Origin of the sequence: Bacillus spongiae (assembly GCF_037120725.1) — a bacterium.
In the GTDB taxonomy this organism is placed as follows: domain Bacteria; phylum Bacillota; class Bacilli; order Bacillales; family Bacillaceae_K; genus Bacillus_CI; species Bacillus_CI spongiae.
Genome location: NZ_JBBAXC010000003.1, coordinates 57,672 through 115,342 on the forward strand (window position 1 = coordinate 57,672; position 57,671 = coordinate 115,342).

A 57,671-nucleotide genomic window follows, 5' to 3' on the forward strand; every position below is an offset into this window, starting at 1 on the left:
TTTGTTTAAATAACTTCCAACGATTCAATAGATTCACCTCGTACTCCGTTAGGTCACTATACTACAGTCCATGTTAAAGCTATAAGAATGATTAAAAAAATGATATTCAAAAATACAAGATATTCACTAAACGAATTGAAATTCCTTTTTCTTGAGAAGAGGAAGAAGCAAATTATTTGGAATATGCTCTCGACAAGCTAGATTCTTTTCATTTAGGTGAATACTTCTCGATAATGAATGAATTCCCTATCATTTTGGTAAAATTTATTGTTAACTCCATTTTATACTAAATGAATAAAGATGACCTGTATGAAATCAATCTAAAAAATAAAGATGATAAAGAGTTTGTAATTCTTAAGATAATCAAATCCGATGCGAATTTATATAAATTTATGAATAACATTAAATAAAAAAGTCCAATTTCAATTCTGAGAAATTGGACTTTACTAATGTCATCAATACTAAATGTATGCCCTGAATGTAAAGACAGATGGTATAGGTAGCGCTTTGTAAAAGGTGTCTAATTATTTTGTCTTTTCACTAAATTATTGATCGAATTTTGGTTTACAAAGGGCATAATTGGCAATATTTCAGATATTCCTTTTTTAGAAATGGCATCTAAGGCGAGTTCATTTATTAGTGATTTATCGATAAAGGGACAAATAGATATTATGGAGGCTATTCCATTCTCATTGTAACTTTTTTTGGTAAACTCAATTAAACTTTCTTTACTGATAAAAGGAGCAAGCGGTGCTAAAACTTCGATTCCATTCCTCTCAAACTCTTTGAGTGCACACTCATCGATTACTTCTTTACTGATAAAAGGAGCAAGAGGTGCTAAAGCTTCGATTCCATTTCTCTCAAATTCTTTCAATGCACACTCATCGGTCACTTCTTTACTTATATAAGGAACGAGCGGTGCTAAAGTTTTGATTCCATTCCTCTCAAATTCTCTCAGTACACACTCATCGATTACTTCTTTACTTATATAAGGAGCAAGAGGTGCTAAAGTTTCGATTCCATTCCTCTCAAACTCTTCCTTAGCATACTCATCAATTACACACTCGCTTAAAAAAGGAGTGAGAGAAGCAATATCATTTAATGTTAGTTCATCTTTAAGCTTATAAAAAAATGTGTCAGCTTTATCAAATTGGATTAATGGTGCAATATTTATAAATTCTTCTACAGATACTTCATTTTGTTCTAAAGAAATATCTCTGTCATCAATTATATTTTTCAATAGCTTTGTTCCCTTCTCATAACCGAGAATTTCATCAATGCTAACGTCAAATATTTGAGAAAGTTCCGGTAGTTTAGATATATCAGGCATCGTTTCGCCGCGCTCCCAGTTACTAATTGCTTGAGCACTAACCCCTAGTTTATCTGCCAGTTGTAGTTGAGTAATTTCATTGCCCTTTCTTAAATGTGCAAGCTGTCTTCCAATTTTTTTAATATCAAACATTCATATCAACCTCCCATTAATTTGTAATGTTATTTTAGCTCCATAAATGTGGCTGTGTCTATCAAGTTATACTTGAGTTATAAGGCAACTAACACTTCACATCATAAAAGAATACAGACGTCATATTTGAGAAAAAGACTCTTAACGGAACTTTAGTGAATGAAAACAATATGGGGAAAACTCATTACTAACCTCTCACTAAATTATTACTTTACCAATAAGGAACAATTCAAGTATTAGTTGATATGCAGGAGTACTGTTTAGTTGTTACATCAAATTGACCAATTTGAAACAAGCTAATATAGGAGCAGAAGTGTATTATTTGTAAAATATCTTGCTTTGAATAGGAAATAAAATCACAACGTTTTTCCATTTATGTTTTGTAAAGGGGGGTTCAGTGAAAGAAAATATTTAAAGAACGGTTAATTGACAATAGGGTTATTCAAGGAATAGGTGATATGTTGAAACGTTATACTGTTTTATATGTTAAAAAAGTGCAGATATAAGAAGGAAGGTATTTACATTACGGACAGGTAGTGAACCATAAAAGTATAGATGATTCTATATTGAAAAGTAATAGGTAGTATGTTAAAGTTTATAAAATTAACAATTATATAATAACTCAATGAAGTAGAGAGTAGTTTTATGGACTGATTTAGCGAATTAGGGAAGGTTGGAGCCTAATGCAGTACATTTAATGAATCGCACTACCGAGAGGCTTTTCTGAAACTAGTAGGAAAAGACGGGGTTAGTCTCGTTATATAGATAAGTGGTAATTTAACAATTAGAGTGGTACCGCGGGATAACTCTCGTCTCTTAGGGATGAGAGTTTTTTATTATTTTTAGAGGTGATTCTTATGATTAAGAGATCTATATGTATCTTTCCAAGTCTAGAAAACGGAAATGAGATTAATAAACTACGAAGAAAATATGATCCACTACATGACCTGATTCCACCACATATCACATTAGTTTTTCCTTTCATTAGCAATTTGAGTTCTAATCAGATGAATGATCATATAACAGAGGTTTTAAAAAAGGAGAAGTCATTTGATATTTACTTACAGGGAATAACGGGAGCAGATGAAACTTATCTGTTTCTTAATGTAAAAGTGGGAAATGACACAATTATTAGATTGCACGATAAACTGTACTCTGGAATACTACAGGAATTTTTATATAAAAGAGTTACTTATATTCCTCATATAACTGTTGGTAGATTCAATAATAAAACAGACTTTGAGAAGGGGATAATAGATACAGTGAGTTTTGAAACTAGCTTCAAAACAAATGTAAAAGAAATAGTTGTTGAAACGATAGATAAGGAAGAGAGGTCAACGGTTGAATCTATATTTAAGTTAAATGATTAATAGAGGGAGTGAATGGTTATGACTGTTTATCCATTGCCTTTACAACAAGGTGACTTAATCGGAGTTACATCACCATCGTCTGGTGTTACATCTGAATATGAATGGCAACTACAAAATGCTGTCTCGCAATTAAGCGAATTGGGGTATGAAGTAACATTTACCAAATCAGTACGTGGAAATAATAAGCTAAGAAGCACAACAGCAAGAGAGAGAGCGATAGAGTTTACTCAGTTATATAATAATAGTCAAGTAAAGGCGATTATACCAAGTGGCGGAGGGGAATTCCTTATGGAAATACTCCCCTATCTTAACTTCAAAGAACTAATCGAGCCGAAATGGATACTAGGATACTCAGATATCAGTACCTTATTGTTACCATTTACATTAAATACAGGCTTTGCTTCTGTAAGTGGTCCTGTTTTTATGGACTTTGGTTATACTCCAGTAGACCGTTCATTAATGAATGCCTTGAAAGTGCTAAATTTAAAAAAAGATGAACACTTTTCACAGAAAAGTTATTCTCTATTCCAAAACAATAGGATTAACTTCAACAATACAGATATACCAATGTTAAATTTGACTGAAAGTGTACTATGGAAGTCATTAGAAAAAAAGGAGTATCTAACATTCGAAGGAAGAATTATTGGTGGATGTATGGATACTGTTTGTAAATTAATTGGTACTCCTTTTCTTCCTATAAGAGACTTCATAGAAAAATATAAGCAGGAAGGTATTATTTGGTATTTTGATAGTTGTGACATGAATGCAGCAGATATTTATAGGACTCTTTGGCAAATGAAATACAATGGTTGGTTTCAATTTTGTCAGGGGATTCTAATAGGCAGACCAGAAGGATATAGTGATGTCTTTGACTTTACTTTTTTTGATGCTTTAAGCGATGCTCTTTCAAGCCTGGATGTACCTGTAATTTATGATGTTGACATTGGTCACAAGCCACCGCAGATGTCTATAATAAATGGTTGTTATACAAAGGTAGAATTTGTTAAGGGAGAAGGGCTTATTAAACAGTTTTTAATTTAAGTCATATCTATTTTAGAAAATTTATCATTGACGAAAATTAATTAATTTCACCACGTTTTTCTCTATTTATAGGCAATTTCATGGAGTAACTTCATGGAGTAACTTCATTTTGATTCATGGAAAGGTTCAAACCAACAATTTATTGTTAGGACAACCTTTATGATTACAATAACACTAGTATCATAGAAATCGATAAAATACCATTAGAAGTTCACTTTGTTCTTTTCAAAACGTAATTAATGCACTGCGTTAATTACTTGTGTGCAGTTCTATTTAGATTAATAGAAGGAAAAAATAAACGTAAAGTTGAGAAAAAGAAATATAAAAGGCGGAACCTCAACGAGGAAGGTTCCGTCTCTTCAGGATTACGCCCATCTTTTTAATGTTGGTAAAACGCCTTCCATCATTTTTCGAGCTTCAGCTTCCTTCATGCCCTCCTCAACGAGGTGAGGGACACAGATGTTCACCATTTCGTTCATCGTGACATTTGCAGTGAATACTCCATTTTTATAACAATATACGCAGTACTCTTCATTCTTGGATCCATCTTGATTTGTCCCAAATAATTTTTCATTTTCCATTGGCATTGCACAACTTTGACATACGGGTTGGTTCATTTTCATTCCTCCTAAATAATAAGGTCTAAGCTTATTATAGGAAAGGAAATACGACACCATTATGTCGTAATTACGTATATTTTTTAAAGATTTTTTCTGCTCGCTCCTTGATGATGGATCGAATGTGCTCCGGTTTGAGTACTTCCACCTGGTCTCCGAAATGTAGAATCATACCATAAACCCATTCATCTTCAGGATAATATTCAGTGACATAGATGAACCCATCTTCGTGGAATTCCAAGCGATCAAGGTCGAAATAATCCTCCAGTTGATTGAGCGCTTGTTTTTGGAACTTGAGCCGTAACATGATTCTTTCACATTCATCATGAGTAAAGTCGAATGGCGGTACCTTTCTATTTGGGTCAATCCTTCTGTCTGTAATTTGTACGTCATGCATTCTACCTATTTTAAACAACCGATAATCCTTTCGTAGGTTACAGAATGCATATACATACCACTTATTGATTTTTAATATAAGGGAAATCGGCTCAGCTTCGCGTGAAGTGAAATTTCCATTGATATCGATGTATTGGAAATGAATGACCTGCTTGTTATCAATGGCGTTTTGAATTGCATTCATTTTATCTTGCCTTTTAAATTCAGGTCCCCAATTACTAAAATCGAGAATTAGAGATGGGTAATCTAAAGTTGGTTGGCTCATTTTTATGGTTGCAAGTTTTTCTATGATGTTTTTTAAGTTCTTATCGTCATAGGCTTTATACACACCGTCTAACGCTGTCATAAGAAGTTGATGTTCTACGTTATTAAAGTAGCTATTATGAATCTTAAAGCTTTCCAAAATGGAGTAACCACCGTTTAGACCTTTTTCTGAAACGATAGGAATCCCCGCTAGTTCAATGGACTCCATATCTCTTTGGATCGTTCGGACGGATACCTCGAAATAATCCGCCAGCTCTTTTGCTGTCATCTTTTTCCGATTCAAGAGTTTAATAACAATGGCGAGTAAGCGCTCTGTCTTCATGGATCATCACCCCAAATTTTTAACTACACACATTGTATCAAAAAATTGTGGATCTTTTGAATAACGATAGTTCGTTAAGTTTAAAACCTCAAACTTTGGATTCCTTCTGATAGATGTCCAGAGTGCTAAAGTTCGACTACCATTCTCCTAAAACCTTCGCAATCATTAACAACTGAATTTTGATCCCATACCCGACACTTCCCCCTTAATTTAATTATGGAGAGTTGACGAATCGGTGTGCATACAATCATACTAACACCATGTACATACTCTATTATGTTATTAAGGAGGTGATATATCATAACTAGTGAGTATAGTAGACTGGTAGTGGAGGAGAAAGGATTAGATCTTCACCTGTGACAAAAATAATCTTCTGGGCTTTTTCACGGGAATTGTGTAGCGAATAACGTTTAGGAGGGAAAAGTGGTGAATAAACAAATGAAAACTCGTTCCACCTTTGGAAAATGGTTAGATTCACAAGGGATTAAACAAGAAGATTTTATGAAGAAAAGCGATTTATCCCGTAGCACAATGTCAAAACTCTGTAATGACAAAGAATATATTCCATGTACGAAAGTGATGCAGAAGGTACTTCATACAGTTCAAGAGATTGACTCTAGGAAAAAGATAACGGATTTATTTAAAATATGACCCCTCGGTATCCTATTTTGATTTACTCTAATAGTGGATGAGATTGTAAATTTGAATAAAAAGCTGCGTTTTTTAGCAGTAGTGTTAAACATGTATATGAAAGCAAGTATTATCTAAATATGAGATATCTTATAAATTAAAATTCTATCAATGACTTTACGATTCTTTTGTAAGGGAAAGTTAATGTTGAAAATAGTTCTAGACGGCAACCTTATGGAAGAGTTGCTCAGGAAAAATTGATAATGGTTTTTTGTGTAAAATATCCTATTTTTATACGTTATCATGTAATAAAACAACAACTAAGTAACTAATAAAAAAGTAATATTAAATAAATTGAAAAATTAGTATATTCTTTTTGTTCGAAAAAATCAGGTTTTCGTAGGATGGTTTCGTTTTTTGTTGTATGGTTCAATTAATTTAGGAACTCTACTACATCTACCTATGATAGTTTATGTTAACTAACATAATTAACCTTAAGGGAAAACGAATTCACCCTTAATATTTGGCAAGTAAATTATGTTAAGAAATGCCACACACCACGACAAATTTCATCGGATTCAACACATCACACACTTTTTATTAAAGGAGGCGACAAACAAAATTCGGAAATGAAGTTGGTTTGATAGGTGTAGTTTAATAGTTTCGTTACCATTATTAACAAGTTCAAAACAGGAGGTAGGAAGAGGATAATGTGACAAAAGGTCATTATGCTTGAAGAACAGATAAAACAATAGAATTGTATTGTTTTGCCGTAGTGAATTGTTATATATTATAGTTAGTGCTCACATTCTTAATGTCTTTATCGTTTTTGGAAATGGTTAGGTCGATAATTAATTCCACAGGAGGGTTCCAAATGAACTTTAAAAAAACGATTAGCTCATTCACGCTGGCAGCCTTGATAGTGTCGCCATTTTCATCTAATATAGCTGCAGCAGAAACAAGTGATCAAAATCTTGATATCGTTAATAATAGTACAAGGAATGGAAATCTGTCTTCAGCAAAGGCGTATACACAAGTTTTAGAATATGGTGATAAAGTAGGGATTAACTACAGGTTTTTTTATCCTTATAATGGTGTTATTACACTAGGATTGGGTAGTCATGAGGGAGATTGGGAAGGTCTTCAGTTAATAATTGATAAAAACAAAAACGAAATTATTGATGCAAAATATAGTCAACATGAAGGCTCTGAATGGAACCTTTCAAATGCAGCTATTGCTCCGTTTGCCCCTATCGGTGATGGTGAACAATATGCTGATGGAAAGAACTTTTCAGTTGATGTAAATAACAATGGACAAGTTGTTGAGGTCCATGAGTCAGAATCAGGTGGAGAACTATATGTAAAGACGGGTAGTATAAAATCTAATGGTACGATTGAATGGAATGGAGCTCGTAGATATGAAAACGGAGGGAAAAACCCTTCAGCCGCTTTATTAGATGATGGTACCGTGATTGCGACTCATCAAAGTGAGTCTTCCATCTCACCTAATCTATATTCCTATGTTGGAAAGATTGAGGGGACAACAGTAGAATGGAACGATGGAGATAATAGCGGGGATAGATATGATAGTGGGAAGAATACGACTATTGATGTGACAAATGATGGAGTAGTTGTTGAGACGCATGAAAACCAAAGTGGTGGTAATTTATATATACGAACGGGTCAGGTTGTCGGCGGTGCTATTAACTGGAATTCCTCTCGTAAATACGATAATGGTAAGCGTTCTAGTATAGCAGTAAACGACGATGGGGATGTTGTTGAAACGCATGAAAATGAAAGTGGCGGCACATTATATAAATATACTGGCCGAATAAATAATTCAGGGACAAAAGTCAACTGGGATCAAGGAGATTTCAACGGTGATCGATATGATAGTGGATCAAATTCATCTGTCACTCTAGCAAATGATGGAACTATCATTGAAGCACATGAAAATCAGTCGACAGGAAAACTTTATATAAGTAAAAATTTCAAAGATACAACTAAAATTTCTGAACAAGCTTCAGCTGTGAAGCCTAACGTATCAATTGGAACAGATACAAAGAATTTTGTATTATTAAAAACGGATATTAATAGTACAGATGGACAAGATATGCACAGTACAGCTTGGACAGTACTCGATAGAGAGAGACCTATTATGTATTCAGGTATAAATTCACATGCAAACTATAATTACGCGGGTGATATTACGAGGGACGATGCTTTTGGTTCTGCCCTTTTACCTGAGGAGACCGATCTTGGTCGAGTATGGGATATTAGTCAAAATTTCGAACTATTAAGTTATGAGACCAATAATAGTTTATATCATTGGTCTCAGCAGTTTGAAGGGAAATGGGGAAAAAGTTCTAATAGCCCAACATTTAGTCCAGGTAAAGGCTGGTTTAAAAATAATGATCATGTAAATGCTCCTTCAAGTAACGATGTTATTGATTTAACTACTGAAGATTATGAATCTGCAGCAGATTATGCAGAAGAGTTTGCCCCGAGTGTATTCTTGCACAGAAATGATGACTATCGACCATCTTCCATTGATTGGTTTTTAAATCAGGTCGAATTATGGGAAGGGTCTACTAAGCTTTTAAATGCTGGTGAGGTAAATAGATGGTCTTTAGTTGGAGAAGATGTGAATGTTTCTCTAAGTGTTGACACATTTAATCATTCAAACAATACGACAAGTGAGAAAACAGGGGAAACATACAATGGAAAAGCGGTAGTCGAAGTAAAAGCAAATGGAGCTAATACTACAGACTATGTAAACCAAACCATTTATATAAACCCCAATGGAAATACGTATACCTTTGGTGTATGGCTAAAAACTTCAGATGGTTCACCTTCACAGTCTGTCACTTTACGTATGAGAAGTCAGGGAAATAATGATGGTGGCAATGGAGATAATGATTATGCTACAACGTTCGATATCACGAATGAATGGGAGTATTATACAGTATCACATTCCTTTAGTACATCTGCAGACTGGCTTAGAACAACCATTTATCCAGCTGGATTCCAAGAAGGACAAGGAAGTATTTTGACTGCTGGAGCAGATATTCAACAGGTAATTCAATAATTATTCTACAAAACATTTATTTTAAGTAAACGTCAAGTAACCCAGAATACATTATATTTTGGGTTACTTGACGTTTTGTTTTCTTTTTTAAAGTTATTGAGCTGTACTTATTAATAACAATACTTATTCCTTGGCGAGCTATAATTTGTACCATTTTTCATTTTAATAGATAGCCAGAGACTGAAGCATCATCTCTTTTATATAAGCATTGTGGCGTTATTTCTTTTATAAACTATCAAATTCAAAGACATTTGAAAAAAAGACAGTTATTTTGAAATAATTGGTAGTAGGGGAAGCCTCTCTCTATATACAACCGATAAATTGTATGGAGAACGGTAAGGCTTATTATCTTATTAAGTATTTTCGAAAAATGATCTTAAAGAGGGAGAAGTGAAAAAAATGACAAATAAAGAGTTTCCAATTATTGAAACAGAAAGACTATATTTAAGAGCAGCAGCAAAGGATGATGCCAAAGACATGCTTATTTACTTGTCTGATGCAGAAGTTGTCAATCATATGGGATTAGAGCCTTTCAAAACGATAGAAGACGTTTGGGATGAAATTAACTGGTATAACTCCATCTATAATGAAGGTACAGGTATTAGGTGGGTCATTACTCTAAAAGATGAGGGTAGGGTGATTGGAAGCTGTGGATTTTTAAACAGGCAAATGAAACATTATCGTGCTGAAGTTGGATATGAAATGAACAGAGATTATTGGGGGAGAGGGATAGCAGGCGAAGCGTTGAATGCCGTTCTTCGCTATGGTTATACCCACTTTTCATTGGAAAGGATTGAAGCCTTAATAGAACCTGCAAATATTTCATCTCAAAAACTAGTAGAAAAACAAGGGTTTATTAGGGAAGGTTTACTAAGACATTATGAATATACTCGCGGAAAATTCGATGATTTATATATGTATTCCATTATAAAAGCAGAATTTAAATAAGGAGGTGTCTTTCACTTCGATTTCAATCAAGTAGTAAATGAAACATCATTTGAGAGTTTCATTTGCATTCCTAGAAAAAGAAAAGCATATAAATTAGTCAATGTGATAGTCAAAAGAAATAGACAATTAGTCTTGAGGTGCAGAAAAAATCACCCTTAAGACGGAATCTACTTCTCCTTGAGGCATTTATAATGAAATTAACTTATTTCGGAAGGATGATTCATGGTGAAATTAATGAATGAGGTACAGTTACATGATGTGATTAAAAATATTTGTAAACAACGTCAACTACCAGGCCTTTCCATCTGTATATCGGATTCTTCTAATCGAACCATTACTTCTGCAACAGGTGTTCGCAGCATTTCTACAAATGAACCTTTAGTAGTTACTGATCGCCTAAGAGCAGGAAGTATTACTAAAATCCTAATCGCCACATTGATCCTTAAACTTCAAGAACAAGGAATCGTTCATCTTGAAGATACGATTGAAAAGCATTTGCCAGGCATACTACTGAAAGCTGATAAAGTGACAATTCGGGAATTACTTAATCACCGAAGTGGATTGCCAGATTATATTTGGAGTGATGAAGAAGGGACTAAATTTATTCAGCATGCTGTATCGGATTTAAATACAAAGTATCTTCCCACTGAACTGATTCAAAAAATTGGGGAAGATAACCTTCAATTTGAACCAGGTCAAGACTATAATTACAGCAATTCAGGGTATATATTACTTGGGATGATTATAGAAAAATGTACGGGTGTCTCGATTCAAGAAGCTTTGAATCATTATATATTTTCTCCATTAAATTTACAAAATACGTATTTCCCTCATGAATTTGCTGTTGATGGACCTCATGCTATAGGACATTCAAAAGTAACAAACGACTTTAGTGAATTAACGGAAGAAATTAATGCGGAATTCTCTATGCTCAATGTTTCTCTTATTTGGACGGCAGGAGCTCTTATATCGGTTCCTCTTGAGATAAATAGTATGGTAAAGGCTATTTTTGAAGGACACATATTATCTGAAGAGTCATTAAACGAAATGTTTGTATTTCAACCAATAAACGAAGAAAACCAGTATTATGGATTAGGTGTGCATAAGTATGTATTGGAAGACAATGTTCAAGCCATTGGTCATCAAGGTGGAATATATGGTTTTGAAGCCGTTACATTAAAATTTTTAGATTCCGGATTGTACGTAACAGTCATGATTAATCAAATGCCTGCAGGCGTTGTTTCTATTGCTGAAGAAATTGTTCAATTAATTCAATAAAATGAAGAAACCCTATCTATAATAGAAAGTTTTACTACGAATTCCTTTTCCTAGTTTGAGTTGGTGGAAGAATAAACGAAGAGTTGGTGATAGCTTGATGCTAGAATTGAAAAATATCAATAAAGCGATGGATTATAAAAAAGCAATGGTTACACACTTGGCAGACTTAAAGAAGCAGTTTGATAGGGGAGAAATAACGGAAGAAGAAATCATAAACAAAGAAGGAAATATAGTCATTTTGACTCACACTAATCTCTTAGAGGGGACCATTAACCTTTTTGAAACGGAAGAGAAAAGAAAAACATTTCTTGAGTTTGGCCTTGATGATTTTAGTGATGAATTAAACAAAATCCCGTCTGACATGATGGCCTTTCATGTAACCGGACCAATTCATTTAAAAGATGTAACCATTAGGTCGTTCTCAAATCTTGACAGTAGTATAAAAATGAGTGAGATGATTATATTTTCTGATCAAGTAGTTGGGGTGTCCATTTCGTAATGCGTTTTACTGTGAATAATCAAAAGTCGTCCTTTAAAAAGCTCGACTTTTGATTAACTTGTCTGAAGAGAGGAAAATAAATGTATAGAATACAAACAGAAGAAGAGCTACAAGCGCTACTCGGTTATCCTAGTGAGCTTGTCCAAAGAAAAGTGATTAACCACATTGACCATCATTGTCGAGACTTTATTGCAAAGTCTCCTTTTTTAGTGATGTCTACAGCTAGTCGGGAGGGGGATTGTGATACGTCTCCACGTGGGGATGCACCAGGGTTCGTTTATATATTGGATGATAAGCGAATGATTATCCCTGAGAGACCTGGTAATAAACGAATGGACTCCTTAAGAAATATATTATCAAATCCTCATGTAGGGTTGCTTTTCCTTATTCCAGGTTTAGGGGAAACGCTAAGAGTAAATGGGAAAGCTACCTTAGTTCAAGATGAAGTACTGTTAGAAAAGATGGCGGTAAAAGGGAAATGGCCGATAGTAGGCATTTGTGTTGAGGTGCAAGAATGTTTTATCCATTGTGCGAAGGCTTTTAAACGTTCTCGTTTATGGGAAAGGGAATCATGGCCAACTGAAGTACCGACTGCTGCAAAAATTTTAGCTGATCATGCTAAGCTTCCTGGTGCAAGCGAAGAAGCCATTTCAGCACGTTTAAGTAAAGGGTATAGGGAGCAGCTTTATTAGAGACAATCAGGGCGCCTGATTCCGAAGCAATAAAAGAACTACTGGCTGTAGAAGTAAAGATTAGCATTTAAAAAAGCTTAATTTCTCATTGAGAAAATTAAGCTTTTTAGGTTTATTTCGAACTAGTTTGATGCTTACAAGGAATCTTTATCATCATTCATCTCCACGTACATGTTACTTTCTTCTAAAACGGTTAAAGACTAGGTAGAGGTTTGGGACAATTAAGAGTGTCAATAATGCTGAGAACATAACGCCTGAAATAATTGTGACTGCAAGTGGCTTGAATAAAGCATCCCCACTAAGTGCTACCGGAATAAGGGCTACGACGGATGTCAAGGCGGTTAAAAGAATCGGTCGAATGCGAGCACGAGCTGATTCAACTACAGCATTCGTTATTGACATTCCGTTCCTACTAGCTTGCTCGATAAATTCTATCAAGACAATGGAATTTCTAACGACAATTCCCGTTAATGAAACCATTCCCATAACCGCTAAGAAGCTTATTGGTGTCTGTGTTACGAATAATCCAAGGATTGCTCCGGCAATGGCTAAGTAGACCGCGACTAGCACAAGGAAAGGCAAAGAGAGTGAATTGAATTGGAATGCGATGAGTAAGTAAACAAGGAAAATGACGATAATGAATAACACGGTAATTTCAGCAAAAAAATCATTTTGAGCCTGGTTTTCTCCACCAATGGCAATCTTATAGTCATTTTCGTTTATCTCGGTACGCTTCCTCTCAACAATTTCGGTCACTGCATTTTTAAAGTTTTGTACATCGCCAGGAAAGGCTCTAACCGTTATGGCTCTATTCCCATCAACATGAGGAATCCGTTGTAAGCTTTCAGTCGTTTCTGTCGATAATAATGTATCAAGTGCTAATAAGGTAGGTGGCTCCCCTTGTAAAGGTCCATGTGAAGGAATGGTTAAATTGTTTAGATTCACTTCCTCTTCGACCACACGATCTAAGAAAATGTTCATATCTCGACGTACTACACCATCATCTAACGAGGCAAGTGGGAAGCCATCAGTAGCTAGTCGGATTCGGTCGGATATCATTTTCATGGTTATATCGTATAATGCCAGATTTTCCCTTATTGGTACATATTGAACCGTTGGTTGTGGAGGACCGACGTTATCGACGACAAAGTTTGACCCGAGCTGTTCAATTTCTGAAGTAATGTCATCTTTAAGTTCGATTAACTTCTCCATTTGGGGACCGGATATTGTCACTGTAACAGGTGCACCAGAAGGAGGTCCTTGTTCAATTGTAGATAAAAATATCTCTGCCTGACTATACTTTTCTCGTAGTAGAATGGTCCATTCATCAATGAGCCCTTGTGCTGTTTGCTTCTTACGATCAACCCTGGCCACGATTTGGCCTGTGTTTTCACCTGATATTGGCAAGGAGCTATTAAACAAGTTTGGTAAGCCACTTCCAGCAAAAACACTTGTTTCGTATACACCTTCATCTGTTAAAAGCATATTTTCTATTTCCGCTAATGTTTCTGTTGTTTGCTCTAATGTGGTTCCAATAGGGAGGGTTACATCTATCGTCACTTCTTTTCGATCAGCAGCTGGGAAAAATTCAAATGGTGTAAACGCGATTAAAGCAAAAATAGCCAGTGTGACAGTCAACCCACCGATTGAAACTAGAAATGGTCGTTTACTTGTTTTCTTTACGACCGTATCCGCATAAAAATCGGCTAGTTTATTTAGAGGCTTCCCCAATAATCCAGGTGACTGTGAGACTAATTTATTCGAACGTTTATATAGTCTAAATCGTATCATTGGAACAAGGACTAAAGCGATAATGGTTGAGGCAAGAATCGTTGTAATTAATACAGTTGGAAGAGCTCGAATAAAAGCTCCGTTGCCTCCTGAAAGAAATATTAAAGGTAAAAAGGTAAACACAATCGCAAGTGAGGATGTGACGATGGATACCCATATTTCTTTCACACCATTGACAGCCCCTGTCAGTGCATTTTCACCCATTTTATATCTCCGCTGGATATTATCGTTCACAACGATTGAGTCGTCAACTAAAATCCCTAACGCGATAATGGCTCCAATTACAGATATTTGATTTAAATCAACACCGAAAAATGGAAGCGGAATAAGCCCAATCAGTACGGATATAGGAATAGCCACTGCTACAACAACTGCCCCAGATAGTGTTAAGCCTAATGAAGAGGTAATGACGACTGCAATAATCGCAATTACAAGAGATTGAAAGAGTCCTTTGAATATATCATTAACAAGTTCAGCTTGAGAGTAATATGGTTTTAAGGTGACATTATTTGGTAGTGAAGGGGCTAGTTCGTTTATTTTCTCTTGAATTCGCTCGTCTACAGTAGGTATATCTTCACCAGGTTTTACAAACGCAGTGAAGGATATTGAAGGTTCCCCATCAAAGGTTATGAAGTCGATTGCTTCTTTAGGTGTAATGGAAATGTCTCCAACTGAGTCTAAATAAACAGCAGCCCCTTCATTGTTTAAGCCAATCAATACGTTTTTTAGATCCTCAGCTGATTGGAAATGATCTAACGTCAGCTGGACGATTCTATCATCAACCTGCTGTTTGCCTAGTGGAGTCGGGGAATATTCTTCATTTAATGCTGTTAAAATATCAGAAAAAATTAAACCATTTTCCGCTAACTTTTCTGAATCTACATCAATAACAATTTCTTCATCGGTTACGCCTTTAATGCTAACAGCTGCAACACCAGGAAGGGATTCAATTTCTTCCTGCCATCTGCTCATTTCTGCTTGGAGATTCGTTAAATTATCTCGATTCTCACTCGTGATATGGTAGGAAACAATGGGCATGTTAACGGTTGTTTCATTTACTTCAGGTTCAAGTGCTTCTTCTGGGAAGGTGAGGGCAATATCTGAGATTGCTTGCCGAACACGGCTAAACACTTCTTTTTTACTTTCTCCTTCTTCTACTGTCACAACAATCGATGAAAATCCTGCAGAAGAAGAAGAAACAACTTCCTCAATTCCATCAATTGTAGCGAGCTTGCGTTCCAATGGATTAGTGATGCTGCGCTCTACATTATGTACCGTCGATCCCGGGTACACAGTACTAATCGTACCGATATTTACCGTAGTTTCAGGAATTTCTCGTTGTGGCAACATAAAAAATGTAAATACACCGACGATAACAAATAATAGGAATAAAACGAGAAATATTTTAGATCGCTTTAAGATCCATTCAAGCATAGTGTTCCTCCTTATGGTATATTGATCTTACAGTCAATAACTTAATCAATCAACTTCCTCTACTTAATGTTACAACGATTCTAAAAAAAACCAACCCTAAATATTGAGATTTAATAAGAATTTTATGTAGTGTTTACAGCAATTGCTTCATACACATGGGGAACTGATTGAAACGGAGCAATAAACCATTATGGGGGAGAGGGGTAATCCATATGAATTCAACAATTGAAACGATTTTACATCATCGATCAATAAGAAAATTTACAAACGAAAAATTGACAAAGGAACAAATTTCATTATTAGTTAGAAGTGCACAAGCTGCTTCTACGTCGAGTTATGTGCAAGCTTATTCTATTATTGGTGTAACAGACACAGGGAAAAGAAAAATGCTTGCAAAGTTAGCAGGTGAACAAAGTTATGTAGAAGAAAGCGGCCATTTCTTTGTGTTTTGTGCGGACCTTTATCGTCATGAAAAGATGGGAGAATGGAAGCAAGAAGATGTCACAGAATCACTTGAAAGTACAGAAAAATTTCTTGTGGCAACAATCGATGCAGCTCTTGCTGCTCAAAATATGAGCATTGCAGCAGAATCATTAGGACTTGGTATTTGCTACATAGGCGGTATACGAAATCATTTAGCAGAAGTCGATAAAATATTAGGACTTCCAAAGAGAGTAATCCCGCTTTTTGGTCTTTGTGTTGGATACCCTGATCATACATCGAGCCATAAGCAACGTTTACCAGAGGAACATATTTATCATGAAAATGTATATGAAATAGAAGAACAAGTAATGAAGCAGCAAATAGCTGAATATGATGAAAAAATTTCTGCCTATTATGAGAAAAGAACAAATGGGAGAAGGAAAGCTGGCTGGTCTGATCAAATGGTTTCGATGCTTGCTGTACCAAAAAGGATGGATGTAAAAGAGTATTTGTTGAAAAAAGGATACAATAAAAAGTAAAAAAGCTGCCATGGGCAGCTTTTTTACTTTCAAGGAACATAGTGGTGTGAGCCAAAAGCTCCTTCTATTAATTACATAATCGTCTGTATTTAGCTTTCCTTACTTATCTACACCTGGTTTGCTATCGTAGCCAGCTGTGAAGATTGCCGTCAAGAATGCTGCACAAACACCTAAAATAATAAGAGTACCCATATATGGAAACCTCCTTCAATAAAATAAAACAAGTATTTAATAACCTATAGTATAGCCTATTTTTCTTATTCTGTGAACGATAATAACGAGGTTGATGAAAAAGAAATCCTATCGGTTAATCATGTTAGATGGACGAATTGCATACAGTATAATAATCGTCTCTCAACAAGTGACAGGGGGAGGTCCTAATGGATATATTAAAAAGAATTGAGCAATTCAGAGATGAAGAAGAAATGCTAAAGTGGGAAGGGAACTTTGGGGACTATTTAGAAATATTAAAGCAAAAGCCTTGGGTAGCACAATCTGCCCACTCACGTGTGTATCATATGATAAAAGATGCGGGAGTCAAGGAGGATAAAAGTAAAAGGACATATAAATTTTTTAACGATCAACTATTTGGTCTAGAAGAGGCGTTAGAGCGATTAGTTGAAGAGTATTTCCATCCAGCAGCCAAAAGGTTGGATGTTCGTAAACGCATCTTGTTATTAATGGGCCCTGTCTCTGGTGGTAAATCCACATTAGTTGCTTTACTAAAAAGAGGATTAGAGGCCTACACAAGAACAGACCGTGGAGCTGTTTATGCCATTAAAGGGTGTCCAATGCATGAAGACCCACTTCACTTAATTCCACATCATTTGCGTGATGAATTTTATGAGGAATATGGAATTCGCATTGAAGGTAACTTATCACCTTTAAACTTAATGAGATTAGAAAAAGAGTACGGTGGCAGAATTGAAGATGTGCTCATTGAACGTGTTTTCTTTCTTGAGGATAAACGGACTGGAATTGGGACATTTAGCCCTTCTGATCCTAAATCTCAAGACATTGCCGACTTAACAGGAAGTATAGATTTTTCAACAATAGCAGAGTATGGATCCGAATCTGATCCCAGAGCATATCGATTTGATGGTGAACTCAATAAAGCAAACAGAGGGTTAATGGAATTTCAGGAGATGTTGAAATGTGATGAAAAGTTTTTATGGCATTTATTATCACTAACACAGGAAGGAAATTTTAAAGCTGGCAGGTTTGCTTTAATTTCAGCTGATGAACTGATCGTTGCACATACGAATGAAACAGAGTATCGCTCCTTTATTTCTAATAAAAAAAATGAAGCACTACATTCTAGAATTATCGTAATGCCTGTTCCGTATAATTTAAAAGTGACACAAGAAGAAAAAATATATGAGAAAATGATTCATGAAAGTGATGTTTCTGAGGTTCACATTGCTCCTCATACGTTGAGAGTGGCAGCCATGTTTACGATATTGACAAGGTTAAAAGAGCCTAAACGTGGTGATATTGACGCGATTAAGAAAATGAGATTGTACGATGGAGAGAGTGTGGAAGGATTTAATTCGGCAGATTTGGAGGAATTAAAGAAAGAATATCAAGATGAAGGAATGAGCGGAATTGATCCTCGTTATGTCATTAACCGAATATCGTCAACTATTATTAGGAAAGAGATCTCATCTATTAATGCTTTAGATGTATTACGATCATTGAAAGAGGGACTAGACCAACACCCTTCTATTACAAATGAGCTTCGGGAGAAATATTTAAATTTTATTTCACTAGCTCGTAAAGAATACGATGATATCGCAAAAAAAGAGGTACAAAAAGCGTTTGTCTATTCTTATGAAGAGTCAGCTAAAACCTTAATGGATAATTACTTAGATAATGTAGAAGCGTATTGCAATAAATCAAAGCTTCGTGATCCATTAACAGGAGAGGAAATAAACCCTGACGAAAAGCTAATGAGATCAATTGAAGAACAAATAGGCATTTCGGAAAATGCTAAAAAAGCTTTTCGAGAGGAAATCCTTATTCGCATCTCTGCCTATGCTCGAAAAGGTAAACGGTTTGATTATAATTCTCACGACCGTCTTCGAGAAGCGATCCAGAAAAAGCTGTTTGCTGACTTAAAAGATGTAGTAAAAATTACGACGTCTACTAAAACACCGGATGAGCAGCAATTAAAGAAAATCAATGAAGTGGTTGCACGTCTCATTGATGAGCATGGGTATAATTCGACATCTGCAAACGAGCTTCTTCGTTACGTTGGTAGTTTATTAAATCGATAAGAACACCCCCCTCCATAATTGGAGGGGGGTATGTTTAAAAATGCCAATTAAGGGAAACGTAAGGGAGAGGTGAGAATATGAAGAAAAAAACTAATTTATCTGATACAGAGCAATATAATGGGTCGATGGCTAAGGATTTTGAAGAGATTAAGTTATTAGGAAAGCAAATGGAGCGTCTCCGTACGAATGAGGAATTAAAAGAAAATCATATGATGCCTGATCCTGTGCAATATAGTGAGGAAGATTTATTTTAAATGTCTAGTGAAAACTAGGCATGTTTTTTTTTGCTTTTGAGGCAAATTATCAGATGAATAAAATATATTGTTACTAGGCAGAAAAAGCTGATTATTGTGACGGAGTAATATTTCTTCCTTTTTAGTAAAGAGATAATTAGAGGAATGGGAGGGGAACAAGTGAATAAAATGAAAGTTTCTACAATTCTAAAGTGGATTACCGGTACGGCTGAAGCAATTGTAGGGATTCCCGTCATTGGTGGAATTATCGTACTTTATTTTTTTTGGACACCGCTTATCTTTTTAACTCTTATGCACATTGCCGCTCTTTTTTTTTCTGCAAGAGAAGGCGAGCCGAAAGCAGGAAATATAGTAGGAATAGTCACGAATTGTATTGCATGGATTCCATTCGTAGGGATGGTTATGCATATTATAACGGCTGTTATTGTTTTAAATGAAGCATACAATGCTGAACAGTATAAAGAAAGTCCAGACTCAATGTAAGAAGTCGCTATTTGCGGCTTTTTTACCCTATGTAGAATAGTAACAGGTGAAAGAGTACTTTAAAGCAGGTCTATCATCATTATGGGATAAAAAGCTTGTCCCAATCTGCTAGGCAAGTACACCATTATCAGAATTTTTTGTAAATAATTCTTGTTTTCTGCATAGTATAGAGTAATTAGACACTAAGTTTTGTAGGAATAGTCACTTTAGGCACTCGAGATAGTTTATGCAGGAATGAAAAAAGTGTGAATCATAAGGAGGGGAATATGTTGAGTAATTCGGAAAACAATCAGTTTGTGATTTCTCAGGAAGACTGGTCCCTCCACCGAAAAGGCCATGATGATCAAGCACGACACCAAGAGAAAGTACAAGAGGCGATCAAAAACAATCTTCCTGACTTAATCACTGAAGAAAGTATCGTAATGTCAAATGGAAGAGACGTTGTGAAGATACCGATCCGTTCATTGGATGAATATAAAATCCGTTATAACTACGATAAAAATAAGCATGTTGGCCAAGGGGATGGAGACAGTCAAGTTGGAGATGTTGTTGCTAGAGATGGGTCTGACTCTAAAAAAGGTCCCGGAAAAGGGCAAGGAGCAGGAGATCAGGCTGGCGAAGATTATTATGAAGCTGAAGTATCTATGCTTGAATTGGAAGAAGCTTTGTTCAGTCAATTAGAGTTACCAAACTTAAAGAGGAAAGAACAAGATGAAATTAAGGTTGAAGATATCGAATTTAATGATATTCGAAAGACTGGATTGATGGGGAATATTGATAAAAAGAAAACGATGAAATCTGCATTTAAACGAAATGCCTTAAGTGGTAAACCTGGATTTCACCCAATCAGACAAGAGGATTTAAAGTTTAGAACATGGAATGAGGTTCTCAAGCCGGAGTCAAAAGCTGTTGTAATAGCAATGATGGATACAAGTGGAAGTATGGGGGTTTGGGAAAAATATATGGCTCGAAGCTTTTTCTTCTGGATGTCTCGTTTTTTACGTACAAAGTATGAGACAGTTGAGATTGAATTTATTGCTCATCATACTGAAGCAAAAGTTGTATCGGAAGAAGACTTTTTCTCAAAAGGAGAAAGTGGTGGAACGATTTGTTCTTCAGCCTACCGGAAAGCTTTAGAAATAATCGATCATAAATATGATCCCGATCGGTTTAATATTTATCCTTTTCATTTTTCAGACGGAGACAATTTAACATCAGATAATGCTCGTTGTTTAAAATATGTGGAAGAATTAATGAAGGTTTCAAATATGTTTGGATATGGGGAAGTGAATCAGTATAACCGTCACAGTACGCTCATGTCCGCTTATAAGAACATTGATAACGAACTCTTTCGGTACTTTATTTTAAAGAAAAAAGCAGATGTCTTCCACGCGATGAAAAGCTTTTTTAGACAAGAGGAAGAACAATTATATGCATGAAAACCAGCCGACAAGGCTGGTTTTTTCCTCCTTAAAACACTACTACATAGTACGAAAGGTAATTCCGGTTCAACATTTTAATAAAATAAAGGGATAAATTAAATTCATCAACATTTTGCCATGAAGGAGCTCTTCACCTGATAAATAGTACGCTTAGAGATTATTAAAGTAAAAATATATTATCTTTTAGACATATGATACATGGGTTAATAATTAAGAACTTTGATCCATATTCGACATTTGGGATGATTCTGTTGGTGTTGCTTTATCATTATAGACTACTACTATAATGGGATAAAGCATCTCATAGTGAAAAAAATCACAGGAATTCATTTTTTATCATATTAATGCGGAGTTATTTTTTGAGAAAAAATAATTTTAAATAAAAAGAAATAACCCCTTATTATTCTCAAACATTCCTTATAAAGGACAGGAATTATTTGAGTGGGGATGAAGAAAAACTGCCACTGAAGGAAGTTTCACATTATGTGTGATACATCATTATTTTCTTAATACTCTTCACTTTCTTTTGATCGATGGGATTTGTAAAGCTTGAATGTTTTCTAACACCTGAACCGAAATGTAATTCTTTTACATTCACTTTACTTAAAAATGAATCGGTATTAATTAGTGTTAAACCAGAACCGGCTAGGATTTCAATGTGAGAATCACGACTTTTTTCAACGAGTGCTTGTAACTCTATCGTAGCATCAGGAGCTGCTTGCTTGCCTCCCGATGTTAGCACTCTCGATATTTGTTTGTATTTCATTAGAATCTCTAAAGCTTCTTCTTGGTCTGCTGCTGTATCAAACGCCCGATGAAAGGTAACATCTAACTGACCAGCTTCCTCTAATACTTGTTGAAGAGAGATCTCATCAATCTTTCCTTCAGCTGTTAATGCTCCAAATACAATCCCGTTTGCGCCAAGCTGCTTACAGATTTGAATATCCTTTATAATCGTTCTCATATCATACGAATCATAGCAAAACGATGTACTATGAGGGCGGATCATTACATTTACAGGAATAGTTGTTGCTGTACAGACAGATTCGATTAGCGCATAGCTTGGTGTTAACCCACCTTCTGCAATTCCTGTCACCAACTCAATTCGATCTGCCCCAACTTCTTCCGCTTGAATAGCGTCTGATAAAGTCGTTGCAATAACTTCTAAAATCATACTCCTTCATCCTTTCACCATGTCATTCTTACTAAAAGAACCTTCCCTCATTCAATCGTTCTGAGGGAAGGCCCCTAAGACCTTATTGTACTTAATACTTATTTAATCCGTTTCATTGCATCAGCCACAAATTCGACATCCGTTCCTACAATGATTTGTAAATTCTTATTATTTATTTTAATAACACCTCTTGCACCATGTTTCTTCAAATTCGACTCTTGAACTAGATTCATATCTTTCATTTCAAGGCGTAATCTTGTGGTGCAGTTATCAATAGTAGAAATATTGTCACTTCCTCCTATATTAGCGACAAAATTCTTCGCCATTACAACATACTTATCATCCTCAGTTGAAGTGTTCTCCTCTTCTGGTAGATCCTCCTCATCTTCTCGTCCGGGTGTTTTTAAATCAAGCTTCTTAATCAAAAATACAAACACAACATAATAAATGACTCCGTAAATGAGGCCTACCCCTAATAGTAGCCATGGTTTAGTTGCAATTCCTATGTTTAGGAAGTAGTCAATTGCCCCAGCTGAAAAACCAAATCCACTAAGAATACCTAGAGAGTAGGTGACGACCATTGAACTAGCCGTTAGAAGAGCATGTACAACATAAAGGACTGGTGATAGGAACATGAAAGAAAACTCAATTGGTTCTGTAATCCCTGTTAGAAAAGAAGCAAACCCAATACCAAGTAGCATACCTGTAACAGCCTTTTTCCGTTCTTTTTTTGCTGTTGTAATCATCGCAAGACACGCTGCTGGAAGACCAAACATCATAATAGGGAAGAAACCTGTCATGAAAATTCCAGCGTTTGGGTCACCAGCGAAGAAACGATGTAAATCACCGGTTGCCCCGTTGTACTCACCGAACACAAACCATGGAAAAGAATTTAAAACATGGTGAAGTCCAGTTGGAATTAATATACGATTTAAGAATCCAAAAACCCCAACACCTGCTGCACCAGCGTTAATAATCCATTCTCCAAGTGCATTAATACCATCTTGCACTGGAGGCCACACAAATCCTAAAATTCCTGATAATAAAATCATCGTTGCAGCTGTTACAATTGGAACAAAACGTTTACCCCCAAAGAATCCAAGCCATGTTGGCAATTTAATCGCATGGAAGCGATTGTATAACATCCCACCAATGACCCCTGATAGAATCCCTCCTAAAAAGCTCATATCAATGTCTTCGTTTATTGATTGAGTCCCATTTGTTAATACAAAGAATCCAATCGCACCTGCCAAGCCTGCAGCTCCATTCCCATCTTTGGCAAATCCGATTGCAATCCCGATTGCAAAAAGTAAAGGTAAATTGTCAAAAATCGCTCCACCTGCGCCTGAAACAAACGCAATATTTAGGAGATCTTCTTGTCCTAAACGCAAAAGTAATGCTGCAGCTGGTAATACTGCAATGGGAAGCATAAGCGATTTCCCTATTCGTTGTAAAAATGATAGCATTTATATCCCTCCATACAAGGTTATTTGAAAGCGTTTTAAGTTTAACACGGAATATGATTAGTTGTCTATACCAATTACATCAAATAAATGGTATAGACAACTAATTGTCATAGTGTTACTATTTGTACTGTAAAAAACAATTTATCTCGAAAAATGAATAGAAAATTCCATAGATGAAAGTCTAATTTTATTATTCTTGAAGGGGATGGATAATATGTCAGCAAATCCTATTATTATAGAAAACTTAAAAGTATATACAAAAAATGGAATTAATTATAGTGGAAATGTAAAAATAGAGGACGGAAAAATAATTGCAGTTGGGGATAGTACAAATGTATTGAAATCTGGAGATGAAACAGTAATTACTCTCACAAACGACTTTCATTTAATCCCTGGTTTTATCGACATTCATATTCATGGTGCAGATGGTGCAGACACAATGGACGCAACATCAAACGCGATAGAAGCGATTTGTAAAGCTCTCCCTAAGGAGGGAACAACAAGCTTTTTCCCTACAACGATTACACAAGAAAGTTCGAACATTGAAAAAGCGGTTGAAGTTGTAGGGAAATATATAAATCATCAGCCAAAATCCGGTCAAGCGGAACCGCTTGGCATTCATTTAGAAGGACCTTTTATTAATGCAAAGAAAGCTGGTGCTCAGCCTACACAACACATAAAAGCAGCTGATATTGAGTTATTCAAACAATGGAATAAACTTTCAAACAACCATATTAAAATTGTGACTCATGCCCCAGAAATTCATGGGGGGTTAGAATTTGCTCATTATTTACATGAGCAGCAAATCATTTCGTCAATTGGGCACTCCGATGCAAAATATGCTGACATGAAGAACGCTGTGAAAGAAGGTTCCACTCATGTTACCCACCTTTTTAATGGTATGAGTGGAATACATCATCGTGAGCCAGGTGTAGCTGGTGGAGCTCTATTAAGACAAGAACTATTTACAGAAATCATTGTAGATGGAATTCATGTTTGTCCTGATATGGTTGATCTTCTTTATCAACAAAAAACAGCCGACAGAATGATTTTGATCACCGATGCAATGAGAGCAAAAGGCTTAAATGATGGAAAATACGATTTGGGAGGACAAGGGGTTACCGTTGAAGATGGGAAAGTCTATTTATTAGACGGGACACTTGCAGGTAGCCTTCTAAAAATGATCGATGGCTTTAAAAATCTTATTTCATTCACTGGTTGTTCTATTCAGGAAGCCATTCAAATGGCATCAACCAATCCAGCAAAGCAGTTGAATGTTTGTGATCGAAAAGGAAGTATTAGTGAAGGAAAAGATGCCGACCTTGTTATTCTTGATCAAGACTTAAACATTGTTTTGACGATTTGTCGTGGAGAAATTGCTTATAATAATATGGAGGAACTATCATGAGAATTCTAGAAACTAAGAACTATCAAGAAATGAGTCAACTTGCAGCTGAATACATTATTGAAAAAATCCGTCATTCTGCTCAGATAAATCTTGGTTTAGCAACTGGAAGTACTCCTTTAGGAACATACAGTGAAATGATTAAGGATTTTGAAAAGGATGAAACTTCTTATCAACACGTAAGAACATTTAATTTAGATGAATATGTAGGTTTAGATAATAAACACCCAAATAGTTATAACTATTTCATGAGAGAGAATTTATTTAACCACATCAACATTACCGAAGAGCAAACCCATATTCCAAACGGCATGGCAGCCAACATCGAAAAAGTGTGTCAAGGTTATGAAGAATTATTAGAAAAACAAGGTGGGATTGACCTTCAACTATTAGGAATCGGAAAAAATGGACATATTGGATTTAATGAACCAGGAACCTCTTTTGAATCGATAACTCATAAAGTAAAGCTAGCACAATCAACGCGGTTGGCGAATGCTAGGTTCTTTACAAGTATGGATAAGGTGCCTACTCATGCAATTACAATGGGTATTTCTACAATCCTAAGAAGTAAGGAAATCTTACTTCTTGTATCTGGTGAGGAAAAAAGTGAAGCTGTAAAACAGTTATTTTATGGACCAATAAACGAGAACTTTCCTGCTTCGGTGCTAAACACGCATCAAAATGTTACAATAATTGGGGACAAAAAAGCATTTGCAGGTATAATTTGAGTAAAGAAAGGAGTCTAGAAGATGATTGACAAATCCTCTCCTCTCCCCTTGTACCATCAAATTGTTGAAAAGATCAAAAAACAAATTGAACAAGGCGAATTAATGCCAGGGGATACGGTACAATCTGAGCGTGAGTACGCCGAAAAATACGAAATTAGTCGGATGACAGTAAGACAAGCAATTACACAATTAACGAATGAAGGCTACCTCTATCGATTAAAAGGTGTCGGAACTTTCGTTGCAGAGCGCAAAATTGAACAGCCTTTATCAGGGCTAACTAGCTTTACAGAAGATATGGAAACTAGAGGCATGAAACCGAGTAGTAAAATTATAAATTTTGAAATCATTCCTGCTTCCGCTTCTATTGCTAGTCAATTAAATATGAAAGAACATTCGCCAGTATATGAAATACAGAGAATACGGTTAGCAGATAACGAACCGATAGCACTTGAGCACACATATATATCAGCAAACCTAGTTAAGGGCCTTACCGAAGAAATCGTAGAGACTTCCCTTTATAAATATATTGAAAGTGACTCAAAATTGACCATTCAAAATGCCACTCAGGTTATTGAAGCATCAATAGCGAATGAACAAGAAGCTGAGTATCTAAACATAAAGAAAGGAGTACCTGTTCTTTTAATTCAAAGAAATACCTTTCTAAAGGATAATCAACCATTTGAAGTCGTTCGATCTTCTTATCGATCAGACCGATATAAATTCATGATTAATATGGAGCGCTAGAAAACTCATCCTACTGGGGGTGGAGCGGCATTGATTGATGAATATTTGAAAAAGATTATGGATTTATTAGAATTTGTAAAGGTTGAAGAGAAAGAAAGTATCTTGAAAGCTGCTACTAAAGTCTCAACGAGTATTATGAGGGATGGTATTATCCATATCTTTGGTGTTGGCCATTCTCACATATTCGGTGAAGAAATCTTTTATAGAGCTGGCGGACTCGTTCCGATAAATCCTATATTGGTGGAAGAGCTCATGCTTCATAAAGGAGCGAGTCGATCATCTAGACTTGAAAAAGAAAATGACTTTGCAAAAACATTCATGTCTAAAGAAGACATTCGCCCTAATGATCTTGTAATCGTAATTTCTACGTCTGGAAGAAACCCAGTTCCTATTGATGTTGCTAGATGGAGCCAAGCAAAAGGGGCATTTGTCATCTGCATCACATCGTTGACGTATGCCAAAAGCCAACCTTCTAGACACAAAGAACAGTATTATTTATATCAATCTGCAGATTTAGTCATTGATAATCATATAAGCATTGGTGATACGCTCATGAAATATCCAGACTTTGATGAGACTTTCGGATCAGGTTCAACTGTAGTTGGAACAGTGATCATGAATGGGATTATGGTCGAAGCAATAAATATAATGCTGAAAAATGGCTATCACCCACCTATCTTCAAAAGTGGAAATGTAGATGGTACTGAAGCACACAATCGTTCCTTAGTTGAAAAGTATAAGGCACGAATTAAAAGGTTGAATTAACTAGCAAGGTATAAATAAGTCAAGCGGACTACAAGGATATCATCCATGAAGACCGCTTGGCTTATTTTCTTTGTACTTCGTTTTAGAAATACCGAACATCCTTGAATAGTAGAAAGCCAGATCATTACTTTTAACAGCATTTAGAGGGATTTTTTTGCTCATTATGCATAGGAATGTAAACCAGCAATAACTAGGTTGACGAAGATTAAATTAAACATGATGATTGCAAATCCAATAACAGCTAACCAAGCTGATTTCTCTCCTTGCCAATTTTTAGATAGTCTTAGATGAAGAAATACAGCATAAAAAAGCCATGTAATTAAAGCCCACACTTCTTTTGGGTCCCATCCCCAAAAAAGAGTCCAAGCAATCTGTGCCCAAATCATTGCAAAGATTAGAACAATCATATGCATAAAACCAGCCGATGAGGCTGGTTTTTTCATCCTTAAAATACTACTACATAGTGACAGTACGTAGAAGATGAGAATTCTGCATCTTTACAGGAATCAATTGCCTCTTTCCTCCGCATTTAATTGATGAGGGTGTCCTTCATTAGAATGTACTTCTTTTGGAAGTGCTTTAGGAGCGCTTGGAACTTCACGTAATTGACTTTTTAATTCGTTCGAAGAAAAGACTTTTATTATAAGCTGACCGCCGTACACTTTTGCACGAATAAGTATTGGCTGATTATGTGGATTTTTAAACGTAAAATCCGGTCCGTACCAGCTAACTGTAGCATCTCGATTAGGGGGGACATAGGGTACTTTACGACTGTGAGAGTATCTTTCTACAATTTTGACTCCAGCACGGTCAACGGCATTAAACAAAGTAGAAGAGACTTGACAAATGCCTCCGCCAATCCCTTCTGATAGCTCACCTCTAACAATAACAGGGGCTGAAAGGTAGCCTTTTTTCTTTGTTCTTTTTCCCACCACCTTATTAAACGAGAATTTCTCTCCAGGAAAGATTACGGTATTATCAATTGCTTTTGCTGCCAATTGAATATTGTGAGACCGTTCTTTATTCCTTGAATTAAAAAATGTGACATATTGACTAATGAATTTAGAACGAATACTAATAAGTAATTCACTATCAATCGTCGGGTAAATATATTTAACAGGAATAGTTATTTGAGATGGCTTTTTACTAAAATAATACGTATAAAAATGATCAATAAATTTGGTTTTATCGAGCTTTCGACCTGTTGTTTCTTTTACAATTTCATCATCATCCCCAATATAAGCATTCTTTGGGGGTTTATATACTTTTTTTTCTAATTCAAGCATATAGGTTTCCAAGGCAGCTTCATCAATCATTGTTTCGTCTAGAAAGCGGTGAGTAAACTTGGAGTGATGAATCGTATCCAATGTTTTTCCATCAAGCTGTAAAGTAAGATTATTAGACGCATCACCTGTAATTATAGTTAGTAGGATGAAAGTAAAAAATAGCTTCATGAGTAGTTCACCACCAAGTAAGTTAAGTCCAATTTACCAATTCATTATTTATCATGTGTAACTATATGGTTTGGATAGCATGGAAAAAATGGAAATGAATCATCAGTTTTACTCCTAAGGAGTAAAACGCTCAAAATTATGTTTTGAAGGCGGTCTTAACGGATAGGAAATTTAATGGAGAGATAGAGGATTCCAGAAAAAATCATTTACCTCTTGATATTTTTTTTATATTAAAATTTTCTATAATATTCCATTTTATAAGCTGATGAAAGTAGTAAAACAGCTTAATACAACAAAATATGATTTTCCCATTTAATATTGGGAATTATAAATAGTGAAGTACTCATCAAACATTGTCAGGGGGAATGTAAATTGAATTTAACACCTAAGCAAAGGATTGAATTGCATGGTTTCAACAATTTAACCAAATCATTAAGCTTTAATATGTACGATATATGCTACACAAAAACAAAAGCAGAAAGGGAAGCGTACATAGATTACATAGACGAACAATATAATGCTGAACGTTTAACTAAAATTTTGAAAACGGTGACGGATATTATCGGCGCACACATCTTAAATATTGCGAAGCAAGATTATGATCCTCAAGGGGCAAGTGTAACGATATTAGTGTCAGAAGGCCCAGTTCACGAAGAGCATATCGAAGCATTGGATGAATCACCAGGTCCCATTCCGAACATTGTCGTCGGCGCGTTAGACAAAAGTCACATTACCGTGCACACATATCCAGAGTACCACCCTGATGATGGAATTAGTACATTTCGTGCGGACATCGATGTATCAACATGTGGTGAAATTTCCCCTTTAAAAGCGTTAAATTATTTAATTCATTCGTTTGAAACCGATGTCATGACAATTGATTATCGAGTTAGAGGATTTACAAGGGATGTAACGGGGCATAAATTATTTATTGACCATGAAATCAATTCCATTCAAAACTATATTCCAGACGAGATTCAAACTCAATACGATATGATTGATGTCAATGTATATCAAGAAAATATATTTCATACAAAATGTAAACTGAGGGAATTTGATCTAAATCAATATTTATTTGGGTATACGAAAAATCAATTATCTGAAGAGGAACAAGCGGATATCACGAAAAGATTAGTGATTGAAATGGATGAAATATTTTATGGGAAAAATATGACTTAAAAGGATGGTCCTAGATGGGGAAGAGTAGATAATACGCACTTATCCACCATAAATATCATCCTATCTTATAAAAAAACCCTTCAAAGTAGACGAGAAATCTACTCTAAAGGGGATTCTTCACTTAAATAAACATCATATTATTTAAACAAGCCAAAAGGCTTTCCGACAGGAAGAAAAACTCTTTCGAAATGTGTATTTAATACACTTGCAGCTGATCCATAAAAACTCATAATAGCGATTAAGAACTCCGATATGGCGGCAAGTTTATGTGTAACCTCAGTCGCAATTCCAAAGCTGGATAAGGCCAGCCCAATAAATAAGAAATCAATAAGGACAAATATGATAAATAACACTTTATGGGTTTCCATCGCTCCGATTGTCATAAAGAGACTAAAAAGTAAGTAGCCGATAAATGCCACTCCTAGCTGTTTCGTGTCGATAGATGAAGCAGCCATCTCTCCAAATACCCCTAATTGCATAAGCCATGAAGTCCCCACGCCGAGCCAAAACAATCCGAATGCTCCAAAAGCAGTTGTCCCGAATGTGTTATTATGCTTGGCATCCTGTATACAAGCAAAAAGTTGTGCAAAACCTCCTAAAAAAATAGCCCAAGGAAGTACAAAGGAAATTCCATCTGTCCAGCCAAGCTTTTGAGATGAGGCTACTAAGGTAACCATAGCCAGTCCAAATAAGCCAAGTGCAGATGGATCTGCTGTAGTAATTTGTATTTTCTGTGATGAATTATTCTTCATAGTGTTCAAACCTCCTAACAAACATAACCTGAATACCATACTAAAAAACAAGGTGAGAGTTCAATGGTAATAATTTCTGAAGACTGTATGGAAACTTCCACTAAAAATCGAACTATTATTCCGAGTGAAAAGGGTGGTATTATAGGGATTATAGAGCTAGTTAGTATGAAGAAAGGATGATATGAATGAAGAAAATCTATATTATTCATGAAAATGATGAATGGACAAAGCATTTAACGAATCATTTAGAAGCATTACAATTACCCTTTGAGGAATGGTTTCTAGATGAAGGTATTTTAGATATGACAAAAGCTCCGCCAGAAGGAGTTTTCTATAATCGTATGAGTGCTTCTTCCCATACTAGAGGACATCGGTTTGCACCAGAGTTTACAACTCAAGTAATTAAATGGTTAGAGCATCATGGAAGAAAAGTAATTAATGGATCTAATGCCATACAATTGGAAGTTAGCAAGGTTCTTCAATATTTAGCGTTAGAAAAAGAAGGAGTAAGAACTCCAAAAACGGTTGCTGCTATTGGAAGAAAGCAAATTATTCCTGCGGCACAAAGCCTTGATGTAAAGCCATTTATAACGAAGCATAATCGAGCAGGTAAAGGACTTGGAGTCCGTCTTTTTCACGGTATTGAGGCACTTAAGCAGTATGTTGAGAGTGACGAATATGAAGAGCCTGTTGACGGAATAACATTGATTCAGGAATATATTCAATCTCCGGATTCTTTCATCATAAGGTGTGAGTTTATTAATGGAAAATTTTATTACGCCGTTAAAGTGGACACTTCGGAAGGGTTTGAATTATGTCCAGCTGATGTATGCCAAATAGATGATTTAGCGTGTCCTATTTCTGAAGAAAGTGAAAAGAAAGGTAAATTTGAAATAATGGATGGATTTAAACATCCTATTCTATTAAAGTATGAGCAAGTTCTACAAAAAAATAAGATTGATGTTGCAGGGATTGAATTTATTCAAGATGAAAATGGAGAAATTTATACGTACGATATAAACACGAATACGAACTATAATGAAGAAGCAGAGTCGAGAGTAAATATGTATGGCATGTTAAAGTTGGCACACTATTTAGGTGAACAGCTTAAAATATTATCTTAAAAAAGTGGAAGAATAACAAAAAATAGAAATTTTGACAATGAATACGCTTAAATTTCCAAAAAAAGCTGGTAGAATATTTACATTTGTAAAATAAAGAGGTATGTTTAAGTTAACAAATGTAAAATATTGCAGGTGAGGGTTTTGGAAAAGGAGAAATTAAGAAAGATCATCGAGGCAGCGAAATTATATTATTTATTAGATTTAAACCAGAGTGAAATTGCAAAAAAATTGGGAGTTTCCCGTCCAACAGTTTCCCGTTTTTTACAAATCGCAAAGGAAAAAGGGTATGTGCAGATTACGATAAGTGATCCTACCGATGATGTAGAGGTATTATCTACAGAGTTGGAAAAGAGATTTGGATTAAAAAAAGCGATTGTAGTATCGATTCCACAATATGAAGATCATATAATTAAAAACTATTTAGGTGAAAAAACAGCAACGTATTTACATGAAACAGTGAAGGATGAAGATATCATTGGTGTTACATGGGGAACAACTTTATATCATGTTGCTATTGAATTAAAGCAGAAATTTGTAAAAGACATAAAGGTCGTTCAATTAAAAGGTGGAGTTAGTCACTCAGAAACGAACACCTACGCTTCTGAAATCCTTTATTTATTCGGAAAAGCGTATAATACAACGCCTCATCATTTACCACTCCCAGCTATTGTCGATCATGTGGTAGTAAAACAAGCAATGGAAGCAGATCGGCATATTAAAAGAATATTAGAATTGGGAAGAGAAGCTAACATCGCATTATTTACAATCGGGCCTGTGAAGTCTGAGTCGCTTTTATTTCAGTTAGGCTATTTTACAGAAGAAGATTTAAACACCCTTTATCCGAAAGCTGCAGGCGATATTTGTTCGAGATTTTTTGATATCAATGGGGGAATTTGTAATGATAGCTTAAATGAACGAACATTAGGAATCAACTTAGAAGATTTAAAAACAAAAGAACAATCCATCCTGGTTGCAGGTGGTGCTCATAAACTTGATGGGATATATGGAGCTTTAAAAGGGCAATACGCGAATGTTTTAGTAACAGATCAATTTACTGCCCGTTTTTTATTGGATAAAGAAAAACAATAAAGTGCTGAGTAGTGTGAAGGTAGGAGTCTAGTAAAATATAATAGTAATTCTTTTACAAAATTTCAAAAATATAATATTGTATTGAACAGATGAAAAGGAGCGTGTTAACTGCTCCTTTTTTTCTTTATAGGCGAGTGAATACATATAAAATGAGGACTTTTTGTGAATTGGTAAATAATTATTTTACAAATGTTCAATTTAGATATTACATTTGTTCAATCTTTCTGTTATATTAATTAAGGTAAAAGTGAATGAAAGCGGTATCAGCTGATTTTCATTTTTTCTATAACACACATACACAGCAGAGGTGAGCACAATGAATATTTTATGGGGACTAGCGGGTATATTAGTCGTATTCTCTATCGCATTTATTTTTTCCAGTAATCGCAAATCTATTAATCTACGAACAATTCTTGGTGGTTTAGCGATTCAAATTGCTTTTGGATTTATCGTTTTAAAATGGGATTTGGGTCGTAAAGGGTTAGAGTGGCTTTCTAATCGTGTAAATGAAATTGTTGGTTATGCCAATGAAGGGGTAAACTTCCTATTCGGTGGGATGTTTGCAGCAGAAGGAATTGGATTTGTCTTTGCATTCCAAGTATTAACGATTGTTATTTTCTTCTCTTCTCTTATTTCCGTTCTTTATTACTTAGGAATCATGCAATGGGTAATTAAGATTATTGGGGGAGCACTTTCTTGGGTCTTAGGTACAAGTAAAGCGGAGTCTTTATCCGCAGCAGCGAACATTTTCGTTGGACAAACGGAAGCACCGCTTGTCGTTAAGCCATTTTTAGCGAAAATGACGAAGTCTGAATTATTTGCAGTAATGGTAGGGGGACTTGCTTCAGTTGCAGGGTCTGTATTAATTGGATATTCTCTACTAGGTGTACCGTTAGAGTACTTATTAGCAGCAAGCTTTATGGCTGCACCTGCAGGTTTAATCATTGCCAAAATTATGATTCCAGAAACAGAGACTGCTGTTTCATCGGATAATCTAAAAATGGAAAAAGACACGGATGCAACAAACGTGATTGATGCTGCAGCAAAAGGAGCAAGCACAGGTCTACAATTAGCACTAAACATTGGGGCAATGCTTCTTGCCTTCATCGCATTAATTGCATTAGTGAACGGTATTTTAGGCGGAATTGGCGGTCTATTCAATATTGAAGGACTAACATTAGAAACGATTCTTGGTTACTTGTTCGCACCTATCGCTTTCGCCATTGGTGTACCTTGGGGTGAAGCAGTTACAGCAGGTGGATTCATTGGACAGAAGCTAGTATTAAATGAATTTGTAGCTTATTCATCTTTCGCTCCACAAATTGCTGATTTATCTGAGAAAACAGTTATCGTTATTTCATTTGCATTATGTGGATTCGCAAATATTTCATCTATGGGTATCCTTCTTGGTGGTCTAGGAAGTCTAGCACCAGATCGTCGCCCTGATATTGCCAAACTAGGAGTACGTGCTGTTGCGGCAGGTATGCTTGCATCACTATTAAGTGCATCTATTGCAGGTATGCTTTTATAATTCAAGTGTAGGAGAGGGAGAACCTCTCCTCTTATTGATATTCTTGAAAGATACAGGAGAATACGAGGGATTTTCCTTATAAAGAAATTAAGATTGGAGAGAACGAATATTATGACAACAAAAGTTGGCGCTATGATTGATCATACGGCATTAAAAGCAACAACAACGGAAGAAGAGATTATCACATTAGTAAACGAAGCAAAACAGCATTTATTTGCTTCTGTATGCGTTAACCCAACATGGGTGAAAAAGGCAGCTAGTTTATTAAGCGATACACCTGAAGTAAAAGTTTGTACCGTGATCGGGTTCCCGTTAGGGGCGAACACAACAGCAGTGAAAGCGTTCGAAACGACGAACGCCATTGAGAATGGCGCTTCGGAAGTAGATATGGTTATTAACGTTGCGGCGTTAAAAGATGGACGTGATGAACTAGTTGAAGCAGATATCCGTGCTGTAGTAGAAGCGGCAAAAGGAAAAGCTTTAACAAAGGTCATTATTGAAACAGCTCTATTAACGGACGAGGAAAAAGAACGTGCATGTAAATTGGCTGTTGCAGCTGGGGCTGACTTTGTGAAAACATCAACAGGTTTTTCGACAGGTGGAGCAACAGTTGAGGACATTGCACTAATGAGAAGAGTTGTAGGCCCTGATGTTGGAGTGAAAGCTTCTGGGGGGGTAAGAAGTCGAGAAGATGCCATTGCGATGATTGAAGCGGGTGCTACTCGTATTGGCGCAAGCTCAGGTGTATCCATTGTAAACGGTGAAGTATCAACAGAAGATTATTAAAAGACGTCTTTTTAAGTATGCTGGCAGGAAATAACCATCGGGATTGTTTTTAAATTTATAAAGCTTCCTCTAATAGTGGCGCTAGTGTTCGTAGGCCTCACGGGGATTTTTGGTGTCTATTTCAGCGGCGTATTAGTTGATTGGATATTCAAGATACTAAATGCATAACTCTAATGAAGAGGTGATTTCAATGGAAGATAACGTATTAATTCAAGAAGCAAAAAAAGCAAGAGAGCAGGCCTATGCCCCATATTCAAATTTTAAGGTAGGTACAGCTCTACTTTCAAAGAGTGGTACTGTGTATCATGGATGTAATGTCGAAAATGCCTCTTATGGCCTTTGTAATTGTGCGGAGAGAACAGCACTTTTTAAAGCCTATTCAGAAGGGGATACGCAGTTTGAAAAAATGGTTGTTGTAGCAGATACAAAACGTCCAGCAGCACCATGCGGAGCTTGTCGACAAGTCATTTCAGAATTATGCGATGCAGAAATGGAAGTTGTTTTAACAAATTTATCAGGTGAAACCGATACAATTCTTGTAAAAGAGCTTTTACCGAAAGCATTTTCTCCAGAAGATTTAAAGTAAATAGGATGAAGAAAGGGACATTCAGTGGAAGTCCCTTTCTTTTTTTATCTATATAAAGGCCATGTTACTTATTATCCGAAAATAACCATAATAATCGCTTTACTACCTTTTCCAAAACGATGACGGAGTCCTTTACGAATTGTCACCATTTCCCCTTGATGAATCTCCATTTGCTCTTCATCCGTTTCAAGAGTAAACTGACCACTTATGCAAACAATTTTTTCTGCAATCTTATCATGAACCTCGAATGGATATTCCTGCTCTTCTAAATGGATAAGCAGAACGCTTCCTTTTTCTATGTCACATAATAGATGATCTTTATCCACCTCTAGTGAGCTTCCTAATTGGATTAAATTTGTTTTGTTCATTGTTATTCCTCCTCTATTTGTTCAACTAATTTTTAAAGAAAACGGTAAGAATTTTGTTGAGAAGTTCTTTGGCTTGAAGAAAATATTCCTCGTGTATGATTTGTTGTGAACTTTGGGTAAAGGGTCCCATTGGTGGCTCCCCTTCATCATGAAGAAGATGTGTCACGATCTCTTTCGTAAACTCTAAATGAAACTGCATCGCTAATACATGATGATTGTAAATAAAGGCCTGATTGCTACAAGCATCACTTTTAGCTAGAAGAATGGAATCTTTAGGTAGCTTAAAGGTATCAGAGTGCCATTGAAAGAGTGGCGATGGATGTGTACGGAAAAGAGTACTTAATTTATTTGAACCGATTCCATCAACGGAATGCCATCCAATCTCTTCATATTTATTTTGAGTGACGGTGGATCCAAGTGCTTTGGCGATGAGTTGAGCTCCCATGCATATTCCTATTATTTTTTTTTGACATTTAATCGCTTCCTGTATAAAAGACATTTCTTTGGTCATCCAAGGATATTGATGTATATCGCGGACGCTCATCGAACCACCTAACACAACCAATCCATCGATTTTGTTTAAATCAGGAAAAATGGGTTCTTCTTTATAAAATTCTGTTTTTGATAATTGCACATCGTTTTCTGCACACCAATCATAAATAAAGCCAAGATCCTCATACTCCACATGTTGAAAATAATGTAATCTCATTGACACTCTCCTTTCATGAAAAACAAAAAAAGCCCAGGAAGATACAAATATTATATCCTCCCGGGCTTTTATCCCTCCGTGTACACAACGAATCACTTGTGCGCTGTCTCTCGGACCAGACCAAATTATTTGCGGAACCCTAGACAGCTTCTTCTATTAAACTTAATATTATTTTTATACTATAAAGAAGACCTTAAATCAAGTTGAAAATATCGTAAATATTTCTAGTTCACTAACACGGTGCCAAATAATAGTCTGTTTTACAAACTCCTGGAATTAGAAAAATGGTGAATACCATCTAATCAGGGGCTGCATAAATAGGAACTGTAGCGTTAAATTAACAATAGACATGATTATTATGTTTTTAAGACGATATCAGCATGTTCTATCGGTTTAATTGTATGAATGTAATAATCCTCGGCTTTCCAATATCTATTTTCGAATTTCTTTCTATCCTGTTTCGTCATTTCAGCTTCACGCATGAACCTTTTTTCTCGAGAACAATCCAAGTATAAAACAGTGTTATAACAATCCATCCATTCCTTTCTTTGGAGGAAAACGCCTTCTATAATAATCAAGGCCGACTTCGGTATGTTTATTGTAAGTGTGTATCTGTTTGATTATCATAAAAAGGAAGAGTAATTTGATTGTGGTTTAATCGTTTCTGAAATAAATTTCTCCTCAGCCATTCAACATCCCATTGTAAATGATAATACTCATACCATTCTTCAAAGCCAGTATGATAGCGTTTATTACGTTCGGCGATATGGTCATCGATATGAATGATTATCGGTTTGATATCTTTTTCCTTAAGAATGTGATTAAGCTGTTTTACAAACGTCGTTTTTCTGATCGACTCAAGCCATCAATAGCTAAAATGTGTCGCTGTTCAGATTTAACGATTGAGATGATATTGGTTAAATCAAGATTGATTTCCAACTCATTTCTTCCTCATGTATAGATCGTCATATTTAAACCCCTTTCTATCAATAAACTAGTCAATCTTTACTTTTATGGACCTTGTAGCGATAAACGTTTTTATGTACTTGTCTATGATCCTAGTTCCGCCAAAATCATCTTCAATAAAACCAGTAATGGCAAAGCCAGCATCAATTTGTCCTTGAATTTGGTCTTCTAATGTATGCGCATATTCGATTGTTTGGTTTGAGTGGATATAATCTTGAACTTGATCTTTTGGCAAATAATCTAGTGTAGAGGAAGGGACCGAATGCTTTACATCAAGAACCCCTTTTCTTTCTTCTGTATCATCGAAAATCCATAACAAAGGATTTGTAAAGCCTGATATTAGTAGCCCTTTCTCTTTTAACACTCTAGCTGCCTCTTTCCAAACAGGGTTTACATCTTTTACAAATAAATTGGAAACAGGGTGAACAATAATATCAAAATATTCATCTGTAAAATCGCTAAGATCTGACATGTCTCCTTGAACGGTTTTTAATACTAAACCATCACGTTTAGCAACCATTTCATCTTGTTCTAACTGCTTTTTAGATATATCAGTCACGGTTACATCAGCACCAGCTGCAGCTAAAATAGGGGCTTGCTGTCCACCACCTGAAGCTAAGCAAAGAATCTTTAACCCCTTTAAGGAGTTTGGAAACCAATTTCTCGGTACTGACCTTTCCGTTGTGACCGTAATTTCCCACTCACCTAATTTACTTTTGTTAATGACATCGCTACTTACTGATTGCGTATATCTTGAACCTTCTTCTACTTTTTGATCCCATGCATCGCTGTTCTGTTGAGTTGTATCCATTAGTTATTCCTCCTGTTATTTCATGGAAAATACTATTTTATAATAACATAATATTCTGCTTAATTAAAATATACAGCTAAATAGTAGAGGGCTCTAGATTGAAATGAGACATAATAACCTTATAGAAAAAGCAAGTTGAAAATGTTTCTGTAAAAGATTAGTGAACATTGTACAATGAGTAATGTATAAAATAGATAAATATGCTCAGTATGTGTCTCCCACATATGTTTACCTGACCCATAATTAATGATATAGTGAGAATGTTAATATTATGGTATAAAACATAGGATGAGCTTATTTACTTAAGGAGATTAACTAATGGGGATTTCAAAAAAAATTGTTTGGATTACAGATAGTTTGAGTACTCTTTCAGAGGAATTTATCAAAAAGCATCAAATTGAAGTAATCCCGTTAAATGTTATATTTGGAGATACATCTTATAAGGAAAACATCGATATTACGGCTGAACAATACTACGAAAAACTATCAAAATCACCGACATTACCTAAAACCTCGCAGCCTGCTATTGGTGAATTTGTAGAACGATTTAAAAATCTAAAAGAAAAGTATGATTATGGAATTGCCATCCATGCATCAAGTGCATTAACAGGAACGTACCAAGGCTCCGTAATGGCAGCAGAAATGGTTGATTTTCCTGTTGAAGTGATTGATTCAAAGGTCGGGTCTTTTGCTTTAGGGAAGATGATTGAACGTGGTATTCAATTAGAACAAGCCGGCGAAAGTTACGAGAAAATCGTTGATTATTTACACACACTTCCTGATAAGGCACGTTTATACCTTGTGCCTGGCAGCTTAGAGCAATTGCATAAAGGGGGGCGTGTTTCGACTACGCAAACCATTATAGGGAATTTAATAAAACTAAAGCTAATAATAAAATTCGAAGATGGAAAAGCTGTTTTATCTGAAAAGATTCGATCATATAAGAAGGTTAAAAAACGCCTTTATGAAATTTTTGATGAGGCTTCTCATATGATTAAAGAAGCCAGTGTCGTTCATGGAAATGATTTAGTAAACGCAGAAGAATGGAAAAAGGAACTGCAGCAAATTTATCCGCACATCAAGTTTTCTACAACGATTCTAAGCCCTGTTGCCGGAACTCATACTGGTCAAGATACGATTGGGTTAACATGGATTAATGAAGGATAACAGTAGAGTACCTCGGTTGAGGTGCTTTTTTGTTTTGTTCTATATAGAAGTATTGTTAGTATAGTAAGGACAAGAATTTCTGATAAAAGGAAGGAAAATGAAAATGACCAAGAAGATAGGATTTGTTGGCTTTGGAAATATGGCAAAAGCAATGATGGGAGGAATGCTCCAATCAGGAATGGTTGAACCTGAAAATATTATTGCAAGTGCGAAGAGGGATTCATCGATTCAAGCAATAAAGGATGATTATTCAATAAATGTGACAAGTGACAATCGTGAAGTAGCCAAATTTTCCGATATTCTCTTTATTGCAGTGAAGCCAGACCAATATGAGCTAGTTTTACATGAGATGAGAGATACTATATTTGATCAGATTATCATTACAATTGCCGCTGGTATTACGACAGAGTCTGTGGCGGAAATGGTTGGGAAAGAAGTAAAGGTAGTCAGAACAATGCCAAATACGCCTTCTTTAGTAGGAGAAGGGATGACGGCGTATTGTGTTAAAAATATTTCTCAAGTAGAGAAGGAATTAGTTCACGCTCTTTTTGAAAGCTTCGGAAAGGCAGAAGAAATTGAGGAATCCTTGATGGATGCTATTCCGGCAGTGGCAGGATCATCGCCAGCCTACGTGTTTATGATGATAGAAGCTTTGGCAGATGGTGGAGTACTTCAGGGATTAACACGGAAACAAGCCTACCAATTAGCAGCACAAGCCGTTTATGGTGCGGCGAAAATGGTACTTGAAACGGATATGCACCCAGGGGCATTAAAAGATCAAGTATGTTCTCCAGGAGGGGCCACGATTGAGGCTGTATCAACCTTGGAAAAAACAGGATTTCGCGGCTCGATTTTAACGGCCATGGAGAAATGTGGAGAAAAAACAAAGAAACTTGGAAACTAATCTACATTGTGAAAATCGGGAAATTTCTTATTTTAAGAAATTTCCCTTTTTTGGTTGGGAACGAGAGTTGAATGGTAACAAAAATACAAGCGGCAATAGAAGATGTTCCTTGTCGTCAAAAAAATCATCCTTTACAATATAAATAAAATATTCTGAAAAAAGAAGGGGAAATAATGACAGTAAAAACTTTTCCGTTTACGATTTCTACACTCGGTACAAAGATGAAAATTTGTGTGTTTTTAGTTGATAATGTACTAATTGATACGGGGCCTAGTAGAATCCAAAAAAAGGTAGTCCCCATAATAAAAGATCTATCATTTGAGAAAGTGGTCTTAACTCATCACCATGAAGACCATTCAGGTAATGCCAGCTGGATTCAAAATCATTTAAACAAGCCCATCTATGTTCATTCAATTGGAATGGAATTATGTGAACAAAAATCATCACTTCCTCCTTATCGAGCACTATTTTGGGGCAATAGGCCTGGCTTTTCTGTGCGTGAACTACCTAGGGTGGTAAAGACGAAGCATCATGAGCTTCAAGTAGTACATACACCAGGTCATGCTGAGGATCATGTCTGTTTAGTAGATGAAGATAACCAGCTCTGCTTTACTGGTGATTTGTATTTGCATCACACTCCGCTTAGTATGTTTAGGTTTGAATCCATTCCAGAAATCATGTCGTCGCTTAAAAGAATACTACAGTATTCTTTTAAGGATATTTATTGTTCCCATAAAGGAATCATTCCAAATGGGCGTCAAGTTCTCATAAGGAAATTAACTTATTTAGAAGAAATATCGGATGAAATTGAAACACAATATAATGAAGGAAATAGCCTTACTGAAATTAGAAATAATCTATTTCCAAGAAATACACTATTTCAATATATTTCATTATTTGAAAACTCACCTAATCATATCGTTCAGTCTGTTTTATCTGAATATATAAAACAAGAAAAATAAACAAAGGGTAGGTTGAGTTAGTAAAGAATATTTTTGCTGTAAAAGGAGAGAGTAATAAATGCAGGAATCAGCACAATTTATTTATGTCCTGAAATTAATACCAAGACTATTAAAGGAGGAGAACTGGAAGCAGGAAGAACATGAAATTATTAAAGAACATTTTTTAGCTTTGCAAAAAATGAAAGAAAAAGGTCGTCTAATTCTTGCGGGTAGAACGTTGCAGATGGATGAAACTACTTTTGGAATTGTCATATTTGAAGCGATGAATATGGAAGAAGCTGTAGATGTTATGGAAGAAGACCCTGCAGTACATAAAGGAATGATGACGGCTGAGGTGTATCCATATAAAGTAGCTCTTATGAGAGATAAGTAAATTTGACATCCATCTGACACATTGAGACCTTACACTATACGTAACCGAAAGGGTGGAACGATGATGGATAAAAAGGTTGTCATTTTAGTAGCTACACTATTAATGTTTTGGGTGATGAACGACATGAGTGCCTATGCAGTTAGCCCAGATGTTGAGGAAAGCTTGCGAATAGAGAAAGCTAGTCCAAAACAATCTTTTCATCATATGAATGAGGAGCAATTAAAAAATAGGATTTACAAAGAAGCAGAAAAATACGGAATTGACACCGAAGGCATTGAATTAAAGGAATTGGCAAAAAAGGTATTTGAAGCGAAGCTTTATGAAGAAGCAGAAAAATTAGGGATTGAAACAGATGGGAAGGAATTAAAGCAATTAGCGAAAGAGGTACATGAAGCGAATTTAAAAAGCTTAGCGGACGATTATCAAATTGATACGGCAAATAAAACGGTAGAAGAAATTGAAAAGGAAGTGAGAAAAGCCAAGCTTTACGATGAAGCTACGAAATTAGGGATTGAAACAGAGGGAAAACAATTAAAGCAACTAGGACAAGAAATTTTTCAGAAGAAAATAAATACAATGGCTGAATCCTTACAGATTCCAACTGAAGGAAAAACAGCTAAGCAGCTCCTTCAAGAAATTATCGAGAAAAATCCAGAAGCACTTGAAAAAGAAGACTTCTTCAAGCTAAACAAAAATAAATGGACGCATACTGAATAGTAATAAGAGCTGGCTGAATAGGTCAGCTTTTTTAGTAAAAGGAAGAGAGAGTAGGCCTAGCTTTCCTATTATGGAATTTGCGTTATACTGAGGAGAAAAGGATATATAGATAAAGGTGGTTTAAATGAGAAAAATAATGGTGGTAGAAGATGAGGAGGCAATTGCTAGAGTACTAGCTGCCTATTTAAAGAAAGCAGGGTATGAAGTGGCCATTGCTTCAAATGGGGAAGAGGCAATCAAGATGTTTCCTGCATTTCAACCTAATGCAATTTTATTAGATATTATGATGCCAGGCTCTGACGGGTTTGATGTCCTTCAGTATGTAAGGAATCGAAGTAGCTGTCCTATTATTATGTTAACCGCTTTATCTGACACGGATTATAAGTTAAAGGGCTTTTCCCTAGGAGCTGATGATTATATAACGAAGCCCTTTGTAGCAGAAGAGGTAGTGGCAAGGGTTCAGGCGGTACTTAGAAGGTCAAACTCATTGATGGAAGAAAGAGCTAGTTTGTATGGAGAATTGAAAATAAACTTTGATACTAGAGAGCTATTTTTGAAAGATCAGTCTATTGATCTAACACCAAAGGATACAAGCTTATTGTTATTTTTGGCTTCTCATTCTACTCAAGTGTTCACAAGGGATCAGTTGATTGATCGTGTTTGGGGAATGGATTATGAAGGAAGTGACCGGGCTGTAGATCTAGCTATTAAACGCATCCGTAAAGCACTTGATGGGTGGAGCAAACAAGAAGGAGAGATTAAAACGATTAGAGGGGTAGGGTATCAGTTCTGTGTTTACTAAAAACAATGAAAAAATCCCACTTATACGGTATTGGACCACCCGCTATGCTTTAACACTGTTGATTGGGATTGTGTGTTTAGGGCTTATTTCAGGATACCTTGTTCATCGAGGTGAGGTGAACAATCAGGTTGAAAAGTCAGAGTTTTATGCAGGATTAATAGGAATGGATTTGGAAAGATTTCTTCAGGGTAATGTAAATTCACCTAGAGAAGAATTGAAATTACCAGCTTTTGCTGAAGAGCAAGGTATATATAATGCACAGAGTTTTGAGGTATATATTAAATTAGGAAATGTAACCGAAAAATTACCTGAAAGAGAAAAAAATAATGGCCAATTAAAAAGAAGAGGGAATAATGAACTGAGTGAAGGTGAGGAGCGTAACCAACAAAGTGTGAACGAGAGTAGACAGAAAGAGATTAGAAATAGAATAATAATAAATGAGGTTGAACAACTGCCAGTAAAAAGTGAGAAAATGGTCGGTGATATCAAGCTCAATGGTGAAAGAAAAATGTACTATGTAAGCGTACCTGTTACGCTTGAGGGTAATGCCATTGGCTCGGTTGTCGTTGTAAGTGAACCTCCCACTTTAACAAAGTTTTTTGATCAGTTTAAAGCAGTATTAGGGACGTTGTTATTAATGGGGATTTTAGGGTGGGTTGTAATTTATTTACTGACGAAGCGCTTGGTTGCACCTATTACAGAGGTCGCTAAAGCAGCTCTTGATGTAAAGGAGGGCAACTATCAACCTTCAATTAAGCATTCTAATGTGAGAGAAAAAGAGCTATCTGATTTAATCGAGTCCTTCAATGACATGTCATCTAAATTACAAACGTTAGAATCATTACGAAAAGAACTCTTAGCAGGAGTAACGCATGAATTAAAAACACCGGTTACGTCTATTAGTGGACTACTACAAGCGATTCAAGATGGCGTAGTGGAAGAGGAAGAACTGAAGGAATTTATCTCAATGGGATATAAAGAGACGATAAAAATGCAACGAATGGTGGAAGATTTACTAGATTTTAATACGTATTCATCTGGTGCGATGACGATTGAAACAGACGATCTCAATATGACAAAGCTTTTGTTGGAATGGGAGAAGCAGTGGCGAATTCTTCATCCAGCTATTGAGTTTAACGTACACTCAAAACGTAACATTTGGGCAAAAGGGGATGAACTTAGAGTTCAGCAAATAGTAACGAACCTCATTAATAACAGTGCTCATGCTATGCCAGGTGGTGGAATAATTGAGTTAACCTTATCAACTTCTGGCGATACGGTCATTGTACGAGTAGCCGATCAAGGGAGTGGAATTCCAAAAGAAGAACAGCCGTTTATTTTTGAGCGTTTTTATCGAGGAACAGAGAAAAAGGACCGAGTTAGGGGCTTAGGATTAGGTTTAAGCTTTAGTGAATTACTAGCAAAAGCACAATCAGGTTCATTGACATTAGTTTCAAGTAATGAAAAGGGAACGGTTTTTGAACTATCTTTACCAATATCGATAGCCGAGGATATTAGTAATTGAAGAAGGAGGCTGGGACAAAACTAAATGTACCATACTCAAAACCGAATAATCTCTTATAAAACTAAGAGCTAAAATTAAAAAACCGAACTATAACGGAACTCTATATTCGAGTTTTCATTATAATTCGGTTTTTCCTATGGGTGGAATACTTATGTCCCAGCCTCTTTTTTTATACCAAATCGTCAACGAGAAATTCGCTGCCTGCCTATACGATTAGTAGAAAGGCTGTTCCTTACACTAATATAATGGACAGCCTATTTTAAAGCGTTCAAAAACGTAAAGTAGCGGGAACCCACGTTTATTCAGTTGTTGACTATTTTCAAGTCGTTAATAAACAACTATATATAATCAGAATATTCTGTATAATGTGATATCTTAGTGTTATAATGAAACTTGATAAAGACTAGGAGGGAATGAAATGAGTACTTATTCCAAAGAAGCGGTAATTGAAAGAACCGCTACTATTAATGCTCCTCTTAACCTCGTTTGGCATGCATGGACTATCGCTGATCGAGTTTCTCAGTGGTTTGCTGCAGAAGCAAGGATTACGCCAAAAGTTGGCGGAGTTTATGAATTGTATTTTGAACGAGGCAATACAAACGGGATGAACACAAAAGGATGTACGATTGTCAGTATGATTCATAGGCAAGAATTAACCTTCACTTGGAAAGGACCCGATCAATTTCGAGACTTTATGAACCATGGGGAATTAACGACGGTAAAAGTAAAATTAGAAGAATTGAAGGAAAATAAGACGAATGTTCGATTACAACACGTAGGCTGGAGAGATGGAGAAGGATGGGATGAAGCATTAAAATGGCATGAAATGGCGTGGTCAGGTGTACTGAATAGTCTTAAATCTGCACTAGAAGAAGGAATAGGGCAATTATGCTGTCAACCAGAATAAAAGAAAAATAACGTTTTATACATGAGATAAAATTTTAATTTTGCTAATATATAGTAGTTTATAAGAATATAAAAGTAGCTTAAGTAAAACGAGCATAGCGATTTAGCTGTGCTCGTTTTACTCTCTATTCAGATTTATTATGGTTATGTTTTCAAATATTCTACCTGAATGTTGGCTGTTACTCCAATTTGTCCTGAAGCAATGGGAGAAGAAGCTTCCGTACTATAAGCTAACACTTTTCCTGATGGGATTCGAGAGCGAAACTCTTGAATTTCAATAATGTTAAGAGGAGATGGGTCAAGGGTGCCTCCTGATGTTGTGGCTAATATTTTAGCCTTTTCAAAGGCCGATTCATAAGCTTTTGCTAAAGCTTTTAAGTATGGTGCTCTGGAATCGGTCAGACTAAATTCAATCCGTTCAACAACATTTGCACCACTTTTCACAGAATCATCAATTACTCTGCCCACTTGGCTGAGGTCATTCATTTGAACCTGAAATACTTGACGAACCTCGTAGCCTTTAAACAGCTGCTTGCCTTCTACATAATCATACTGTGGATAAATTTGATAAGTGGAGGTTTGAATGTTTTTTTCTTTTATGCCATTTGAGTAGAGGGAATGTAATATTTTTTGGGCAATCACTGAATTATCATGCTGCGCTACTGTCAATTCTTGATCAGAAGTTACCACGCCAATATACGCAATTGCTGTATCAGGTTCAATTCTAACCGTATAACTCCCCGTTACTTGAATCGTTTCTTTTCTATTTACTGAAGAATGCTTCTCTCTATATGGAATTGTATAATTGTACAATATTTATACCTCCTCTATATGCAAGTGAAGGAACGAACTCTTCTCAAATCTACTCCATAATAGAGCCACATAAAGCCATTCCATCTATATCCACTCATACTTCTACGACCGATGAAGGTTGGATAATACCAAAAGGACCTTCCTGAATTTAGTCGAATATACGTATAGCGGTACCGACACCTAATGATGGCGCCGGGGTCTACCGCAGATAATTGAGCAGATTGTGCCTCTGATGGAATTGTCGCCGGTGGTGGGCCTGGAGGATGCTCGCCACCCCCTACTGGAAATGGGCCTCCATTTGAAAAAGGAGTAGTTGGGATACTTGGTGATACGTTGCTGTGGAGGAGGAAGGGGTATGCAAGTTGTCGTTGTTCAAACATTTTATTTCTCCTCTCATTCTTAGTCATTTTATACGTATGTAAAGTAAGAGAGAAAGGTGAAAAGATAACGTAAAAGAGGACCGCCTTCAATAAGAGAAGACGGTCCTCTTTTCCATTAAAATGATTGACTAATTACATTTTTTAGTACTTTTGCTGAGTGTTTGAACTTTTTCATTTCCTCTTCTTCAAGTGGTAGTTCAATTACTTTTTGAATCCCTTCCCGATTAAGGATCGCAGGTACACCGATATATAAATCATCTTCATCGTATTGCCCTTCAAGTAACGCTGAGACGGTTAATATACAGTTTTCATTATTAAAAATCGCCTTCGTAATCCGAACTAAGCCCATAGCTATTCCGTAATACGTTGCACCTTTTTTCTCAATTATGTGGTAGGCAGCATCTCGTACGTTGATGAAGATGTCATCTAAGTCCTTCATTAATTCTTCAGAAGTAGCATCGACTTGTTCAGTAAGTGGACTAACGCCTATTCGCGCATGACTCCAAACAGGAAATTCTGTATCACCATGTTCACCCATAATATACGCATGAACATTTCGAGTGTCGACATCAAAGTAGTCACCTAATAAATATCGAAGTCTAGCTGTATCTAAGAGTGTACCAGATCCAATGACTCTTTCTTTTGGAAGGCCAGAAAATTTCCATGTTGCATAAGTAAGAATATCCACTGGGTTTGTGGCTATTAAAAAGATGCCGTTAAATCCACTTTCCATCACTTCTGTAACAATAGACTGAAAGATTTTAATGTTTTTTTCAACTAAGTCTAACCGAGTTTCACCAGGCTGTTGATTTGCTCCAGCTGTGATAACTACTAGATCCGCATCAGCACAATCTTTGTATGTTCCTGCATAGATCTTCATTGGAGATGAAAAGGCAAGGCCGTGACTCAAATCTCTAGCATCTCCATCAGCTTTTTCTTTATTTAAATCAATGAGAACCATCTCTTGAGCAATTCCTTGGTTTAACATTGCAAATGCATAACTTGAGCCTACAAAACCAGTTCCAATTAACGCTATCTTATTTTTATTAATCATTGTACTCATCCCTTTAATTAGAAAGTAGTTAACGAAAGTATGTGATTTATTTCACATTTAAATCATACCACATTTAGGTAGGAAGTGTGTGATTATTTTCACATGAAAAGGTTTTCAATTTTTATTAAGGAGAAAACTGTCACGATTTGTTCAAAAAATTACAATTGTTACGTTGAATATAGTAAAAAAGGAAGGAGTTAATTGTTTTTTTAGAATTTTGTTTTTTAAAAAAACAAAATAATATTGTTGGTTAAGTAAAGTTTGATTCATACTATCTACCCCTCATACCACTTATTTGAAGAGAGGAGGTAAAGTAAAATGAATAGGAAGCTTAAATTCAAGAGTTTAAGCTTCCCTAATATTAATTTAACGAAAGAAGAAAGTAGACCTCCGAAGACTTATTTTCTGGGGCTACTTTTCGTTTACAAAAAGATAGTGGCATTTCGCCACTATCTCACTAAAACCATTCTATAATCAATAAATCCAACTCTTTCGGCTTCACTTAAGAGCTTATCTATTAATTCTTTATTTATTATAGGTACGTCTTTAACCGCTATATTTAATTCTCTCATTGTTTTTGAACTGTCAAATACTGCACGTGAATCTATAGCACCATCACCATCTAATTGGCTTACTAATAAATCTTTAGCTTCTTTAGTAAGTTTATTATTCAATGCATATTCTTCGTAAGACATTTTGTCAATTAAATCTATTTCAAACCCTACCTCATTAAATAAATCGACAAGGCTTTCAAAATGAATAGGATTAGGGTGAGATACATTATATACTCGGTGGGTATGTATTTTTTTCATAACTCCTTTCATAACGATATCACTAGCAAAATCTACTGGTGTTACATCAACCAACCAGTTAACTTTTGGAGCTTTTTTCAACAAAATCATTAATTTCATCATTCTATAAAAAGCATTGCTTTCAATATTTTTTTGAAATTTCCCATCGTCAGACCTTCCAGTTAGATTACCCATTCTATAGATAAATGCATTTTTTCCTTCATTAATTTTATCTAATACTATTTTTTCTGCCTTTAATTTTGTATCTGTATAAATATTATCTAGTGTTAAATTATTTATACTTTCAATATTCTTTTCTAACTTATCCCATTTTCCTTCACTTAATAAATCTTGAGATATACCAATCGTAGAAATATGATGAAATACGATATTTTGGTTTTTATCTAATAGTTCAATAATATTTTTTGTACCTAATACATTTATTTTTTCAAAGTGATTTCTATCTCCAAAATGCCTTACATCGGCTGCACAATGGATTATGGCATTAATATTGCCAGCTAGCTCATTAAACTCATTTTCCGTCATACCTAAATATTTATCTGTTAGATCTCCATTAATGATCTGAATAGTATCAATTGGAAATAATCCAAAGTATTCTTTTAAGATGCTTTCTATTCTTGATTTTGGATTTCTCCCTCTTACTAATAAATAGATTTTAATATTATTATCAACTAATTTCTTTAAAATATGACTACCCAAAAAACCTGTTGCTCCTGTTAATAACACCGAGTTTACATCTTCTTTTAGATTCTCTTTTACCTTTAAGATTGGATATTCTTTTAAATATTTAAATTCATTTTCTTTTATTTCTTTTTCTAATTCAAAATTATTTTGGTATGCTTTAATGGCTAATTTTTCAACTGTTCGTAATTCAAAAAAATCACTAATAGATAAATTTCTGTATTTCCTTTTTAATTGTGCTAATACTTCTATGATTTTTAAAGAATGTCCACCTATTTCAAAAAAGTCTTCTTTTATTCCTATATTATCTACTTTTAATACTTCTTTCCATGCATTTACTATATTTTTTTCTACTTCATTTCTTGGATGTATTATTTCATCTGTAAGAATAATCTTTTCAGCTTCCTTTAAGGCTAATAGTTTTCTATCTACTTTTCCAGTAGGAGTAAAAGGGATTTTATCAATCATACTAAGTTTACTTGGAATCATATAACTAGGTATTTTTTCTTTTAAATATTTTATGATGTCTTTTTTATCAATATATTCTTTAGATGTATAAAAAGCTTTCAGGATCTTGTCATTTTCATTTTCTTCTACTACGACGATAGAGTTATGAATTTCTTCTAACATATTAAGTTTACTTTCAATTTCACCAATCTCTATTCGATGACCCCTAATCTTTACTTGAGTATCTTTTCTATCTATAAATTCTATGTTTCCATCTTCTTTATACTTTACTAAATCACCTGATTTATAAACCTTACCTCCAAAAATATTGTCAAAAGGATTTTTAATAAATACTTCTTTTGTTTTCTTTTTATTATTTAAATATCCTTGAGATAAGCCTACAGATGCTATCCATAACTCGCCTATTTCACCTTTCTCACATAGATTCCCTTCCTCATTCACAATATATAGCTTCGTTTCACTGATTTCCTTTCCGATAGGAACACTGAAAATATTTTCATTATTATCAACCTTACTAGGAGTTTCGTATGCAGAACAAACAACGGTGGATTCTGTAGGGCCATACAAATTAAAAAATCTGATAGTACCTCCAAAACATTCTCTAAAATTTTTAAAAAGGTCAAATGTCAGTAGTTCTCCTCCTACACCTAGAGCTTTAACTTTACCTAATTTATTAATATTATTATCTTTTGAATAATTAACCACTCTACTAAAAAGTACATTAGGTAATGCAGGAATAATGGTGATGTTTTCCGTATTGATTACTTTAATAAAGTTCTCTTCAGATACCCTCTCTTCATCGGAAATGATAAATAGTGTTGAACCTTTTAACAAGGAAGAAAATGTATCTATTACAGAAGCATCAAAGCTATACGTAGCAAATTGCAAAACTACATCATCATTTTCTATCTTCCAAGTGTTATACACCCAATCAACTAAATTAATAACTCCTTTATGATGAATTAAAGCTCCTTTTGGATTTCCGGTTGTTCCTGAAGTATAAATCACATAAGCAGTATCATCAGGACTAATATCTAAACTGATTTTTGTAAACTCTTTTAAACTTTCTATACAAATGATTTCACTAGATAATTTCATGTTAGCTAACTCTTTTTTATATTTACTATCAGTGAGGATAAAAGGTGAATTTGTATCCTCAATAATATAAGTGTTTCTTTCTTTTGGGTGTTTAGGATCTAAAGGAACATATACTCCTCCTGCTTTCAGAATACCTAAAATGGAAATAACTGTATCAACACTTCTTTGTAAGTATATACTTACAAATTCTCCTTTTTTCAGTCCGTTTTTATGTAAATAATAGGCTACTTTATCAGATTCTATATCAAGCTCTTTATAGGTTAAACTCTCATTGGTCGTTTTTATGGCAATATCGTTTTCGAATTTTTCTACTGTCAAGCAAAACTTCTTTACAATATTCATCAAATTTCTCCATTCAGTTATAATAAAAAGGAGGCCGATAGTCTCCCTTATACTTAGTAGATTTATCTATACAGTATGTAACATTGTTGAAAGTTCCCTACTAAGTGCTCTAGTTCGTTTAATTATTTTTTTCTCTGTAATAGTCTAAATGAGTGGTATTCGGCTATTTGTTAGTATTTCCTCATTAGCATTCGTTGTTATGTAGGAAATAACGCTGTAAATTCCTCTACACTTGATGAACTTTCTTCGATCAGTACTGAAATTATTTGTAGGTGTAGATGAATTTCCTATAGTCATTACACATACTTCGTTTCTTCAGAAATAACGATTCCATTATCCAAAAACTTGATTGATTAACAGATTTTTAGCTTTAGCTATTCATTCACCAATTGTTTCTACAGACTTTCCTGATTGTTCAGATATTTTTTTCGATTCCTTAGCAACTACCGACAAAAGCACTTATGAAAAATCAAGAGATTCTCATCATTATCTACTAACTGTTCTTTTTCCACCTGCCAATTCAAAATCCTATCCACTAAAAGTAATGGATGATGGTGTCTAATAACTTCTTTAATTTATTGAATATTTCACACCCCTAAAACCCTCATAAAAAAATTATGATTATTTAACTCCACATTCATCCTCATTTTAACACTTGGTTCTAATAGTTGATATTTAAATTTGAACTTTTTTACTAAAAGTATCCAATTTTTTCTGAAAGTATGGTTTAACTAGGAATAAGGAAAAAACCTACCAACATGTTAAACTTTCATGCTAAATAATCAAGCTTTTTATCTTTCAAAGTAACGTCAGTTCTATGCAAAACTTTATTCGATTAGTTATCAATATAGACCATTTAGAAAATATGTAATAAACGACTTCGTTTATACATCATGGTCATTATTAATTGGTAACTTAGGACAGAATATTCAATTCAAATGAAATACAATACGATGATAATAACTAGAAAAAGGTGGGAGAATATGTACGATCAATTAAAAAATAAATCAATTGCCGAGCAAGCGGAATTCTTAACACGGTCGCTTGTAGCGATAAAAAGTTACAATAGCTCACAAGGTGAAACAGAAAAAGCTCGTTTTATAAAGAAAATAATTTTGTCATTTCCTTATTTCCAACAACATGCTAGTGAAGTTTGGGAACAAGAAATTCCTCATGACCCGTATGGAAGAGTAAATATTTTTGCAAGAATTAAAGGGAAAACAAGAAAGACAATTTTGTTTCATGCTCATCTTGATACAGTAGGAACGGAGGATTACGGTTCATTACAAGAAGGGGCTCACGATCCGGACTTATTAGAAAAGTTTTTTGTAAATTTTAATGGCGACGATTTTATCCGTAATGAGGCGAAGTCTGGAAATTGGCTATTTGGTCGAGGAGCATTAGATATGCAAAGTGGTATTGCAGTAAATCTTGTCAATTTACTGTATTTTAGTCAGCAACCAGAACCACTTGATGGAGATCTGTTGTATTTATTTAATGTAGATGAAGAAAATCAGCATCGAGGAATTTTAAATGCAGTCGAAGAATTATATAAAATGAGAAAGAGTGGAAGTCACTTTATCGCAGGGATTAATAATGATTTTATTTCACCGATGTTTCCAGAAGATAAGAATAAATATATTTACACTGGTGCTGCAGGAAAAATATTGCCGTGTTTTTATATTTATGGGCGTGAATCCCATGTGGGAGATGTATTCCATTCAATTGACCCAACACATCTCGCTGCAGATATAATACATGAAATAAACCACAATTTACAGTTAACGGAAAGAATAAAAGGGGAATATACTTTACCACCTACATGCTTGTACTTGAAAGAAACAAAAAAGCAGTATAATGTTCAAACGCCTGTTAGTGTTAAGCTTTATTTTAATTATTTTATTTATGAACGTTCTCCGAGTGAGGTTTTAGAGGATTTCTTTCTAAAAACGATTAATATTAGCAATCGTTATAAAAATCGTGCTAAAAAACAATTTGAGGTGTTTCGAAAACAACAAGGATTTCCTGAAATCGACCTAAACTGGTCCATTGATGTGACAACGTTGAGTGACTATATTGACAAGTTGGAAGCTCAGGGAATCAATGCTTATGATGTTATGAAGAAAGTGTATCGTAATCAATCACAAGGAAAAGATGAGCGGGAAGTGGCTTTCGAAATAATTGAAGTGTTGCAACAATACGATTCAGATAAATCACCACGTATCATTTTATTTTTTGCCCCGCCATACCTTCCAAATAATGATTTAGACCAAAACGATGAATTAGCTTGTAAAGTAAAGTCAGTTGTAGAAAGTACATTGAAGGAACTGTCTCAACAAGTGCAAGAGAATTTTGTTTTGCGCCGTTTTTTCCCATATCTAGCAGATGGCAGTTTCCTGTCTATTTCAACTGATGATAAAGATATTCAAACGTTTAAAAAGAACATGCCATTAATGGATGAATTGTACTCACTTCCAATTAAGAAAATAAAAGAATTAAACATTCCGTCTCTTAATTTAGGTGTGTACGGAAAGGATGGACATAAATGGACAGAAAGAGTATATAAGCCATATTCTTTTGGTATCCTTCCTAAAGTAATCCAAACGGTCACAGTAGAGCTGTTGAAAATTTAGCAGTAAAAATTTTACTCTCTCATTGGAAGTTTTTCTCTTAATATTGAAACAATTTAATCTGAATAATCGCAGTAATAGTCATGATGTACTTTGTTCGTTCGAGAGGGGAGATTTGATTTGGTTTTATCAGTAAATATAAAAGAAGCTGGTTATAAAAAGGGGACCCCAGTTATTAACGATATTCAATTCGCGATTAAGCGAGGAGAATTAGTAGGGTTAATTGGTCCGAATGGAGCAGGGAAAAGTTCAACAATCAAATCAATTTTAGGGATTATGGAACAGATGAAGGGGACGGTGGAAGTAAAGGAATATGCATACATTCCAGAAAGACCTATAATGTATGAACATATGAGGTTAAGAGAGCACATCGATTTTCTTTTTTCGACATTGGAAGAAGAAAAACAGGAGTTGAATCGAGTTGAGGAGCTACTAGCTCTATTTAATTTAACTCATGTTGTTCATCAGTATCCTGAAACGTTTTCAAAAGGTATGCAACAAAAAGTGATGCTTATCCTTGCTTTTCTAAAGCAGTCGCCTTTGTACATTATTGATGAACCCTTTATGGGCCTTGATCCAAAAGCAATGAAAAAGCTACTTGAACAACTGGAAAAAGAAAAAAGAAATGGGGCAGGTATTTTAATGTCTACCCATGCACTAGATACAGCAGAAAAAATTTGTGATCGATTTGTGTTAATCTCAGGTGGAGAGATAATTGTACAAGGAACGCTTAATGAAATTCGGAAGAAAAGCGGTATAAAAGAGGGCTCGTTGTTGGATTGTTTTGATGTTTTGACAGAAAGGAATACAGATGCTATTAGCTACTAACCTATTTATAAAAAGGTATATACAAGAATGGAGGTTTCAATGGGGAGTCATTCGCTCGGTTCTTGATTGGACAGTGCTTATATATATAACGGTTCCTGCATTATTCTTTGGATCATTACTCTATATGAAAATGTGGGAAGATGCCAATTCTTATTGGCATAGTGACCTTCCTTTTTCCTTCCTCTTAATTCCTATTCTTGTTGCTTGTAGTAGTGGAAACTTTAGGACATATCTTTTGAAAGCAGACTTATTATTTCTATTGCAGCATAAACAGGTGATTCAACGGTTGAAAATGGTAGGATTCACCCTATCGGTCTTTCGCTCCTTCCTTTTCATTGCTTTTATCATTTTCATGGCATTCCCTATAATAAGACAAGTATATTTATTTTCGTTAAAGGATGTTGTGGCGTTATTTTTAGGGGTAAGTGCTTATATGCTAACTATTCAAACGGTTAAAAAAATAGTTGTTTCAACTCTCGTTAAATGGGCGACCCTTATTCTTTTATTTTTCGTATCAGCTTATATGCTATTAACAGCCTCTTCCTCAATAGTTGGAGCAGGTAGTGTGGTGTTCATTCTTACGATCCTTACGTACCACATTAGGCAAATATTCTTATCGAATCGATGGTTTATAAAGGAAGTAGATATTGAAAATATTGAGAAAACGAGAATGATAAAATTCATTTTTCAGTTTTCAAATGAAGTGAAGCAACCTTCCTTTTCCAAAAAGAAGAAGCCAAGAATCTTCTATCGACAGTCTCAGCAAATTTTTCAAAAAAGGAATGCCGAAAATGGTTTGTTAGAATTTCTTTTAAAAGCTTTTATGAGAAATTCCCGTGACCGTTCTTCTTACATTCAACTTATTTCTATTACTTTATTAGCTGTTAGCTTTCTCCCTCTTGTACTGAAGTGGATCGTATATATTAGTTTTATTTTCTTTTTTCACGTTTGGCTAAAAAATCTTTTCGATAAAATGGTAGCTAATCACTTCTTTCATGTGATTCCAATAGATGAAGAGCTATCGCTTAATGTATGGCACCGATTTAAGAAATGGTTATTGATTCCTGCAATGACCGGTATATCAGCGTACGTTTTGATGTTCACGTTAATTGAAATAATCATCAGTGGGTAACAAAAAGCAGAAGAAATCAATAAATTTCTTCTGCTTTTTGTTCTGCGTAAGTATTAAACAAACTCAATAATTTTATCTGCATCAAGACGATTCGAAGGGCGAGCCTCTTGAAGTGGTTTCCCAATAGTCATGAGCATAACCGGAACATAGCGATCAGAGATATTAAACTCTTTTACTAATTGTGCTGGATCAAATCCACCGATAGGGCATGTATCCAACCCTTTCGCTTTCGCTGTTAGCATTAGTTGCATTGCAGCAAGAGATGCGTTAGAGAAAGCAGAGTCACGAGCAACTTGCTCGCTTTGGTAAGCTCCTTGGATTTGTTGATTTAATGCTTCTTTAATTTCTGGAGTCATAAACCCTGCTTCAACAGCAGGACCAAAGACTGCGTCCACGTTTTTATTTGCTTCTAAATCACCTAGTACAGCAATTACGGCAGATGCATCAACAACTTGTTGTTGATTATAAGCAATTGGAAGTACCTTTTGTTGTACTTCTTTATTATCGAATACCATGAACTTCCAGTGCTGCAAGTTCCATGCTGATGGCGCTTTTCCAGCAAATGCTAGAATTTCTGTAAGTTCTTCTCTTGAGATTTTATAATTTGGGTCGTACACTTTAGTAGAGCGTCTAGATTCTGCTACTTCAAAGAAATTTGTCATTGTTGAATCCTCCTTGACTAACTATAAATTAGTAAATAAGATTTAGTTACTTACTTTTTGTAAGTTGAAACAGTGTTTACTATAAAGTAGATAAGATGGAACGTCAAGAAATATGCGTTAAGGATGTGTATTGATGAAAAGCTCATGTATCTGTCCTAAATTCGAGGAAGCCTTTATGTTGCTTGGAAAACGGTGGAATGGTATCCTCATTAAAGTATTATTGACAGGACCGCACCGTTTTAAAGATATAAAAAGTCAAATTCCATTAATTAGCGAAAAAGTGTTATCTGCTCGCTTAAAGGAATTAGAAGAAAATAATATTATTATTCGTTCCGTCCTCTCTGCAACACCCATTATTATACAGTATGAGCTGTCTGAAAAAGGGAATTCATTAAGTGCGGTTTTAAATAATGTAGAAGAATGGGCAAATGATTGGTTATAGTTTTATGTTTCAATACGTTAGTGATATTAAGGAAGGGTCTATTAATATGTAATAGACGAAACATCCCATTTTCATTGGAGGGAAGTA

The 57,671-nt window shown here is 35.3% G+C and carries 53 protein-coding genes, 1 pseudogene, 1 riboswitch and 1 other annotated feature (1 of these 56 only partly in view); of the genes and pseudogenes, 35 read left to right on the forward strand and 19 right to left on the reverse strand.

The annotated features are described in order from the left end of the window. Both WAK64_RS04530 and WAK64_RS04535 read right to left on the reverse strand, forming a co-directional pair. Nucleotides 1-28: the 5' portion of an MFS transporter gene (locus WAK64_RS04530; RefSeq protein ID WP_336585756.1), read on the reverse strand. The gene continues 1,229 nt to the left of window position 1, outside the view; the window shows 28 of its 1,257 coding nt (coding positions 1-28); its start codon is at nt 26-28; the stop codon falls past the left edge of the window. A 492-nt stretch (nt 29-520) separates the two neighbouring features. Further along, nucleotides 521-1,462, reverse strand: a complete 942-nt coding sequence (locus tag WAK64_RS04535) for a helix-turn-helix domain-containing protein (RefSeq protein WP_336585757.1) — start codon at nt 1,460-1,462, stop codon at nt 521-523. A gap of 616 nt (nt 1,463-2,078) precedes the next feature. Further along, nucleotides 2,079-2,282: a binding site (T-box leader), on the forward strand. A 37-nt stretch (nt 2,283-2,319) separates the two neighbouring features. On the opposite strand from WAK64_RS04535, the gene WAK64_RS04540 reads away from it, so the two are divergent. After that, a complete protein-coding gene (locus WAK64_RS04540; protein ID WP_336585758.1) occupies nt 2,320-2,832 on the forward strand; it encodes a 2'-5' RNA ligase family protein in 513 nt (170 codons plus the stop codon). Between the two features lie 18 nt (nt 2,833-2,850). Beyond that, nucleotides 2,851-3,873, forward strand: a complete 1,023-nt coding sequence (locus tag WAK64_RS04545) for a S66 family peptidase (RefSeq protein WP_336585759.1) — start codon at nt 2,851-2,853, stop codon at nt 3,871-3,873. 365 nt (nt 3,874-4,238) lie between these two features. On the opposite strand, the gene WAK64_RS04550 is transcribed toward WAK64_RS04545, so the two are convergent. Further along, nucleotides 4,239-4,490: a zinc ribbon domain-containing protein gene (locus WAK64_RS04550; protein ID WP_336585760.1), complete on the reverse strand. Its 252-nt coding sequence runs from the start codon at nt 4,488-4,490 to the stop codon at nt 4,239-4,241. 70 nt (nt 4,491-4,560) lie between these two features. After that, nucleotides 4,561-5,472 carry a helix-turn-helix transcriptional regulator gene (locus WAK64_RS04555; protein ID WP_336585761.1) on the reverse strand — a complete coding sequence of 304 codons (912 nt, stop codon included), beginning with the start codon at nt 5,470-5,472 and terminating at the stop codon, nt 4,561-4,563. A gap of 426 nt (nt 5,473-5,898) precedes the next feature. Here WAK64_RS04555 and WAK64_RS04560 point away from each other — a divergent pair, with 426 nt between their 5' ends. The 6 genes from WAK64_RS04560 to WAK64_RS04585 all read left to right on the forward strand — a co-directional run bounded on the left by WAK64_RS04560 (nt 5,899) and on the right by WAK64_RS04585 (nt 12,607). After that, nucleotides 5,899-6,123, forward strand: coding sequence for a helix-turn-helix domain-containing protein (locus WAK64_RS04560; RefSeq protein WP_336585762.1), 225 nt, complete (start codon nt 5,899-5,901; stop codon nt 6,121-6,123). Between the two features lie 853 nt (nt 6,124-6,976). After that, complete coding sequence (locus WAK64_RS04565) at nt 6,977-9,190, forward strand: hypothetical protein (RefSeq protein WP_336585763.1); 2,214 nt, start codon at nt 6,977-6,979, stop codon at nt 9,188-9,190. 399 nt (nt 9,191-9,589) lie between these two features. After that, nucleotides 9,590-10,138 (forward strand): GNAT family N-acetyltransferase, encoded by a 549-nt coding sequence (locus WAK64_RS04570; RefSeq protein ID WP_336586009.1) that lies wholly within the window; start codon nt 9,590-9,592, stop codon nt 10,136-10,138. Nucleotides 10,139-10,360: 222 nt separating this feature from the next. After that, entirely contained in the window at nt 10,361-11,416 is a 1,056-nt protein-coding gene (locus WAK64_RS04575) for a serine hydrolase domain-containing protein (RefSeq protein ID WP_336585764.1), read from the forward strand. A 97-nt stretch (nt 11,417-11,513) separates the two neighbouring features. After that, nucleotides 11,514-11,915 carry a hypothetical protein gene (locus WAK64_RS04580; protein ID WP_336585765.1) on the forward strand — a complete coding sequence of 134 codons (402 nt, stop codon included), beginning with the start codon at nt 11,514-11,516 and terminating at the stop codon, nt 11,913-11,915. An 80-nt stretch (nt 11,916-11,995) separates the two neighbouring features. After that, a complete protein-coding gene (locus tag WAK64_RS04585) occupies nt 11,996-12,607 on the forward strand; it encodes a pyridoxamine 5'-phosphate oxidase family protein (RefSeq protein WP_336585766.1) in 612 nt (203 codons plus the stop codon). Nucleotides 12,608-12,781: 174 nt separating this feature from the next. Here the strand turns inward: WAK64_RS04585 and WAK64_RS04590 are convergent, their stop codons facing one another. Then, nucleotides 12,782-15,832 carry an efflux RND transporter permease subunit gene (locus WAK64_RS04590; protein ID WP_336585767.1) on the reverse strand — a complete coding sequence of 1,017 codons (3,051 nt, stop codon included), beginning with the start codon at nt 15,830-15,832 and terminating at the stop codon, nt 12,782-12,784. Nucleotides 15,833-16,044: 212 nt separating this feature from the next. Here WAK64_RS04590 and nfsA point away from each other — a divergent pair, with 212 nt between their 5' ends. The 5 genes from nfsA to yhbH all read left to right on the forward strand — a co-directional run bounded on the left by nfsA (nt 16,045) and on the right by yhbH (nt 21,246). Next, nucleotides 16,045-16,794, forward strand: a complete 750-nt coding sequence (nfsA, locus tag WAK64_RS04595) for an oxygen-insensitive NADPH nitroreductase (RefSeq protein ID WP_336585768.1) — start codon at nt 16,045-16,047, stop codon at nt 16,792-16,794. Between the two features lie 380 nt (nt 16,795-17,174). Next, nucleotides 17,175-19,070 carry a PrkA family serine protein kinase gene (locus tag WAK64_RS04600; RefSeq protein ID WP_336585769.1) on the forward strand — a complete coding sequence of 632 codons (1,896 nt, stop codon included), beginning with the start codon at nt 17,175-17,177 and terminating at the stop codon, nt 19,068-19,070. Between the two features lie 77 nt (nt 19,071-19,147). Beyond that, a complete protein-coding gene (locus WAK64_RS04605; protein WP_336585770.1) occupies nt 19,148-19,324 on the forward strand; it encodes a hypothetical protein in 177 nt (58 codons plus the stop codon). Nucleotides 19,325-19,492: 168 nt separating this feature from the next. Further along, complete coding sequence (locus WAK64_RS04610) at nt 19,493-19,807, forward strand: hypothetical protein (RefSeq protein WP_336586010.1); 315 nt, start codon at nt 19,493-19,495, stop codon at nt 19,805-19,807. Nucleotides 19,808-20,073: 266 nt separating this feature from the next. Then, nucleotides 20,074-21,246 (forward strand): sporulation protein YhbH, encoded by a 1,173-nt coding sequence (gene yhbH / locus WAK64_RS04615; RefSeq protein ID WP_419465891.1) that lies wholly within the window; start codon nt 20,074-20,076, stop codon nt 21,244-21,246. 484 nt (nt 21,247-21,730) lie between these two features. On the opposite strand, the gene WAK64_RS04620 is transcribed toward yhbH, so the two are convergent. Further along, nucleotides 21,731-22,423 (reverse strand): copper homeostasis protein CutC, encoded by a 693-nt coding sequence (locus WAK64_RS04620; protein ID WP_336585771.1) that lies wholly within the window; start codon nt 22,421-22,423, stop codon nt 21,731-21,733. Between the two features lie 98 nt (nt 22,424-22,521). Continuing rightward, on the reverse strand, nt 22,522-23,889 hold the full coding sequence (gene nagE / locus WAK64_RS04625) for an N-acetylglucosamine-specific PTS transporter subunit IIBC (protein ID WP_336585772.1): 1,368 nt from the start codon (nt 23,887-23,889) through the stop codon (nt 22,522-22,524). 214 nt (nt 23,890-24,103) lie between these two features. Between nagE and nagA the strand changes: the two genes are divergently transcribed. From nagA to WAK64_RS04645, 4 genes are read left to right on the forward strand one after another with little or no spacing between them, the layout of a single operon-like run. Next, entirely contained in the window at nt 24,104-25,297 is a 1,194-nt protein-coding gene (gene nagA, locus WAK64_RS04630) for an N-acetylglucosamine-6-phosphate deacetylase (protein ID WP_336585773.1), read from the forward strand. Beyond that, nucleotides 25,294-26,022, forward strand: a complete 729-nt coding sequence (gene nagB, locus WAK64_RS04635) for a glucosamine-6-phosphate deaminase (protein WP_336585774.1) — start codon at nt 25,294-25,296, stop codon at nt 26,020-26,022. The genes nagA and nagB overlap by 4 nt, the downstream gene beginning before the upstream one ends. A gap of 21 nt (nt 26,023-26,043) precedes the next feature. Continuing rightward, a complete protein-coding gene (locus WAK64_RS04640; protein WP_336585775.1) occupies nt 26,044-26,766 on the forward strand; it encodes a GntR family transcriptional regulator in 723 nt (240 codons plus the stop codon). Between the two features lie 30 nt (nt 26,767-26,796). After that, entirely contained in the window at nt 26,797-27,531 is a 735-nt protein-coding gene (locus WAK64_RS04645; protein ID WP_336585776.1) for an SIS domain-containing protein, read from the forward strand. 161 nt (nt 27,532-27,692) lie between these two features. Here WAK64_RS04645 and ccsA read toward each other — a convergent pair whose 3' ends face one another. Together ccsA and WAK64_RS04655 are read right to left on the reverse strand one after the other, a co-directional pair. Beyond that, nucleotides 27,693-28,019, reverse strand: coding sequence for a cytochrome c biogenesis protein CcsA (ccsA, locus tag WAK64_RS04650; RefSeq protein ID WP_336586012.1), 327 nt, complete (start codon nt 28,017-28,019; stop codon nt 27,693-27,695). A gap of 18 nt (nt 28,020-28,037) precedes the next feature. Beyond that, a complete protein-coding gene (locus tag WAK64_RS04655; RefSeq protein ID WP_336585777.1) occupies nt 28,038-28,985 on the reverse strand; it encodes a VanW family protein in 948 nt (315 codons plus the stop codon). 372 nt (nt 28,986-29,357) lie between these two features. On the opposite strand from WAK64_RS04655, the gene speD reads away from it, so the two are divergent. Next, nucleotides 29,358-30,164, forward strand: a complete 807-nt coding sequence (speD, locus tag WAK64_RS04660; protein ID WP_336585778.1) for an adenosylmethionine decarboxylase — start codon at nt 29,358-29,360, stop codon at nt 30,162-30,164. Between the two features lie 137 nt (nt 30,165-30,301). On the opposite strand, the gene WAK64_RS04665 is transcribed toward speD, so the two are convergent. Then, nucleotides 30,302-30,916, reverse strand: coding sequence for an acetate uptake transporter (locus WAK64_RS04665; protein ID WP_336585779.1), 615 nt, complete (start codon nt 30,914-30,916; stop codon nt 30,302-30,304). Nucleotides 30,917-31,101: 185 nt separating this feature from the next. Between WAK64_RS04665 and WAK64_RS04670 the strand changes: the two genes are divergently transcribed. The 5 genes from WAK64_RS04670 (at nt 31,102) to WAK64_RS04690 (ending at nt 36,032) form a co-directional block, all read left to right on the forward strand. Continuing rightward, nucleotides 31,102-32,040, forward strand: coding sequence for an ATP-grasp domain-containing protein (locus WAK64_RS04670; protein WP_336585780.1), 939 nt, complete (start codon nt 31,102-31,104; stop codon nt 32,038-32,040). A 141-nt stretch (nt 32,041-32,181) separates the two neighbouring features. Then, nucleotides 32,182-33,129, forward strand: coding sequence for a sugar-binding transcriptional regulator (locus WAK64_RS04675; RefSeq protein WP_336585781.1), 948 nt, complete (start codon nt 32,182-32,184; stop codon nt 33,127-33,129). 316 nt (nt 33,130-33,445) lie between these two features. Beyond that, complete coding sequence (locus WAK64_RS04680; RefSeq protein WP_336585782.1) at nt 33,446-34,660, forward strand: NupC/NupG family nucleoside CNT transporter; 1,215 nt, start codon at nt 33,446-33,448, stop codon at nt 34,658-34,660. 111 nt (nt 34,661-34,771) lie between these two features. After that, complete coding sequence (deoC, locus tag WAK64_RS04685; RefSeq protein ID WP_336585783.1) at nt 34,772-35,446, forward strand: deoxyribose-phosphate aldolase; 675 nt, start codon at nt 34,772-34,774, stop codon at nt 35,444-35,446. A 160-nt stretch (nt 35,447-35,606) separates the two neighbouring features. Further along, nucleotides 35,607-36,032: a cytidine deaminase gene (locus WAK64_RS04690; RefSeq protein ID WP_419465892.1), complete on the forward strand. Its 426-nt coding sequence runs from the start codon at nt 35,607-35,609 to the stop codon at nt 36,030-36,032. A 71-nt stretch (nt 36,033-36,103) separates the two neighbouring features. On the opposite strand, the gene WAK64_RS04695 is transcribed toward WAK64_RS04690, so the two are convergent. From WAK64_RS04695 to WAK64_RS04710, 4 genes and pseudogenes are all read right to left on the reverse strand, one after another. Further along, a complete protein-coding gene (locus WAK64_RS04695) occupies nt 36,104-36,400 on the reverse strand; it encodes a cupin domain-containing protein (protein WP_336585785.1) in 297 nt (98 codons plus the stop codon). Nucleotides 36,401-36,425: 25 nt separating this feature from the next. Further along, nucleotides 36,426-37,109 (reverse strand): type 1 glutamine amidotransferase, encoded by a 684-nt coding sequence (locus WAK64_RS04700; RefSeq protein WP_336585786.1) that lies wholly within the window; start codon nt 37,107-37,109, stop codon nt 36,426-36,428. A gap of 55 nt (nt 37,110-37,164) precedes the next feature. Continuing rightward, nucleotides 37,165-37,263, reverse strand: a riboswitch (guanidine-I (ykkC/yxkD leader). A 202-nt stretch (nt 37,264-37,465) separates the two neighbouring features. Beyond that, a pseudogene (locus tag WAK64_RS04705) lies at nt 37,466-38,042 on the reverse strand (kinase). Between the two features lie 61 nt (nt 38,043-38,103). Beyond that, nucleotides 38,104-38,886, reverse strand: coding sequence for a class I SAM-dependent methyltransferase (locus WAK64_RS04710; protein ID WP_336585787.1), 783 nt, complete (start codon nt 38,884-38,886; stop codon nt 38,104-38,106). Nucleotides 38,887-39,204: 318 nt separating this feature from the next. Here WAK64_RS04710 and WAK64_RS04715 point away from each other — a divergent pair, with 318 nt between their 5' ends. The 8 genes from WAK64_RS04715 (at nt 39,205) to WAK64_RS04750 (ending at nt 46,243) form a co-directional block, all read left to right on the forward strand. Further along, a complete protein-coding gene (locus WAK64_RS04715; protein WP_336585788.1) occupies nt 39,205-40,053 on the forward strand; it encodes a DegV family protein in 849 nt (282 codons plus the stop codon). A gap of 103 nt (nt 40,054-40,156) precedes the next feature. Further along, nucleotides 40,157-40,957 carry a pyrroline-5-carboxylate reductase gene (gene proC / locus WAK64_RS04720; protein WP_336585789.1) on the forward strand — a complete coding sequence of 267 codons (801 nt, stop codon included), beginning with the start codon at nt 40,157-40,159 and terminating at the stop codon, nt 40,955-40,957. A 173-nt stretch (nt 40,958-41,130) separates the two neighbouring features. Next, nucleotides 41,131-41,919, forward strand: coding sequence for an MBL fold metallo-hydrolase (locus WAK64_RS04725; protein WP_336585790.1), 789 nt, complete (start codon nt 41,131-41,133; stop codon nt 41,917-41,919). Nucleotides 41,920-41,977: 58 nt separating this feature from the next. After that, nucleotides 41,978-42,292 carry a YciI family protein gene (locus WAK64_RS04730; protein WP_336585791.1) on the forward strand — a complete coding sequence of 105 codons (315 nt, stop codon included), beginning with the start codon at nt 41,978-41,980 and terminating at the stop codon, nt 42,290-42,292. Nucleotides 42,293-42,352: 60 nt separating this feature from the next. Next, entirely contained in the window at nt 42,353-43,009 is a 657-nt protein-coding gene (locus WAK64_RS04735; RefSeq protein ID WP_336585792.1) for a hypothetical protein, read from the forward strand. A gap of 124 nt (nt 43,010-43,133) precedes the next feature. Continuing rightward, nucleotides 43,134-43,811 carry a response regulator transcription factor gene (locus tag WAK64_RS04740; RefSeq protein WP_336585793.1) on the forward strand — a complete coding sequence of 226 codons (678 nt, stop codon included), beginning with the start codon at nt 43,134-43,136 and terminating at the stop codon, nt 43,809-43,811. Beyond that, on the forward strand, nt 43,801-45,336 hold the full coding sequence (locus WAK64_RS04745; RefSeq protein ID WP_336585794.1) for a HAMP domain-containing sensor histidine kinase: 1,536 nt from the start codon (nt 43,801-43,803) through the stop codon (nt 45,334-45,336). The genes WAK64_RS04740 and WAK64_RS04745 overlap by 11 nt, the downstream gene beginning before the upstream one ends. A gap of 418 nt (nt 45,337-45,754) precedes the next feature. Next, nucleotides 45,755-46,243, forward strand: a complete 489-nt coding sequence (locus tag WAK64_RS04750; RefSeq protein WP_336585795.1) for an SRPBCC family protein — start codon at nt 45,755-45,757, stop codon at nt 46,241-46,243. 143 nt (nt 46,244-46,386) lie between these two features. Here WAK64_RS04750 and WAK64_RS04755 read toward each other — a convergent pair whose 3' ends face one another. From WAK64_RS04755 to WAK64_RS04770, 4 genes are all read right to left on the reverse strand, one after another. Then, the gene (locus tag WAK64_RS04755; RefSeq protein WP_336585796.1) at nt 46,387-47,055 is read right to left on the reverse strand and encodes an SIMPL domain-containing protein; all 669 of its coding nucleotides are present in this window, start codon (nt 47,053-47,055) and stop codon (nt 46,387-46,389) included. 14 nt (nt 47,056-47,069) lie between these two features. Then, nucleotides 47,070-47,435 (reverse strand): transporter, encoded by a 366-nt coding sequence (locus tag WAK64_RS04760; RefSeq protein ID WP_336585797.1) that lies wholly within the window; start codon nt 47,433-47,435, stop codon nt 47,070-47,072. Nucleotides 47,436-47,550: 115 nt separating this feature from the next. Continuing rightward, nucleotides 47,551-48,489, reverse strand: a complete 939-nt coding sequence (locus WAK64_RS04765) for an L-lactate dehydrogenase (RefSeq protein ID WP_336585798.1) — start codon at nt 48,487-48,489, stop codon at nt 47,551-47,553. A gap of 449 nt (nt 48,490-48,938) precedes the next feature. Continuing rightward, complete coding sequence (locus WAK64_RS04770) at nt 48,939-51,890, reverse strand: non-ribosomal peptide synthetase (RefSeq protein ID WP_336585799.1); 2,952 nt, start codon at nt 51,888-51,890, stop codon at nt 48,939-48,941. A 983-nt stretch (nt 51,891-52,873) separates the two neighbouring features. Here WAK64_RS04770 and WAK64_RS04775 point away from each other — a divergent pair. From WAK64_RS04775 to WAK64_RS04785, 3 genes are all read left to right on the forward strand, one after another. Further along, nucleotides 52,874-54,523 (forward strand): M20/M25/M40 family metallo-hydrolase, encoded by a 1,650-nt coding sequence (locus WAK64_RS04775; protein WP_336585800.1) that lies wholly within the window; start codon nt 52,874-52,876, stop codon nt 54,521-54,523. A gap of 117 nt (nt 54,524-54,640) precedes the next feature. Further along, nucleotides 54,641-55,348, forward strand: coding sequence for an ABC transporter ATP-binding protein (locus WAK64_RS04780; protein WP_336585801.1), 708 nt, complete (start codon nt 54,641-54,643; stop codon nt 55,346-55,348). Then, complete coding sequence (locus WAK64_RS04785) at nt 55,332-56,480, forward strand: ABC transporter permease (protein WP_336585802.1); 1,149 nt, start codon at nt 55,332-55,334, stop codon at nt 56,478-56,480. The genes WAK64_RS04780 and WAK64_RS04785 overlap by 17 nt, the downstream gene beginning before the upstream one ends. A 53-nt stretch (nt 56,481-56,533) precedes the next feature. Here WAK64_RS04785 and WAK64_RS04790 read toward each other — a convergent pair whose 3' ends face one another. Continuing rightward, nucleotides 56,534-57,142: a nitroreductase family protein gene (locus WAK64_RS04790; protein WP_336585803.1), complete on the reverse strand. Its 609-nt coding sequence runs from the start codon at nt 57,140-57,142 to the stop codon at nt 56,534-56,536. Between the two features lie 133 nt (nt 57,143-57,275). Between WAK64_RS04790 and WAK64_RS04795 the strand changes: the two genes are divergently transcribed. Then, the gene (locus WAK64_RS04795; RefSeq protein WP_336585804.1) at nt 57,276-57,584 is read left to right on the forward strand and encodes a winged helix-turn-helix transcriptional regulator; all 309 of its coding nucleotides are present in this window, start codon (nt 57,276-57,278) and stop codon (nt 57,582-57,584) included. The last annotated feature ends 87 nt before the right edge of the window (nt 57,585-57,671 follow it).

Bases quoted from the DNA above. Each gene is read 5' to 3' on its own strand.
- WAK64_RS04725 (WP_336585790.1), top strand. From the start codon at position 41,131: ATGACAGTAAAAACTTTTCCGTTTACGATTTCTACACTCGGTACAAAG.
- WAK64_RS04600 (WP_336585769.1), top strand. From the start codon at position 17,175: ATGGATATATTAAAAAGAATTGAGCAATTCAGAGATGAAGAAGAAATG.
- WAK64_RS04690 (WP_419465892.1), top strand. From the start codon at position 35,607: ATGCATAACTCTAATGAAGAGGTGATTTCAATGGAAGATAACGTATTA.
- proC (WP_336585789.1), top strand. From the start codon at position 40,157: ATGACCAAGAAGATAGGATTTGTTGGCTTTGGAAATATGGCAAAAGCA.
- nfsA (WP_336585768.1), top strand. From the start codon at position 16,045: ATGAATTCAACAATTGAAACGATTTTACATCATCGATCAATAAGAAAA.
- WAK64_RS04590 (WP_336585767.1), bottom strand. From the start codon at position 15,832: ATGCTTGAATGGATCTTAAAGCGATCTAAAATATTTCTCGTTTTATTC.
- yhbH (WP_419465891.1), top strand. From the start codon at position 20,074: ATGTTGAGTAATTCGGAAAACAATCAGTTTGTGATTTCTCAGGAAGAC.
- WAK64_RS04540 (WP_336585758.1), top strand. From the start codon at position 2,320: ATGATTAAGAGATCTATATGTATCTTTCCAAGTCTAGAAAACGGAAAT.
- WAK64_RS04605 (WP_336585770.1), top strand. From the start codon at position 19,148: ATGAAGAAAAAAACTAATTTATCTGATACAGAGCAATATAATGGGTCG.
- WAK64_RS04770 (WP_336585799.1), bottom strand. From the start codon at position 51,890: ATGAATATTGTAAAGAAGTTTTGCTTGACAGTAGAAAAATTCGAAAAC.
- WAK64_RS04700 (WP_336585786.1), bottom strand. From the start codon at position 37,109: ATGAGATTACATTATTTTCAACATGTGGAGTATGAGGATCTTGGCTTT.
- WAK64_RS04550 (WP_336585760.1), bottom strand. From the start codon at position 4,490: ATGAACCAACCCGTATGTCAAAGTTGTGCAATGCCAATGGAAAATGAA.
- WAK64_RS04795 (WP_336585804.1), top strand. From the start codon at position 57,276: ATGAAAAGCTCATGTATCTGTCCTAAATTCGAGGAAGCCTTTATGTTG.
- WAK64_RS04740 (WP_336585793.1), top strand. From the start codon at position 43,134: ATGAGAAAAATAATGGTGGTAGAAGATGAGGAGGCAATTGCTAGAGTA.
- WAK64_RS04775 (WP_336585800.1), top strand. From the start codon at position 52,874: ATGTACGATCAATTAAAAAATAAATCAATTGCCGAGCAAGCGGAATTC.
- WAK64_RS04555 (WP_336585761.1), bottom strand. From the start codon at position 5,472: ATGAAGACAGAGCGCTTACTCGCCATTGTTATTAAACTCTTGAATCGG.
- WAK64_RS04535 (WP_336585757.1), bottom strand. From the start codon at position 1,462: ATGTTTGATATTAAAAAAATTGGAAGACAGCTTGCACATTTAAGAAAG.
- WAK64_RS04730 (WP_336585791.1), top strand. From the start codon at position 41,978: ATGCAGGAATCAGCACAATTTATTTATGTCCTGAAATTAATACCAAGA.
- WAK64_RS04785 (WP_336585802.1), top strand. From the start codon at position 55,332: ATGCTATTAGCTACTAACCTATTTATAAAAAGGTATATACAAGAATGG.
- WAK64_RS04790 (WP_336585803.1), bottom strand. From the start codon at position 57,142: ATGACAAATTTCTTTGAAGTAGCAGAATCTAGACGCTCTACTAAAGTG.
- WAK64_RS04765 (WP_336585798.1), bottom strand. From the start codon at position 48,489: ATGATTAATAAAAATAAGATAGCGTTAATTGGAACTGGTTTTGTAGGC.
- WAK64_RS04570 (WP_336586009.1), top strand. From the start codon at position 9,590: ATGACAAATAAAGAGTTTCCAATTATTGAAACAGAAAGACTATATTTA.
- WAK64_RS04610 (WP_336586010.1), top strand. From the start codon at position 19,493: ATGAAAGTTTCTACAATTCTAAAGTGGATTACCGGTACGGCTGAAGCA.
- WAK64_RS04565 (WP_336585763.1), top strand. From the start codon at position 6,977: ATGAACTTTAAAAAAACGATTAGCTCATTCACGCTGGCAGCCTTGATA.
- deoC (WP_336585783.1), top strand. From the start codon at position 34,772: ATGACAACAAAAGTTGGCGCTATGATTGATCATACGGCATTAAAAGCA.
- WAK64_RS04735 (WP_336585792.1), top strand. From the start codon at position 42,353: ATGATGGATAAAAAGGTTGTCATTTTAGTAGCTACACTATTAATGTTT.
- WAK64_RS04585 (WP_336585766.1), top strand. From the start codon at position 11,996: ATGTATAGAATACAAACAGAAGAAGAGCTACAAGCGCTACTCGGTTAT.
- WAK64_RS04640 (WP_336585775.1), top strand. From the start codon at position 26,044: ATGATTGACAAATCCTCTCCTCTCCCCTTGTACCATCAAATTGTTGAA.
- WAK64_RS04620 (WP_336585771.1), bottom strand. From the start codon at position 22,423: ATGATTTTAGAAGTTATTGCAACGACTTTATCAGACGCTATTCAAGCG.
- WAK64_RS04580 (WP_336585765.1), top strand. From the start codon at position 11,514: ATGCTAGAATTGAAAAATATCAATAAAGCGATGGATTATAAAAAAGCA.
- nagB (WP_336585774.1), top strand. From the start codon at position 25,294: ATGAGAATTCTAGAAACTAAGAACTATCAAGAAATGAGTCAACTTGCA.
- WAK64_RS04665 (WP_336585779.1), bottom strand. From the start codon at position 30,916: ATGAAGAATAATTCATCACAGAAAATACAAATTACTACAGCAGATCCA.
- WAK64_RS04750 (WP_336585795.1), top strand. From the start codon at position 45,755: ATGAGTACTTATTCCAAAGAAGCGGTAATTGAAAGAACCGCTACTATT.
- nagA (WP_336585773.1), top strand. From the start codon at position 24,104: ATGTCAGCAAATCCTATTATTATAGAAAACTTAAAAGTATATACAAAA.
- nagE (WP_336585772.1), bottom strand. From the start codon at position 23,889: ATGCTATCATTTTTACAACGAATAGGGAAATCGCTTATGCTTCCCATT.
- WAK64_RS04695 (WP_336585785.1), bottom strand. From the start codon at position 36,400: ATGAACAAAACAAATTTAATCCAATTAGGAAGCTCACTAGAGGTGGAT.
- WAK64_RS04655 (WP_336585777.1), bottom strand. From the start codon at position 28,985: ATGAAGCTATTTTTTACTTTCATCCTACTAACTATAATTACAGGTGAT.
- WAK64_RS04575 (WP_336585764.1), top strand. From the start codon at position 10,361: ATGGTGAAATTAATGAATGAGGTACAGTTACATGATGTGATTAAAAAT.
- WAK64_RS04715 (WP_336585788.1), top strand. From the start codon at position 39,205: ATGGGGATTTCAAAAAAAATTGTTTGGATTACAGATAGTTTGAGTACT.
- WAK64_RS04680 (WP_336585782.1), top strand. From the start codon at position 33,446: ATGAATATTTTATGGGGACTAGCGGGTATATTAGTCGTATTCTCTATC.
- WAK64_RS04545 (WP_336585759.1), top strand. From the start codon at position 2,851: ATGACTGTTTATCCATTGCCTTTACAACAAGGTGACTTAATCGGAGTT.
- WAK64_RS04670 (WP_336585780.1), top strand. From the start codon at position 31,102: ATGAAGAAAATCTATATTATTCATGAAAATGATGAATGGACAAAGCAT.
- WAK64_RS04710 (WP_336585787.1), bottom strand. From the start codon at position 38,886: ATGGATACAACTCAACAGAACAGCGATGCATGGGATCAAAAAGTAGAA.
- WAK64_RS04760 (WP_336585797.1), bottom strand. From the start codon at position 47,435: ATGTTTGAACAACGACAACTTGCATACCCCTTCCTCCTCCACAGCAAC.